This is a genomic window from Rhizobium mongolense USDA 1844 (assembly GCF_000419765.1).
GTDB lineage: Bacteria > Pseudomonadota > Alphaproteobacteria > Rhizobiales > Rhizobiaceae > Rhizobium > Rhizobium mongolense.
Genome location: NZ_ATTQ01000002.1, coordinates 170,598 through 226,023, shown reverse-complemented (window position 1 = coordinate 226,023; position 55,426 = coordinate 170,598). Strand labels below are relative to the sequence as shown.

The following is a 55,426-nucleotide window of genomic DNA, read 5'->3' as shown; positions in this document are numbered from 1 at the left end:
GGTCAGAACATGCTGGCTCGTAAAGCGGAGGATCGGCACGCCGAGTTCAGATGAGGCCGCCACCATGCCGACAGGCATCGCATTCAGCGGCGCAAGAGCCTCTCTTGAGATACACGAAGGCTTGTTTTCCTCGTCTTTCGCTTCGTTCTTGTCTTCCTCCGTTTGCCTCTGCAGCTCAATGAAGCCTCCAGCAACGGCCCAAACAGCAGGTACGCTGGCAAGCACCAGCATGATGTAACAGAATGCGACAGCGACATTTTCGCGATCGCTGTTCGATATACGGCGGATGTCGATAATCAGCAGCGCGAGCGGCAGGATAGCGATCAGGTTTGCAAAGGGTGCCCCGCGCACCTGCATGAGGCCGATGGCCCAGCAGAGGACGAGCAGGAAAAGCAGGATGGCGTGAATCCGCACCCTGTCGCGATAGAGGATTCGGAATGCGCTGACAGCAATGCCCAAAAGACCGGCTGCGTAAAAGGCACCGATGCCGAAAGGCTCATCGCGGATCATATCGAGAATGGAGCGTGCTTCTGAAATATTGTTCAGCCACAGCTCAACGATCATTGGGTCGAGATCGTCAAGCGGATTATGCAGGCATTGGGGCGCGATCACCATGGCGGAAGCTGCAACAGCGATGCCGATACCACCGAGTGCAGCGAAGCGGCCTATTCTCGACGTACGGCTTGCGAAAACAGCCGCAACGGAAAGCATCCCACCGCCGATCGCAGCGAGGCTGTAAAAACCAAGCGAAAAATTATCGCAGGTTACCGTCGAATATAGGCGGGGCGGCATGGTCGAGAAGAACAGAATACTGACGGCCAGCGTGAGCGTCAGCCCGAATGCTTTGGCAGCCTTCTGAAAGGCTTCCCCCACCCAAGCCCAATGAAGTGCGACGACAAGGCAAACCGATGCGACAAAAGGTGTGGTCTCGACCCCAATGGCCATCGCCAGTGCCGCCATCAAGCCTGCAACGATATAGCTCCAGGCCCGATGCTCCTCATCGAGAAGCATGGCCGTCATCAACGCGACAAGCCCGATCTGCACGTTGTGATGATCGATCGCACCCGGCACGAAACGGTTGCTGGTCCATACGCCTAGTGCGGTCATCACCAGACAGATATGCATGGCAGGCACGCCGCCGATGCGGCGGCCCGCAATCGCCATCGCAAGCATGAGGGGGATAACGAGTGAGACGGGCCAGATCGCGAGCGCCACGGCCTCGGCCTGCTCGCCCGCCAGAAACAAGCCGAAGAACTTGATGAGCCCTGCGATCGGCAAATCGATCAGCCGCGACCAGTGCATCGGCGTGCCATCAACGCCCAGCCGGTATTGCGTCAAATCGAACCAGCTCTGCCCGGAAAGAAAATCCCTTACTTCGACGAGCCGCATGCCGTCGTCATTGTCCGGACCGACATAGTCTTTCGTCCCGATCAGCTTCACCGGCAAAATGCTCGCGATCAGCACCGCGCTATAAAGCGACACCGACGGCCACAGACGCGTGAGAAGCATGCAGATAGCGGCAAGCGACACGATAGGCGGCGAAGATTTAGAAGCTGAATTGCCGGTCATTCCTGCGACGTTCGCCATTCCTGCTGTCCCGTCCTAAGCTGCGCGAACTTTAGCTTTTGCAGATCAAGAAAGTGTAAAGCGTCCGAATGGCTGCCGATTTTTCCCGCGTTATAGGGTCTTATTAACGCTGCGTGTTTTAGACTGCGCGCCAATTGTGAATGGCGAGTGGCATCATGACACGATCGCAGACCAAAACCCTAAACATCGCTGTGCTGCTTCCGTGCTACAACGAAGCGGCCACGATCGGTGCAGTCGTCCGCGGCTTCAAAGCGGCGCTGCCGCAAGCACAGATTCATGTCTACGACAACAATTCGACAGACGGCACCGCGCTCCATGCAATGCTGGCCGGTGGCGCTGTCGCGCGCGAACGGCGCCAGGGCAAGGGCCATGTCGTGCGCCGCATGTTCGCCGATATCGACGCCGACATCTATCTGATGGCAGATGGCGACGGCACTTATGCGCCGGAAGACGGCGAAGAGCTGATCCGCACGCTGCTGACCGAACGCGCCGACATGGTGGTCGGAACGCGGCGCGGCGTTCATTCCGATGCGGGGCGCAACGGACATGCTTTCGGCAACCGCATCTTCAACATTCTCTACCGCACGATCTTCGGTCCGGACTTCACCGATATTTTCTCAGGCTACCGGGCCTTCTCGCGCCGTTTCGTCAAGAGCTTCCCGGCCGTTTCCGCCGGTTTCGAGATCGAGACCGAAATGTCTGTCCACGCCTCTCGGCTCAAGCTGCCGGTCGCCGAGCTGGAACTCGATTACGGCCGCCGCCCGGAAGGTTCGCACTCGAAACTCTCGACCTTGAAGGACGGCGGCAAGATTCTCTGGATGTTCGCCATGCTGATGAAGGAAACGCGGCCCTTTGCCTTCTTCGGCCTCATCAGCGCGTGCTTCATGCTGTCGAGCATGGCTTTCATGGCACCTGTGCTGGCGGAGTACTTCGAGACCGGGCTTGTCAACCGCATGCCGACATGGGTTCTCTCCATGGCGCTGATGATGATCTCCTTCATGGTCTTCACCGCGGGTCTGATCCTTGATTCCGTCGCACGCTCGCGTGCCGAGCAGCTTCGCATTCATTACCTCAACGTCGCCGCGCCGAGCCAGGGTCTTACGCCGGAAAAGTCCATTGAAACCGGGCACGGTGGCAGGACCACGCGCATCGCATAGTTGCTTCCGCTCAAAGGTGAGCCCTTTCCATGAACAGAGAAACCACAAACCGTATTCGTTTCGTGCTGGAAGATGTCCTGCCGCCGTTTGTCCGTGATTCCGGTGCGTTTCGCTGGGCTGCGCGGCGCGTCTGGGGCGACCATATCACGCACTTGGCGAAATTTCGCGAGCGAGCACCGTTTCTTTCGGCAGAGGAATATGCCGAGCTTTACCGCAAGCATCCCCGTGTTCACGAAGGCACGGACAATTCTGCGGCCTGCATCAACCGCATCCTCGGATCGATCGCGGGAGAAAACGTCTGCGATATCGGTTGCGGCACGGGTGCGCTGCTCCGCAGCATCCAGGCGACGCATCCTGGGCTCAACCGCCTCACAGGCGTGGACTTCGTGATTGAAGACGCATCACGGCTGCCTGGCATCGAATATGTCGCCGCCAAGGTCGAAAACCTCCCCTTTGCAGATGCGGAATTCGACACGGTCATCTGCACGCATGTGATCGAGCATATTCTCGACTACCGGCAAGCGATTGCGGAACTGCGCCGGATTGCAAAACGCCGCCTAATCATCGTTGTGCCGAGGGAACGCGAATACCGCTACACGTTCAATCCGCACTTCAACTTCTTCCCTTATACGCACTCCTTCCTGAGAGCTGTCCACCCGGTGCCTTCAAACTTTGTCTGCGAGGATATCGGTCGCGACATCTTCTATTCGGAAGAGAGAGGTGCAGCGGATTGAAGGACGGTTCGATGCTTTCCACTTTCTCGACCGCAACATGGATTGGGCTTATCGGCACGCCGCTGCTGATTGCCTCGGGCCAGGTGCTGTTCAAGCTGGCGAGCGCGGCCACCGGCGAGCTCAGTGTCCGCAATATCCTTGCTCTGCTTCTCAATCCGGTGTTGCTTGCAGCGCTACTCCTTTACGGGCTCGGAACGATTATCTGGATTTACGTCCTGAAAGCCGTCCCGCTGACGATTGCTTACTCCTTTATGGGATTGACCTTCTGTTTCGTGCCTTTGCTGGCGCAGGTCTTTCTTGGGGAAGCCCTTACTGTTCGCTACGCCATTGGCGCGGCTTTCATCATTGCTGGCATGCTCGCGATTAATGGCTGACGCCTCTTTCAGTCGAAGCGGGTCGCTTCTGCGCTTTGCCGCATTGTCGCTGCTTGGATTGGCGGCCGAAACGCTACTCTTCCATTTGCTGCTGAAGGTGATGCAAGGCCCGCTTTTGACGCGTGCGGTGAGCCTTGTTGCTATCCTTGGCATTATGCTCGCTATGCTGCGACGCATCGATCTCACGAGGGGCGGCCGGCCGTCGGTCGGCCGCGCCGGTATCGTCGCCATCCTGCTGATTGCGGCGATCTTGAATTATGGTCTCTACGCCACGCTCATAACGGTACTGCCGTCTCTGCAGCCGTTGGCGGCGATGGTTCTTGCCTCCGTCTCTACACTGTGCTTTGCAATTTTCGGCTGCATACGCTTCGCATTTCGCGAATAATCAAACAGGCTCCCAGGCGTCCTTCTCGCTCGCGCGGTAGATCGCGTCGATCACCTTTTGGTTCAGCTTCGAGCTTTCGAGCGTGACGACCTCTTCCTTCTCGCCCTTGGCAGCGCGGGCGAAAGCTTCTGCTTCACATTTGTATTGGCGGCTGTCCTGGAAGCGGAAGATGGTCGACTCGTTGTGGTTGCGGTTGGCGAGTTCCAGTTCCTCCGGCCCCCAGCGGTCGGCGTTGAAAGGCGATTTCACCTCGATGTAGCCTTCCGTGCCGTGGAACACCATGACCTGGCGGTTTGCCATCTGGGTGGAGATGTAGAAGCTCAGCTCGAAATCGCCGAAGTCGGCCTTCACGCTCGAATAGATATCGGTGCCGAATTCCGGATCACGTTCGGTGACGGCCTGGATGCGCAGTGGTTCCTTGCCCGTCGAAAAGCGCGTGCTGATGGTCGGATAGACGCCGATATCGGGCAGGCCGCCGCCGCCAAGTGCGGGAATGTTGCGCATGTTGCCGGGATCGCGATTGAAATAGGTGAAGGCACCTTGGACATGGCGAAGCTTGCCGATCGCGCCGTCGGCGATCAGCGAGCGGACCTTTCGCCAGACCGGCGCGTAGGTCACCATATAGGCTTCGGTAATCAGGACTTTGCTGCGATCACGCGCAGCAATGAGGCTGTCGATCTCGCCGGCATTGAGCGCGATCGGTTTTTCGCAAAGGACGTGCTTGCCGGCGTCTGCCGCCTTGATGGTCCATTCGACATGCTGCGACGTCGGCAGCGGAATGTAGACGGCGTCGATCACGTCGGAGGCGAGCATCTCCTCATAGGAGCCGAAGGCATGCGGCACGGAAAAGCGGTCGGCCATCTCGCGCGCCTTTTTCAGGTCGCGGCTGGCAATCGCGGTGACGACGCAGTTTTCCGCGTCCTGAATGGCCGGAACGACGAGTTCACGGCCAATTTTTGCCGTCGAAATGATACCGAAACGGAGCATGGCTTAGCCTCCCAGAGCTTGAATGGGTGCAACCTTATTCAGGGGTGGCGGGCGACGCAATGGCGTGCGCGCAAATCACGAAAGTTTGGTTTTCCTCTGCCGGAACCTGCGCTAGTTTACTCCCGGCGACGCTCTGCCGCATCCGTACTTTCAATCAAATCAGCAATTTAGGATAGCGCCATGGAAATGCGCCGGCTCGGAAAAACAGGTCTTTCAATCTCGCCTATCGTCTTCGGCGGCAATGTCTTCGGATGGACGGCCGACGAGAAAACGTCTTTTGATATTCTCGATGCATTCTTCTACGCGGGTCTCAATACCATCGACACGGCCGACGTCTATTCATCCTGGGTGCCCGGCAACAAAGGCGGCGATTCAGAGGCGATCATCGGCAAGTGGCTGAAGAACGGAAAGGTCTCCCGCGACGGGGCGGTCATCATCACCAAGGTCGGCTCCGACATGGGCCAAGGCAAGACGCTGAAAGAGCAATATATCCTCAAGGCCGTGGAGGATTCGCTCCGCCGCCTGCAGACGGATTACATCGACCTCTACCTCTCCCACTGGCCCGACGAAAATACCCCCTATGAAGAAACGCTCGGAGCCTTCGCCAAGCTGAAGCAGCAGGGCAAAATCCGAGCGATCGGCTGCTCCAATCTCGATGCCGGCCAGCTTCAGGCATCCTTCGATGCCGCCGAGAAGGCTGGCGTTCCTCGCTACGATGTGCTGCAACCCGAATATAATCTTTATGAGCGATCGAGCTTTGAAGGCCAGCTTGCCGACCTTTGCGTGAAGGAAGATATCGGTGTCATCACCTATTTCAGCCTCGCAGCCGGCTTTCTCTCCGGTAAGTACCGCAGCAAGGCCGATACGCAGGGCAGCGCCCGCAAAGATCGGGTCGCGAAATATCTCGATGATAAGGGCATGTGCATTCTCGCCGCACTCGATCAGATTTCCGCCGAGACGGGCGCGAAACCTGCCGAGATCTCGCTCGCCTGGCTGCTCAACAAGAAAGGCGTGACGGCACCGATCGCCAGTGCTACCAGCACCTCACAGCTCGATAGCCTGGTGAAGGCAGCGAAGCTTGAGCTTTCTGACGAAGCAATGAGACTGCTCGACAGGGCAGGCGCCTGAGGGGATGACATGACCGTGACGATCCGCGATGCGAGACCGGAAGACGAAGCGCGCTGGCGCGAACTCTGGAAGGATTACCTCGCCTTTTATGAAGTCACGGTCGATGGCGACATTACCGATTCTACGTGGCGCCGGGTTTTCGATCCGGCGTCAGCAATCTTCATGCGCGTTGCGGAAGTCGACGGAGAGGTGATGGGCTTCTCCCTATCACTGACGCATGAAGGCACATGGATTCGCGGCAAGGACTGCTATCTCGAAGACCTGTTCGTCGACCCCGGTGCCCGCGGCAAAGGGGTCGGCCGGGCGCTTTTGGATGACCTGGTTTTGCTCTGCAAGCAGCACGGCTGGTCACGCCTTTACTGGCACACCAACGAACAGAACAAGACGGCGCGTGCGCTCTACGACAGCTATGTCGAAAGCGACGGACACATCCGCTATCGCATCAGTTTCTGAACGGGGGAAAACCCTCGTAGAATTTCGAATGATCGCCTTGCCAATTCGCCATGCCGGGCTTGGTGAGAGTTCCGCGCGGCCGCACGTAGCTCTGGATCGCACGCTTTGGCCGCTCGTGCCATTGGATATTAAAGGCCCATAGCCTTGGAAAGAAGCAGAGCGATGCATAGGGCAGATGATCGTGGATCCACCACGCGAGCTTCTGCCAATCTTCCTCATCACGATAAGTATCGATCATCCAGGGTACGACGACACAGGCCGTCGCCCCCATGCAGCCATCAAAATCGCGCATGTCCCAGATATGGTCCGCCGCACTCGAGGCATTGGTCGAGCAATTGAGCTTGTTTTTGTTTCCAAATTCATTGACGGCGGCAGAACGGTAGCCCGAGCGGATGTGCAGCCTGCCGAACGTTGCCTGAAGCGGCTCGAGCAGTTCCTTGCAAAGCCGTCTACCCGCCTCAATTGCAAGATCCGGGTCGTCTGGAATATTTGGAATGCGATAGAAATCGGCGATCTCGGAATGCAGGAAATCGCGGAGGAAGAAATTCTTCGAAAGCCGCGCCCGGCCCATATCCTCGAGCGATTTCATCGACCCAGGCTTTTTCATGCGTCTCTCCTCCATCCGCCGGCACGAACCTATCCCGTCATCCGGCTATTCCCACCCGGAAATCGCGGGATCCAGCGGAACAATTTCCAATCAGGTCGCTTCTCTAAGGGTTCACGACTGCGTGACTCCAAAAACGAGAACAAGGATCGAAGAAATGGCCAAGGGAAAGACACTTGAGGATCTCTACTACGACACTCTGAAGGATATCTACTTCGCCGAGCGGCAGATTCTGCGCGCCCTGCCGAAGATGTCCCGCGCTGCTCAGTCCGCCGATCTGAAGGCGGGTTTCGAAAAGCACAAGGAAGAAACCGAAGCCCATGTAGAACGCCTGCAGCAGGTGTTCGAGATTGCCGGCAAACGTGCTCAGGGCAAGACCTGCGAAGCAATTCAGGGCATCATCGCTGAAGGCGAAGAGATCATGGAGGAATTCAAGGGGACGGCTGCGGTCGACGCCGGCCTGATCTCTGCGGCGCAGGCCGTGGAGCACTACGAGATCGCCCGTTACGGCACACTGAAGACCTGGGCGCAGAACCTCGGCTACAAAGACGCCGTTGTGCTGCTGGACCAGACCCTGCAGGAAGAAGCCGCAACTGACAAGTTGCTCACGAAACTCGCCGTCACCGCCGCAAACCAGAAAGCCGCCCGCGCAGCTTGACGACGATCCCCTGGTGCAGCCGGTCGTGCCGGCTGCTCCAGACTTGGCGTGGCTTGCCAAAGGACCGCCTGCCTCTAAATCTTTCAGCTTATCATGGCGCCGATACGGAGGGTGCAAGATATGTCCGAACAGCAGGCAATCGAAGCAGTCGTCCATCTCTACGTCGAAGGCATGACCTTTGCCAACGAAGCCGCATTGCGAAAGGCCTTCCATCCCCAAAGCACAGTCATCGGTCACTATGAACATGCGGTTGAATGGTTGACGCGCGACGAATTCATCGCTGCGATCACCGCCGAAGGCGCCGCTCCGCCCGGAACGCAACCGTATATGGATATAACAATGATCGATGTCGCAGGCGATGCCGCGATGGCCAAGGTGACTGACGAATTCGCCGGGATGCGCTTTACCGACTATCTGTCGATGCTGAAGATCGACGGTCGATGGACCATCGTCAACAAGCTCTATTACCTGCATTCCTAGGCGGGGCAGCTTTCAATGCTTCAGGCCGGCGCAGCCGCCGGCCCGGACTGCCCATCGTAGGCTTTGTCAGCTTCGCAGCACACCGCCGGTGAACTTCGTCACGCTCGCCACGATCTTCTGCGTCAAAGCCTCAAAATCCTCGTCCGTCAACGTCCGCTCGACGGGCTGGATCTGCACTTCGATCGCAACCGACTTCTTGCCCTCGCCAAGCGACCCGCCTTCGAAGATGTCGAAGACATTGACGCCGGTGACGAGCTTGCGGTCGGCACCGCTCGCAGCCTTTAGGATCGCGCCGGCTTCAACCCCCTTGTCGACGACGAAAGCGAAATCGCGCTTGACGGCCTGGAAGGGCGAAAGCTCCAGCGCCGGCTTGGTGCGCGTCGCCTTCTTCTTAGGCTCGGGCATAGCGTCGATATAGACCTCGAAGCCGCAGAGCGCGCCTGAGACATCGAGCGCTTCGAGCGTCAAAGGATGGAATTCGCCGAAATAGCCAAGGACGACCTTCGGGCCCATCTTGATGGTGCCGGAACGGCCGGGGTGATACCATTCCGGTCCGCCCTGCTCTATCTGGATGTTGCCCATCGGCAGGCCGCAGGCCTCGATCACCGCCAGCGCATCGGCCTTGGCGTCGAAGACATCGACCGGCTTGCCGCCGCTCTTCAAATTGTTCGACCACATGCGGCCAGAGCCGGTGAGCGACGCCGTGCCGCGGCGAATGCCACCGGCAACACGACGCTGACCTTCGGGCCTGTCATTCTCGTAGGTTCCGGAAACTTCGAAGATCGCCACATCGCCGTAGCCCTTGTCGGCGTTTCGCTGCGCAGCCATCAACAGACCCGGCAGGAGCGACGGGCGCATGTCGGACATTTCGGCTGCGATCGGGTTCGCAAGCTTGAGTGCCGGCGAGCCGCCGCCGAAGAGCTTCGCCTGCTCTTGCGAAATGAAGGACCAGGTGACGGCCTCCAGCATGCCGCGCGAGGCGAGCGCCCGCTTGGCCATACGCGTACGGATCTGCAGCGTCGTCAGAATCTTGCCGTTCACGGCTGCATGGCTTTCCAACGGCGCCGGCTTGATGTTGTCGACGCCGTGGATGCGCATGACTTCCTCAACGAGGTCGGCCTTACCGCCGACGTCCGGACGCCAGGAAGGAACGGCGACCGAGACGTTTTCGCCCGAGCCCGACACCACGAAGCCGAGGCGGGTCAGGATATCCTTGCTCTCCTCAGTCGAGACTTCGAGGCCGGTCAGGCGCCTGACTTCCCAGTAAGGAAAATCGACGATCTTCGGCTGATAGCCCTTGTAGCCGACGACATCCGCCTTCGCCGGCGTGCCGCCGCAAAGTTCAAGAACGAGTTCCGTCGTGCGCTCCAGACCGGGAACCATATATTCCGGATCGACGCCGCGCTCGAAGCGATAGCGGGCATCGGTGATGATGCCCAGACCGCGGCCGGACTTGGCGATGTTCATCGGGTCCCAGAGCGCGCATTCGATCAGCACGTCGGTCGTGTTTTCGTCGCAACCGGAATGCTCGCCGCCCATGATGCCGCCGATCGACTCGATGCCGTCCGCGTCGGCGATCACGACATTGTTGGGGCCAAGCTTGTATTCACGCTGGTCGAGCGCCAGCACCGTCTCGCCTTCCCTCGCACGGCGGACGGTCAGATTGCCGCTTACCTTGGCAGCGTCAAAGACGTGCATCGGCCGGCCCTGATCAAAGGTCATGTAGTTGGTGATATCGACCAGCGCATTAATTGGACGCAGACCGATTGCCAGCAGCCGCTGCTGCATCCAGCGCGGGCTCGGGCCGTTCCTGACGCCGCGCACGAGGCGGAGCGCAAAACCCGGGCAGAGCTTTTCGTCGTCAAGATCGAGCTTCACCTTGACAGGTGTCTCGCCTTCGATGGCGAAGGACGGCGCAGGCCGCGTCTTCAGCGTGCCGAGACCCGAAGCGGCCAGATCGCGGGCGATGCCGTAAATGCTCGTGCAGTCCGGACGGTTCGGGGTGAGGTTGATCTCGATGACAGGATCGTCGAGATGGGCATAAGCCGCATAGCTGGTCCCAATTGGCGCGTCTTCGGGCAAATCGATGATGCCCTCATGATTGTCAGAAATCATGAGCTCCTTTTCGGAGCACATCATCCCATGGCTTTCGACGCCGCGAATATTGCCGACAGAAAGCGTCACATCGATGCCGGGAACATAGGTGCCCGATGCGGCAAATGCGCCGACGAGGCCCGCCCGCGCATTCGGCGCCCCGCAGACGACCTGGATCGGTGCACCCTTGCCGGTATCGACCGAGAGAACCTTCAGGCGGTCGGCCTGCGGATGTTTCTCAGCGGAGAGAACCTTGGCGATGATGAAGGGCCTGAAGGCCGCCTTGTCATCGACATCTTCGACCTCCAGCCCGATCATCGTCAGGCGGGTGCAGATTTCATCGAGGGTGGCATCCGTTTCCAGATGATCCTTCAGCCAGGAGAGCGTGAATTTCATGATCTCAATCCTCCCTTACACGCTCAAGCCGCCGAACAGCGTCGGCATGTCGAGCGGGCGGAAGCCATAGTGGGTCATCCAGCGGACATCGGCGTTGAAGAAGTCGCGCAGGTCGGGCATGCCGTATTTCAACATGGCGATGCGGTCGAGGCCCATGCCCCAGGCAAAGCCCTGATATTCGTCCGGGTCGAGACCGCCATAGCGCAGTACGTTCGGATGGACCATGCCACAACCGAGGATTTCCATCCAATCCGTTCCCTCGCCGAATTTGACGATCGGGCCCGAGCGGTCGCATTGGATATCGACTTCAAAGGACGGCTCGGTGAACGGGAAGAAGGACGGACGGAAACGCATCGTCACGCTGTCGACCTCGAAGAAGGCCTTGCAGAACTCTTCGAGCACCCAGCGCATGTTGGCGACGTTCGCCTTCCTGTCGATCACCAGTCCCTCGACCTGATGGAACATCGGCGAATGGGTCGCGTCCGAATCCTGACGATAGGTCTTGCCAGGGATGATGATGCGGATCGGCGGCTTCTGCGCTTCCATGGTGCGCACCTGTACGGGAGAGGTGTGCGTACGCAGCACCTTGCGCTCGCCGTTCTCATCCGGTTGGAAGAAGAAGGTGTCGTGCATTTCGCGGGCTGGGTGGCCTTCGGGGAAATTTAGCGCCGTGAAATTGTAATAGTCGGTCTCGACATCTGGACCTTCGGCGATCGAAAAGCCCATGTCGCCGAAGATCGCGGTGATTTCGTCGACGATCTGGCTGATCGGGTGAATGCGGCCGCGCTCGGCGGGCGAGGAGCGGACCGGCAAGCTGATGTCGACCGTCTCGGCCTTCAGGCGGGCATTGACCGCCGCTTCCTTGAGCGTCGCCTTGCGAGCGGCAAGCGCATCTGCGACCTCATTCTTGAGGACGTTGATGGCAACGCCCTTGGTCTGGCGCTCTTCGGGCGACATCGTGCCGAGCGTCTTCAGGAGCTCGGAAACGGAGCCCTTTTTCCCGAGGGCCGAAAGGCGCACGGCTTCGAGTGCCGGTTCGTCGTTGGCGGCAGCAATTTCCGCAAGCAGCGATGATTTGAGCTGGTCGATATCTGACATCGTCAATTCTTTCCGTCCGGGATCAGGCGGGCAATCGGAGGCTGGTTAGAACCGGCCGGCAAGCAGTAGAGAGAAAGAAAAACCCGCGCCAGCCCAAACCAGCGCGGGTTTCCCAAAATTCAAAAAAGCGTCAAGCTTGGGAAGCGCTGGTTAACGAACCGCGCTTTCAAACTCGTTCTTCGTACCGGCATCCTTGAGATACGCGAGGGCCTTCTTGGAGGCAGCGACGAGCGCTCCGAATGCTTCCGGCTCATGGATCGCCATGTCGGAGAGGACCTTGCGGTCGACCTCGATGCCAGCCTTGTTCAGGCCGTCGATGAAGCGGCCGTAGGTCAGGCCGAATTCGCGGACGGCAGCGTTGATGCGCTGGATCCAAAGCGCGCGGAAATTGCGCTTGTTGACCTTGCGGTCGCGGTAGGCGTACTGCTTGGCGCGATCGACGGCTGCCTTGGCGGTACGGATGGTGTTCTTGCGGCGGCCGTAGAAGCCCTTTGCTGCCTTCAGAACTTTCTTGTGCTTGGCATGGGCTGTAACGCCTCTTTTTACACGTGCCATTTCATGATCTCCTTAATCTAAAGCGTTCGCGGAATAGTCTTAGAGACCGTTCGGCAGGTAGTTCTTCACAACCTTGCGGCCATCGGGTTCTGCGAGAACCATCGTGCCACGTGCGTCGCGAATGAACTTGTTGGTACGCTTGATCATGCCATGGCGTTTGCCAGCAGCAGCGGCCTTGACCTTGCCGGTCGCGGTAATTTTGAACCGCTTCTTGGCCGAGGACTTCGTCTTCATCTTGGGCATTTTGCTACTCCGTTTCTATCCTCCCTGCGCGCTTCTTCAAAAAAGCCCTCCTGCGATGTCCGGTCTTCCGGCCGTCGCAACAAGGTGCGGGAGCGTTTGTTGTTGATCTGCGGACATGGCGACGAAACCATCCCGCAAGCATTCGAAACTGCCACGGCATGCCCTGCCGGTCAGTTCGGACGCGCGCTTATACCCGCAGCGCCGCGAAAGTGCAACGGGGCAGACGAGGATTCTTCAGGCGCGCTGAAAAACACAAAAGCCGCCCTTACAGACGGCTTTGATGCATTGATGAGGACCGCTCACTTCGGCGCGAGCACCATCATCATCTGGCGGCCTTCAAGCTTCGGTTCGGCTTCGACCTTTGCAAATTCCAGCGTGTCGGCCTTGACCTGCTGCAGAAGCTTCATGCCGAGTTCCTGGTGGGCCATTTCGCGGCCACGGAACTTCAGCGTCACCTTCACCTTGTCGCCTTCCTCAAAGAAGCGGCCCATAGCCTTCATCTTCACCTCATAATCATGGGTGTCGATATTCGGACGCATCTTGATTTCTTTGACTTCGACAATCTTCTGCTTCTTGCGCGCCTCGGAGGCCTTCTTCTGGTTGGCGTATTTCAGCTTGCCCAGATCGAGAATCTTGCACACAGGCGGTTCGGCGTTGGGAGAAATTTCCACAAGGTCGAGGCCGGCTTCTTCAGCCATTCTCAAGGCCTGATCGGTGGGCACCACGCCCAAATTCTGTCCTTCAGCATCAATCAATTGAACCTTAGGAATACGGATTTCCCGGTTCGAACGCGGCCCTTCCTTCACGGGCGCGTCGGTTTTAAAAGGTCTGCGAATGGTCGTACTCTCCTCGAGTTGTTTCAGATCGCAGCTTCGCGCTCCATTGGGGCGCAACGAAGTCTCGCTATCGCTGCGATGTCGTCAATAACACGCTTTAGCGGAAAAATCACCTGCTGTCAGCCTATCGAGAATCTGTTTTATAGGCACAAACAATGGGAGTTTGTGCTTATGTCCGAAGCAACAGCCATATCCGAGCCGCAGTTCCTGACGGTGGGCGAAGGCGACGCGGAGCGAAAAATCGCTTTCATCATTCGCCAAGCTACCTCGAAGGATCGCGGCCCGACCTTCGTCTGGCTCTCCGGCTATCGGTCGGACATGAGCGGCACAAAGGCGATAGAGCTCGATCGGCTGGCCGGCGAACTCGGACTTGCCTGCATCCGCCTCGACTATTCGGGGCATGGACTTTCCGGTGGCGAGTTTAAGGACGGAACGGTTTCCCGCTGGCTGGAAGAAGCGCTCGCCGTCCTCCTCCACGCAAGACCCGAGCGCGTCATCGTCGTCGGTTCCTCCATGGGCGGATGGATAGCGTTGCGGCTGGCGCAGGAACTTGCAAAGTTGGAGGGAACGCCAAAGCTCGACGGTATGGTGCTGATCGCGCCGGCACCCGACTTCACATCGGACCTCATCGAGCCGCATCTGAGGAAAAAGGATCGCGCCTTACTCGCCGAACGCGGCTATTTCGAAGAAAAGTCCGACTATAGCCCTGAGCCCAACATTTACACCCGTGCACTTCTGGAAGACGGCCGCGAAAACCGGGTTCTGACCGGCATCATCAACACAGGCTGCCCGGTGCATGTCCTGCAGGGCATGAACGATCCGGACGTTCCCTACAGTCACGCCATGAAGCTGGTTGAACACCTGCCCGCCGACAATGTCGTGTTGACCTTCATTCGCGATGGCGACCATCGGCTTTCACGGCCGCAGGATATCGAGCGGATACTATCTGCCGTTAAAGGCCTCATTCGTTAGCCGAAGCAGGCGCCTGCCGCCTCCACCAGAGTTTGATATCAGGCGCGATCCGGAATCGCCGGTTGTGTGGCATTTTAACCATGTCGGGTTGTTAGGGCAGCCCTGCGAGAAGTAATGATTGACTCCTCAACGCCCTCTCCGTTAACTCTTTGTTAACAAATACAAGGGCGATGCAGGGAAACGGGCGTGCGGATCAAGGGTTACTTGATGGTCATGATGGCCATGTTTGCGATGTCTTCGGCCGCATTACCGGCCCCCACAAGAAACCTCTCGATGGTTACCGGCGGCGCCACCTCGCAGCCAATCGGCCATTATGATTTCTGCCAGTTGCACCGGATCGAATGCGGTGCGGACCGCAACGCAGGGCCTGCGGAAATGAATGACGAGAAGTGGGCTCTTGTGCGCTCGGTCAATTCCACCGTCAACAGCACCATCACCCCGATGACGGACAAGGAAATCTACGGCAAGGACGAAATCTGGGCTTATCCGACAACGGCGGGCGACTGTGAAGATTTTGCGCTTCTGAAGCGCCGCATCCTGATCCAGCGCGGCTTTGAGCCGGCAAACCTTCTGATGACGGTGGTGCGCAAACCGGATGGAGAAGGCCATGCGGTGCTGACGCTTCGCACGAACGAAGGCGACTTCATTCTCGACAACCTCGCTTCCAGCGTGAAGCCTTGGTTCGAGACGGCTTATTCCTTCGTCAAGCGCCAGTCGAGCTACAATGCTGGCCGCTGGGTGACGATCGAAAACGGCCGCGACGTCCTGGTCGGCGCTCTGAAGTAAGAGATTCAACTTCACCACTAGGGCCTGCGACGGTCGGCCGCTTTGTGAGACTGTGTTTGCCGCACGGTCTCCCGGCCTTTCGCTTGAGCTCAACGCGTTCGGCGCTGCAATCGTGTCACGTTGTCGATTGCTTCGGCTGCGCGCCGGGCCTCACCCATTGCCGATCAGGATGCCGGCAGCTAGCACAAGGCCGCCGCCGACCACGACCTGGAAGGCGGCGCGCAGAAATGGCGTTTCCATATATCTGTTCTGGATGAACGCGATCGCCCAAAGCTCGAAAAAGACGATGACGACGGCAGTGATCGTCGCGGTCCAGAATTGCGGAATGAGATAGGGCAGTGCGTGGCCGAGACCGCCGAGCGTTGTCATGATGCCGCAGGCGAGACCACGCTTGACTGGCGAACCGCGCCCGGAAATCTTGCCGTCGTCGTGCGCAGCTTCGGTGAACCCCATCGAAATACCCGCGCCTACCGAGGCCGAGAGGCCGACGAGGAAGGTCTGCCACGTATCCTGCGTCGCAAAGGCGGCGGCAAAGATCGGCGCCAGCGTCGAGACCGAACCATCCATCAAGCCTGCAAGGCCGGGCTGCACATAGGTGAGTACGAATTGCCGCCGCGCCGTATCGTCCTCGGCGTCTTTTACGCCCTCCGGCGTATGTTTGTCGCCGAGCATCCTGGCAATGTCTTCGTGACCCTGTTCGGCGAGCGCGAGATCGCCGAGAAGCTGGCGCGTCGAGGCATCCGAAGTCTGCTTTGCCGCCTCGACGTAGAAGCGATAAGCCTGCTCCTCCATCGTCTCGGCTTCCTGCCGCACCGCTTCCAGCGACAGGTTCTTGCGCAGCCAATCCGGCTTGCGCTCATAAAAGCCCTGGACATGCTCGCGGCGAATTAACGGAATGCGTTCGCCGAAACGCTGCCGATGTATCTCGATCAGCGACTTGCGGTGCGTGCTTTCGACGTCCGCCATGTCCTCGAGGACCTGCGCCGAGGCGGGATAAGCGGCCTTGAGCTGGTCGGCATAGGCACGATAGATGCGGGAGTCGTCCTCTTCGGAGGCAATCGCGAGCGCCAGAATTTCCTGTTCCGACAATGATTTGAACGAACGTTTGGACGACCTGAAAAACTGCGGCAGCATAACAAAAGCTCCATTTTAGAATTATTCTAAATCTAAACAGTGCACCGCAAGGCGTCAAGCATCGGGCGGTCGATCTGACAGATTGCCGCAAGATGAATTGTGGACTTCAGTTGGAAGCGGCAGGTGCCTATATGAGGCGTGCCGCAACAAAGCGACCATGGGTCTGAGATGAATAGTGAATTGCAAGGCCGGGCGGCGCATGCCGCCGCAATCCGCCAGCGAGCGGAAACGGATATGAATGCGATGGGCATCGACAATGCCTTCATCGACAGGCTGGTCGAGACTTTCTACGGCCGCGTCCTTGCGCATCCCGAACTCGGCCCGGTTTTCGACGCCCGGCTTTCCGGCCGCTGGCCGGAGCACATGGCAAAGATGAAAAGCTTCTGGTCGTCCGTCGCATTCCGCAGCGGCGCCTACGGTGGGAAGCCGGTGCAAGCCCATGTCGGTGTTGCCAACATGACGCCGGCTCTCTTTCCGCAATGGCTGGAGCTCTTTGCCGCAACGCTCGACGATATCGCTCCGAATACGGCGGTAAAGGCCTGGTTCATGGCGACAGCGGAACGCATCGCAAAGAGTTTGACGCTATCGCTATTCTACAACCCCGCACTCGACGATCCGGCGCGCAAGCCCGCCTAAGCTTCTTCCGTCGAAAAGGTCGCACTTGCGCTCGCTGCAACGACCAGCGCGGTCCCGAGCATCTGCAACAGCGTCATGGGCTGGGCAAGGATGAGGAAGCCTGCGAGCGCACCGATTGCCGGTTCCAAGCTCATGAGGATCCCGAACGCGGCAGTCGACATCCGCCGTAATGCAATCATTTCCAGGGTATAGGGCAGGAGCGGAACGAGGATCGCCAGACCTGCCATCTCGACGAGACCGTAGCCATCGAGGTTCGACGCCGCCCCGGCAAAGCCGAAGGGCGTCGCCACCACCGCTGCCACGATCAGCGACATGGAGAGGCCTTCGAGCCCCTTGAACGCCGCTCCGACCTTTTTCGTCAGCATGATATAGCATGCCCAGCCCGCGCCGGCGCCGAAGGCAAAGAGCACGCCGGGCAGATTGCCGACCCATTGCTCGCCATCATAAGCGAGGAAGAGAACACCGGCTGCGGCGATCACCGGCCAAACCAGGCGCCGCGTCAGGCCATAGCCGAACGTCGCGACGGAAAGCGGACCAAGAAAATCGATCGCTACCGCAAGCCCCAAAGGAATTCGCTCGATCGCCGCGAAGAAGGACATGGTCATTAGCGCTGTCGTCGTGCCGAGAACCAGTGCGCCGATCCATTGCTCGCGGCTGTAGCGCAGCAATGGCGGACGAACGGCGATTGCAAGGATGACTGCCGCGAAGGCAAGCCGCAGCCAGGAGGCACCGGCCGATCCATAGGCTGCGATCGCACTTGAAGAGAATGCCGCACCAAACTGAATGGACGACATCGACAGCAGGCACATGAGTGCACCGGCGGCAACACCGCCGGAAATGGCGGGCGCTGCTGCGGTTAACGCAACGGCACTGCCGTTTGCCCCTGGTTCGCCCGTCTTCTGATCCATTTCCCACTCCTGATTTGCACCACTGATACGAACGCAATCGCAGAGCGGCAAATGCAAACTTCTGATCCGAGCATAAGCGGGCTTTATGAACCGAAACGCTAAATCGCCAGCCTGGTTTCGAGCACCTCTTCAGCCTCGCCGGGGCTCATGCCAAAAACTTTTTTGCCGATCTCAAAGCTGAATCCATTCCGGGCGAAAGCGGAAAGCTCCTTCACCTTTTGCTTCTCATCAAGGTCGCCACGCCGGAACGGACCAAAGGCGCGCTTGCGGGCAAAGACGACGGCGGCGAACAGATCGTCTGCATGCTCGAGCGCGGTATCGACGATATCGCTTGCCACCCCTTTCGAGGAGAGTTTCTGCGCGATGATCCGTTTCGACTTGCCGCCGCGTACCGCCGAGCGGGTGCTCACCGCAGCATAGGCGACGTCGTCCAGAGCCTTCTGGTCGTAGGCGAATTTGACCGCCGAGTCGGCAAGCGCCTTCAGCTGCGCCGGACTGATGTCTTCGAACTTCTGCTTCGCCTTTCGCGTGATCGCATCGAAGAGCTGTTTTTCCGTCATCATCCGGCGCTCGAGGCGATAGATCGTCGAGTTGCGTGCCCAGGAGAGCATGCGCGGCGTCGGAACATCGGGTTGCTGATTTTGGTCGTCCATCGAAGGCTTTCTAGGCCTCCAGCCCTTTCAGCATATTAGCGACGTTGAGGCCGATCTCCGTCACGCCATAGCCGCCCTCCATGCAGGTCAGGACTGGAAGGCCCACCTTGGCGATCAACGCGCCCATGCGTGTGAAATCATCGGAAGTCAGCTTGAAGAAGGAGATCGGATCGCGTTCGAAGGTATCGACGCCGAGCGAGACGACGATGGCTTCGGCGCCAAAAGCCTTGATGCGCGCAAGCGAATCCGAAACCGCTGCCGACCATGCAGCCCAGGCCGTGCCGCGCGGCAGCGGGTAGTTCGCATTGCAGTTTTCGCCGTCGCCCTCACCGGTTTCATCGGCATAGCCCCAGAAATAGGGAAAGGCATTGGCGGGTTCGCCGTGCAGCGACGCAAAGAAGATGTCGCCGCGGCGGTAGGTGATGTCCTGCGTGCCGTTGCCGTGATGGAAATCGACATCGAGGATCGCAACCTTCTTTGCGCCCATATCCAGCAGGCGTTGTGCCGCGACGGCGGCGTTGTTGATGAAGCAATAGCCGCCGAAGAGATCGACGCCCGCATGATGGCCGGGAGGCCGGCAGAGCGAGAAGGCGAACCGGTTTCCGGCATTGAGCCAATCGGCGCCGGTGATCGCGCATTGCATCGAGGCGACGGCCGCCTCGTAGGTGCCATTGGTGATCGAGGTTTCGGTGGCATTGGCGTAATAGCCGAGCATGCCGTCGATATCGTTCGGCACGCGCTGCGTTGCGCGGCGCACCGGCAGCGAGGTCGGGATCGCCTCGCCCGCGGCCCCGCTCGCCTGCCACAAAGTCCAGGCCTTCGACAGGAAATCGAGATAGCCGGCGTCATGCACTTTCAGAGCCGTTTCCAGTCCATGCCGTTCGGGCGCAACAACATCCGAAAAGCCCGCCTCTTTGATTGCTTCCAGGATCCACTCTGCGCGAAACGGTCCTTCGAACGGCGTCACCAGCAGGCCGCCATGCAGCTCTGTCTTGGCATCGCGCAGCTTGTGGTCTTCTGAATAGATGACGCGCACTGGCTTCTCCCTGATTTGTTTTGTCGGATAAGGCGCGGCGGATGCACGCCTTGTCAATGGTTTAGGGAGCGATGCGCTTGTAGAACAGCGTGGTCGCGCAATAGCCGCCCTCCGGCCACATCGCATAATCCGGGATGACGCCGGCGCGCTCCCAGCCGAGTCGCGGATAGATCGCCTCCGCTTCGCTGCCGGTTGCTGTGTCGAGCACCAGCAGGCGCTTGCCATGTCTTGCGGCTTCGTGTTCGATCGCCTCCATCAGCAGCCGTGCCAAACCTTTGCCACGTGCAGAACGATGCACGAGCAGCTTCTTCAAATCGCCACGGTGCGGCTGGTTCGGCATCGAGGCAAATCCGACCTGCACCGTCCCGACGATCTTTCCGTCGATCTCAGCCACGGCGAGCAGGTTGACGCCCGCCTCGACTGTTTCTGCGACGCTCCTCCAATAGGGCGCGGCGTCGGCCGCCGTGTAAGGCTGCATGAAGCCGACTGAGGCGCCGCCCTCCACGCAGTCGGCGAGTATCACGCAAAGTTCCGGAATAGCCGCATTGGCCTGTTGTGCATCAAGAATACGAATGACGGTCACGGTCTCTCCTGAAATCATCAGCGGGTGCTACGGTTGAGCACCACGCAATAGCGGGCGGGTTTGCTGGTGGGATTGCGGAAGACATGCCCCTCCCCGACCGGCATGAAGAGGCAATCGCCGGGCAAAAGGTGATGTACCGTTTCGCCAGTGGTCATCTCCATCTCGCCTTCGAACACCCAGACGTGCTGGGTCATGCCGTGGCCTGCCGTATGCGGCGGAAAGCTGACGCAGGCGCCCGCAGGAAACTCGACGTCGACGATATCGACCTCGGACGACGTTGCGGGTGGTGAGACGGAGCGGCGCAGATAACCGGTTTCCGGATCGCGCCAGACCTGCTGCTCGTGGCGTCTGGCAAGTGGCGAGGCCTGCCTTTCATCGGCAAAGAAGGCTGAAAGCGATAGCCCGAGCGCGGCACAGACCCTTGCAAGCAGCGAGGCCGTCGGGCTCGCCTCCGCCCGCTCGATGCGCGAGATCATCGCGCGGCTGACGCCGGAGGCATTGGCAAGGTCATCCAGCGTCAGGCCCTTTTCGATCCTGAGCTTGCGGATGCGAATGCCGATCGCCGTTTCGAGGTCCTGTTCCATCGTCCGATCCATTGATTCTACTATAAGAGAACTACATGATCCGATAATGGAAACAAGTGGTTTTTAATCACAGCCTATGACGCGCATTTTATCCTAAACGGAGTCCTGCTTTTCCGCTTTGCGGCGGGGGGCGGCACTGCTATATGGCGCGCATGAGCACCAATCCGACGACTCCGCTGTCCCACATCCGCAATTTCTCGATCGTGGCCCACATCGACCACGGCAAATCGACGCTTGCCGACCGCCTGATCCAGACGACCGGCGGGCTTGCCGAGCGCGAAATGTCCGAGCAGGTGCTGGACAACATGGACATCGAGCGCGAGCGCGGAATCACCATCAAGGCGCAGACCGTGCGTCTGCACTACAAGGCGGATGACGGCGAGACCTACATCCTGAACCTGATCGACACCCCCGGACACGTCGACTTCGCCTACGAAGTCTCACGCTCGCTCTCGGCCTGCGAGGGCTCGCTGCTAGTCGTTGACGCGTCCCAGGGCGTGGAGGCGCAGACGCTTGCCAATGTCTACCAGGCGATCGACAACAACCACGAGCTCGTCACCGTCCTCAACAAGATCGACCTGCCGGCGGCAGAACCTGAGCGCATCAAGGAGCAGATCGAGGAAGTGATCGGCATCGACGCTTCCGACGCGGTCCTGATTTCTGCCAAGACCGGGCTCGGCATTCCGGCTGTGCTGGAAGCGATCGTTCACAAGCTGCCGGCACCGAAGAGCCCGGGCGGCGAAAAGGCGCCACTGAAGGCACTGCTCGTCGATAGCTGGTACGACGCCTATCTCGGCGTCATGGTTCTGGTGCGCGTCATCGATGGCGTACTGACCAAGGGCCAGACAATTCGCATGATGGGCACCGATGCCAAGTATCAGGTGGAGCGCGTCGGCGTGCTGACGCCGAAGATGGTCAATGTGGATTCCCTCGGTCCTGGCGAGATCGGTTTTATCACCGGCAGCATCAAGGAAGTGGCCGACACCCGCGTCGGCGATACGATCACCGAGGACAAGCGGCCGACTGCGGAAGCGCTGCCGGGCTTCAAGCCGGCCCAGCCCGTCGTCTTCTGCGGCCTCTTTCCGGTCGATGCTGCCGATTTCGAAGATCTGCGCGCCGCAATGGGCAAGTTGCGCCTCAACGACGCCTCCTTCTCCTTCGAGATGGAATCTTCCGCAGCGCTCGGCTTCGGCTTCCGCTGCGGCTTCCTCGGCTTGCTTCATCTCGAAATCATCCAGGAACGCCTGGAACGCGAATTCGACCTCGACCTCATCGCAACCGCGCCTTCCGTCGTCTACAAGATGTACATGACCGACGGTACGGAGCGCGAGCTGCACAATCCCGCCGACATGCCCGATGTCGTGAAAATCGCCGAAATCCACGAACCCTGGATCAGAGCAACGATCCTGACGCCGGACGATTATCTCGGCGGCATCCTGAAGCTCTGCCAGGACCGGCGTGGCATCCAGATCGAACTTACCTATGTCGGCACGCGCGCAATGCTGACTTACGATCTGCCGCTCAATGAAGTTGTCTTCGATTTCTACGACCGGCTGAAGTCGATTTCGAAGGGCTACGCCTCCTTCGACTATGCGTTGACCGACCACCGCGAAGGCAACCTCGTGAAGATGTCGATCCTCGTCAACGGCGAACCGGTCGACGCGCTGTCGATGATGGTGCACCGGACGGCGGCTGAAAAGCGCGGCCGCGACATGTGTGAGAAGCTCAAGGAGCTGATCCCGAAGCACATGTTCAAGATCCCGATCCAGGCCGCGATCGGCGGCAACGTGATTGCCCGCGAAACCATCTCAGCGCTGCGCAAAGACGTGACCGCCAAGTGCTACGGCGGCGACGCCACCCGCAAGCGCAAGCTGCTCGACAAGCAGAAAGCCGGCAAGAAGCGCATGCGCCAGTTCGGCAAGGTAGAAATCCCACAGGAGGCGTTCATCGCGGCGCTGAAAATGGGCGACGAGTAAATTCTTTTCCCTTCGAAGTTAGGCACAATTTTCCTGCGCATAACTTCGAAGGACTATCGCCATGCGCCGGCCTGTCTGAAAAGACTCGAATCTGTTTTTCGATGCTCAGATCGTCTCCTCCGCACGCCAACTCAATGTCAACATCTCCCGCGCCGCCGAAGACGGCATCGCCCGCGCGATCAAAGCCGAGCGCGAACGCCTGCGGCGACTGGAGAATGCGGAGGCGAAGCCGAAGCAGACGCTTACGCTGAAAGGCACGGGCTACCGTTTGTGAAGTATGGCAAATTTGATGGCCCGTCTTCGAAGGTTCATCCCCGCACCACATACTCCTTCACCAGCCCCTCATATACATTCATTTCCGGCAGCGTTTCATAGCTATATACCGCGCCGGTTTCGGCGAATGACAGCTTCTCCCTCGTCCAAGTCTCGATGAACGGTGTGAACCAAGTTGTATCATCCAGCATGGTGGCACGCAGGTTGACGAACCAGTCCATGCCCTCGGGCCGCGTAAACATCCAACTCATGCAATGCGGACAGAAATAGTGCCTTGTTAAGCCATGCAGGCCGCCGATAACGGGTTCGCCCCGGGTCACTTCGAAGCCTTCCGCCGGAATCGCGGCGCTCAACGAATAGGCGCTGGACGACATTTTCTGGCAGCCGGTGCAATGGCACGCCATGGTGAGCAGCGGCTTTGCGCTGATCTTCAGCCTGACCCGGCCACAACGGCAGCCACCTTCCCATGGCAGGTTGTTATTGCTCATCGCCCTATCCTCCGTGTTCGCCCTAATCTAGCGTCATCCGAGGTCAATCAAGGCCACGGCCGACATGCATCGCAATCACTTATGGATTCGCGCCGGATTGCCGACGACCGTCGCACCGCTCGGCACATCTTTCGTCACAACCGCGCCTGCGCCGACGATTGCGCCGTCCCCGATCGACACGCCGCCCAGAATGGTAGCGCCGCCGCCGATCCAGACATCCTCCCCGATCGAAACCGGGCGCGCCATCTCGATCCCGGCTTTGCGAAGGGCCGCATCCTTGTGATGTTCCGCACAATATATATGCACGCCCGGCCCCAGCATGGACCGCTCGCCGATTACCACCGTTCCCGAATCGAGGATGGTACAGCCGGCATTGAGGTAGACGCGACTGCCGAGGGCTATATTCACACCATAGGAGCAATGAAACGGCGCCTCGATGAAAGCGTCGGCAGGCGCCTTCGCAAGCAGCACCGCCAGCGCCGGTGCCATATTGCCGCGTTCGTCCGGCTGCATCGTGTTGTGCTGGTGAACGGCCTTTCGCGCCAGCCGGCGCAACCCCTCGAGCTCGTCATCAAGGCAGCAATACCACTCGCCAGCCGTCATCTTTTCCCGCTCACTCATCTGCCTCTCCCGGTGCTGAACGCCTATTAAGCGGACCGTGCCGCGCACCACCACAGCTAACTTCGTGACATGAACATGCGATGGCCTCCCCGCGCAAGCCGGACGTTGCGAAGCGGCCGCGAAGGCCTTAAATCGAAGCATTGAAAGGAATCCGCCGATGACCGAAAAGGCCCGTGTGACGATCCTCTACTGCACCCAATGCAACTGGCTGCTGCGCGCCGGCTGGATGGCGCAGGAATTGCTGCACACCTTTTCGGACAGCCTCGCCGAAGTGGCGCTCATTCCTGGTACGGGCGGCAATTTCGAGATCCGCGTCAACGGCGACCTCATCTGGGAGCGCAAACGCGACGGCGGTTTCCCGGGGCCGAAAGAACTCAAGCAGCGGGTGCGGGACATCATCGAACCCGGCCGCGATCTCGGCCATGCCGACCGCGTTTCGCTGGAGAGCTGACCCTCAGTCGAAGGGCGAATTGCAGGTCTTGTAGATGCCCTCGTAGGTCACGAAACGATCGGTCCTCGGATTGTAGGTCCGATACTGATTTCGGCACCATTCGACATGCACATCCTTTGCTGGCGGACGTATCCGGCGGATTGGCGGAGGATCATAGGAGAGTTGCGGCCTTGGCTGGGCTCGCGGCTGGTAATAGGTCGGCCCTCTCGCTCCCGGCGGACGATAGTTCGGCTGGATATAGGCAGGGCGGTGCCACTGCTGCGGCCCGAAGCCGAAGCAACCGCGATAATCGCAGTAGGTCGATTGCACATTGATGATCGCCGGATTGCGCTGTTGCAGCGGCGCAAGCTGAGGCGCGGCACTGGCCGCAAGCGGCACGAAGCCGATAACGGAGCCGAAGATGATCGTTCGAAGAGCAGACATCACTGATTCCTTTCTGCTGCGGCAGATATAGAACACCCGCCGCCGCATGGCATCCACTACAAGAGCGAAAGCCGTTCAGTTCGGCGTGATCGCCCCGTTCCGGCGTCTTCTGGAGGCATATTCGCTCTTTTTTCCAACCTGTCAGGAAAACTTCAAAAAGCCAGTTGACAGCAAAGAGCCACCCCCTTACATGGCTCTCCGTCGCCCAGATGGCGGAATTGGTAGACGCGCCAGCTTCAGGTGCTGGTACCCGAAAGGGTGTGGAGGTTCGAGTCCTCTTCTGGGCACCATTCCATTTTGTCAGCATTGATTGTGCTGATCTTTTTACCTGTTTTTTGTCGCACTTTTTACCACCCCTACGGGGCGTGGGACAATTTCGATGCCATTTTGTTCCGGAGTGAGCTTGTGCATGGCTCCAGCGGCGAGCTTCTTGCGGTTCGCCTGCTTCGTGTAAAGCGTCGTCTGTTTCTTCGTTGTCCAGCCAACGCCATCAGCTCGTCATCGGTCGCGCCGTTTTCGGCGGCGATTGTCGCGCCGGCCTTGCGCAGTCCGTGCATCGAGCAGTGAAACAATCCTGCCTCGTCGCAGCAATCGCGCATCTTATTGCCGAGACCGTTCACCGAAAACGGCTTTCCGTATTCCGTGACGAGATAGGTCATCTGATTGGCCGGCTGCTGATCGAGGGCCTTCTGCAGCTCCGGTAGCATGGGGATCTGCACGACGACTCCTGAGGATCGCTTCGTCTTCCCAGGGCGAATCGTAAGCCATCCGTCGCGCACATGCTGGCGGCCCATGATCGCCAGTTCCTGCAGACGCAGGCCGGTGAAACCTCGAATTGTTGCACTTCGTCGACCGTCCAGGTGTGGAAGCCGTCACCGCTGTTCTGCTTCTTGATCCGGAGCGCCGGGTTGCGCTGCGCTAGCTCGTTTTCCACTGCCCATCCAAACATGGCAGAGATGAACTTCACCGCGTTGTCCTGAGCGCCGGCGGTCTCGGCGATCGTGTCGCGGATCTTGGTGATATGGCGCTTTTCCATGGCGGCGAACGGAAGATCTCCGCGGCGCTTCTTGCTCTCGGCCGTCAGGCTGTCGCAGACCTTCTCAAGCAGTCTGACTCGGCGGGCAAGCTGATCTGGTGCCATCGTGTTGCCGGCGCGTTCCTTGTACTGTTGCACAAGCCATTGGAAGCTTCCCTTCTCCGCGCGCCGGTTCAAGACCGGCTTTTCGGGTTTCTCACCCTTCTGGACGCCGAGGCGGGCGCAGGAGCCGGCTTGCAGCGTCACTCTAGCCCAAAGCGGCATACCGCTGTTGATCTTTGCATGGGACGCCTGCACACATTCGTTGATGTGGTTCATCGCATTGATGACGTCGCTTTTTATAAGGGAGGCTTTCAAGAGTGTCTTTAGTCCCTGCGCCTTCTGAAGTTCACGCCGTGAGACTTTAGCTTGCCATGCATTAACTGCCATCGAGGATGCACCGCCGACGATCGCACCGATTGCCGCCCCTCCAAAGCCAGAAACAACGGTAACCCAATCTGACGGCGTAGCCAGGAGCTTCAGCTTGGGAAGCTCGATCTATTTCAACGATTGCAGGCGCTTGGCTGTAAAACTATGCGTTTCCCGCCGGGGAATAGCGAATAAAATCAATTCCGTTTCGGCCCCAGTTCGGTCTTTCATCCAAGCCGAACCAATAACCACAATTGGCGCATCTGTGCCATGGCGGCAGTCGGCCCTAATCGGGCAGCCTAAGCGAGTTGTATTTGACTGCTCCCTGGGGTTTCATGCGGCAAGCATCCGTTTTCTGCCTGCAGCAAAATTCCGATGTCCCCTGCCTGCAACAGCCATCGTATGGGAGGCTAACCAGTATGAAAGATGTCGTCGCGTTGGTTACGGGCGCAAGCCGCGGTGTCGGCCGCGGGATTGCGCTGTCGCTGCTCGCCGAGGGAGCCACGGTCCACGTTACCGGCAGGACCCGTTCCGAGGCGGAAGCAAGCCTAGGAGGTAAACGCGCGGGATCGCTGGAGGGGCTTGCGCTTGAGGCTGCGGCATTATCCGGACGACTAGTCGTTCATCATTGCGACCACAGCAACGACGCCGAAACCGAGCGCGTGGCTGAAGAGATCAGGGCCGCCAACAGGCTGGACATTCTGGTGAACAATGCATGGCCCGGCTATGAAAACATGGTCGAGGATGGCGATTTTACCTGGCCGCGCCCTTTCTGGGAGCAGCCCGTCTGGCGGTGGGACGCAATGATCGGCACCGCCCTGAGGGCGGCTTTCATGATGTCGCGCGCAGTGGCGCCGACGATGATCTCGACGCAGCGCGGTCTGATCGTCAATATTTCATTCTGGGCAGCTCAATTCTACGACGGCAACGCGATCTACGGCATGGCCAAAGCCGCCGCCGACAAGATGGCCGCGGACTTCGCACATGAATTGCGTCCACATAAAGTCGCCGCCGTCGCACTCTATCCCGGGCTGGTACGCACCGAAGCCGTCATGCAGAACGCCGAATATTTCGACTTGTCCAACTCCGAGTCCCCGAGGTTCATCGGCCATGTCATCGCCGGACTTTGGCGGGACCCTGCGCTGATGTCGAAATCCGGGCGTGTCCTGGTCGCGGCAGAGCTGGGTCGGGAGTATGACATTGCCGACGTCGACGGCTACAGACCTGTTCCCCTCAGCGCGGCGGACTTTGTGAAAAGCTGAATTCCTGTCGGTCTTTTCAACGACCCGGTTAGTTGGCTGATCTTTCAAACAGTTCGTGGAAAACCTTGACGCTCCGCCGAGGCGATCTTGCACGTCAATTTTCTCCTGGCTCCGTCTGCCGCGGCATGGAGCGACGCTCTGGCCTTATACCGCCTTCTTCGCGATCAGTAGCAATTGACGTGAGGAAACTTCCACAGCACCGATATCAAATCCGAGGCTTCTGGTGGCTCTACTATGGGCCTAAATGAAGCCTTTAATTCCAGTGCGGCATGGCGCAATTGTGGGACATTCGGAACCAAAAGTATAATAGTTTCGTTGACGAAAAAATTGTCCCACGTTTCTGCAAGTCTATGATTTCTCGCGCTTGCCGGACACCTCTTCTGGGCGCCATTCCCTTACAAAGATAGCAGAAGAGCCGATGCCAACGGCCGTGGTCTCGTGACCTCGCTGTCTTACCACGTCAGATATCGTGATCCAATCAGCGCACCCGTGGCTGTCACTGCCGCGATTGCCGTGGTGTACCAGACTGCGAGAAACAGCGGGCTATCGTCCGTGCAGTGCCAGGCGTAAAGCGCTGCCGCTATACCACCGGCGGCAAGGCCTGCTGCGGCACCGGCAAGGCTTGGGCGTTCCGCAGCGCCGTTTTTCAGCGCCCAGAGGAAACCCGCAAGCGGCGCGAGCGACAGGACCGGGATGAAGAACAGGCAGAAGCGTGCGTTGCGGCCGAGCATCGCTGTTTCCCATGCATCCTGAGGAATGGCCGACAATTCGGCCGCGGTGCCCGCTGCGAGAAGGATCAGCGGCACGAACAGCGCCAGGCTTGAAAGCCCCAGCGGCACGCCTGGACGGCCTATGCGAAAGACAAGCCCGCAAGCGGTGACGGCGAGGGTCAGGGTCAGGACCATCTTGAAGAGCACGCGTGCCGTTTCGATCGCGCTTGCCATGTCGTGACGGATACCGATTGCCGACAGAAGCAACACTGCAGAAACCGCGACGCCGATCAGCAGCGCACCCAGGAGCAAGGGGCCGAGGCGCGTGCGGATGGGTGCGTCTTGTGCCAGGAGGCTGATCAGGTCATCGGTCTTCACTCGTCTCACTCCGGTATAAGGCCGCCAGCGACTTCAACGCCCGGTGCAGCGCGACGCGCACCGCACCTTCGCTCATTTTCAGCCTTTCGGCCGTTTCGCGAACTCCTGCTCCCTCCATCGAAATCGAGCGCACGATCTCACGCTGCGGATCCTTCAGGCGATTCAACATATGTTCGGCATCGAGCCGATCCAAATTGCCCACCTGTTCTTCCGCTTTTAGCGTTGTCATCACGTCGTCGATCGGCACATCGATGTGACGGCCGCGCCGGCGCAGGCTGTCTATCAGCTTATTGCGCACGATCGTCGACAGCCAAGGGCCGATCGGGCGAGCCGGATCCCAGGTTCCGCGCTTCAGGTGAACAGCAAGCAGCACCTCTTGCACGACATCCTCCGCCTCGCCTGCCAGCGCGCCAAACTGATCGCAGCGCCTGCGGGCCATGGCGCGAAGATGAGGTGTCACAGCGCAAAGAAAGAGGTGATAGGCCTGCGCATCGCCGCCCATGGCGCTACGCATCCAGCCTGCCCATTCCTCTTCCCGCGCTGAGTATTTCACCCGCATCATCCTCTACGAGAAGGCACACATCTTTGTTACGGCTCGTCCGAGATTATTTCACGGTAGCGGGCGAGCCTTTGTTCTCTGGCGTTTTCCCCTGCAATCGCGAAGACGGCAAGCCGGGCCGGCAAGAAAATCGTGAGAAGAGCTGCAACATTCCGTCGGCTCCCTCCGTAGCCCGCAATGCAAGCCAATCACCGCCCGCCATTCTTACGGAGATGAACAATGAAAAACCGCATGGTTACGCAGGCTCTCACAGGCTCGCTCGCTTGACGCCTGCCACTGTTGCCGCTCCTGCCGCTTCGGCCGCGGACAACAAGGAAAAGTGCTACGGTGTTTGCAAAAGGGCCAGAACGACTGTGCAGCTGGACCGGGGACCACGTGGCCTGCACACCGGACGCGTCTCAATCGACGACTTCATCGCGCGGAATTTTTCCCGCATGGCATGAAGCGTCACCGCACCGGCTGATAGTGGCCTCTTGCAGGCACTTGCGTTCCTTGGCTCACGTACCCGTCGCGGTCGCATACATAGACGGTGGTCGGCATGCCGCCGGAGCGGAAGATCCAGTCCCCATTACGCCGGATGCCGCGCGTTTCGGTGCGGCAGACATATTGTTCCTCATCCTTCTTGTCAGGCTGAGACTTGACACCGGGGAGATCGGGATAGGGATAGAGCGGCTGAGCGGCTGCCTTGCCCGCCCGGCTCCAATCCGTCGCAAAGGCCGGCTCGGCGATCAGGCCGCTGACAACAGAAAGGGCAGCGAGCAACATCGGCAGGGATCGCATATCGGTCACCTTTCGTTGCAGGACGGGCTCCAGCGACATTTGTCTTCAAATCTAGGAAGCAGCCAAGCAGCCATCAAGCGGTAGACCGGGCACGACAAAGTGATTTCGAGGCCCTTTACCGCTGGGCCTCCCTGCGGAAATAGCCCCGAATGACCGGATGTGCAAAGAGGCTTGCCAGGATCGCAAATACCGCGCCGGCGGCAAAGCCGGTGAAGAGCCCGCCGATAACGCCGGCGATCAAAAGAACCTTCTTGCCGGGACCGTCCGGTTTCGTTGGCGGTTCGGCTGCTGAAATGACGCGAATGTTGCTCTGCGGAAGGTTCTGCTCCTCGGTCGTCTGGCTGGAGCGCTTCAGGACGGTCTCGTAAATTTCCCTGGCGGCCGTCGCCTTGCGCTGCAGTTCGTTGAGTTCGACCTGCTTGTCGGATGTGGTCGCCTGCAACGCCTTTTGAATGTTCAGTTCCTTGGCAATCGCCTCCTCGGCCTTTGTCGCCTGTTCATAATCGGCGCGCGCTGAAGTCACCATGCGCTGCAATTCACCCTTTATCTCGCCCGAAATGCTCTGCAGTGACGAGCGGGCGGCCTGCAGTCGCGGATGGCGAGCGCCCATCTGGCTCTCGAGGCTACCGACGACTGCGGCCTGAGTGGCATATTGCTGTCGAAGGCTCGCGAGCGACGAGTTCACGGAACTGCCGTCCGCTCGGCTATTGGCGACGACATCCTCGAAGCTCATGTTCGCAGCCGCATCCGCGCGGGCCTTGGCCTGAATTGTCTTTTCCTGCGCAGTCAGCAGCAGCGTATTCAGCGAGGCAAGGCGCTGGTCGGAAATCAGATTGCCCTCCGTCGCCGCCATATCGTTGTCGGAGCGGAAGGTTTCGACGGCCTGCTCGGCCTCCTGCACTTTCTGGCGCAGATCGGTCAAACGAACATCGAGTGTCGCCGTGGTATTTTCGTATAGACCTGTCGAGGCACTGCTTTCCTCCTGCATGAACGAGGTCACGACCTGATTTGCAAGCTTGGCGGATTTCTCCGGATTGTTCGTCACGGCCGTCAACGATACCACATAGGTGCTGCTCTGGCGGGTGATCGTAAGCGACTTCTGCAGGGCGCTGACTACAGCCGCGTCGTCGCTCCGCCCGCCGTTGAATTCCGGATCCTGCGCAAGCTTCATGGTATCGGCAACCCGGCGCAGCACATTGCCGGACATCAGGATCTGCACCTGGCTGTCGATCATCGACGAAATCATCTCCGGCGAGATCGTCGATGATTGTGTCGCCGGATCAGCAAGGCCGATCTGGCGCGGATCGAAATAAAGGCTGGTGCTTGCGGTGAACTTCTGGGGCAGCAACGGCAGCAGTGCCCCGCCCGCCAAAGCGCCGAGCGCAGCCAGACTAAGGACAATCAGCTTTCTGTTCCAGATCGCAAAGATGACCGATCGCGTATCAACAAGCGGCGCGTCAGGGTCGACGGAAACCGGCGCTGCGCGGACAACTGCACGCTCCGGCTGCGACGGCAAATGCTCCGTCTGGCGCAAGTCCTTTTCGGGAGTGGTGGGCGACGGCGGTGCCTCCGGCTCGGGAAAGGATTTTGCGAAATCACCAGGCCTTAGGACAGGCGCGCGCGCGGGAGAGCTTTCCGGCGCGGTTGGCGCAGGCTCGTAGCTTCGCCAGCTAGGCAGCCGACTAACTCTATTCCTGTCGAATTGGCTCATAAACACACTCGTGACCCGCCGACGCCGATCTTTGGCGGAGGTAGACCAACTTTAGAAATCCTTAGCTAACGGAGCGTTAAGATACCCTACCCGATATTGCCGGAACATGGCAGAACTCCTGAGAGCGAGATCAATGAAAGCCGCGTTTTCGCCCTGGCGCCGTATGCTGACGATCGCCGCGGCAGCATTGCTGCCGTGGCACGCCGGCCTTGCCGACGCCGCGGGTCCCTGCTTTCGTGGCATCAATCTTTCCGGTGCGGAATTCGGCAATCCGGGTGGAGAGATTTCCAAGGATTATGCCTACCCCTCCGAAGAGACGATCGGATACTTCAAGCAGAAGGGGATGAATATCGTTCGCTTGCCGTTCTTGTGGGAGCGGCTTCAGCCCGAACTCGGGCAGGCACTGAACGACGCCGAACTCCAGCGCATCAAGGATACGGTGGCCCTTCTGCGCAAACATGAGATGACTGCCATTCTCGATCCACACAATTATGCCCAGTACAAGAAAACGCAGGTCGGGGCACCGCCGGCGACGACCCTGGCATTCGCAGATTTCTGGACCAGGCTTGCTTCCGAATTTGCCAATCAGGACGATGTGATTTTCGGGCTCATGAACGAACCCCACGACATTGCCAGCGACAAATGGCTGAGCGCAGCCAATGCGGCGTTCCGCGGCATCCGGGCGGTCGGCGCCAACAATCTCGTCCTCGTGCCGGGCACGAAGTGGACGGGCGCCCATTCCTGGCAGTCCGATGGCCCAGGCGGGCCAAACGGCACTGTGATGCTCGGCGTCAAGGATCCACGCAAGAACTTTGCCTACGAGGTTCACCAGTATTTCGACAGCGATTCTTCCGGTACGCATGAGGAATGCTCCGGCAATGAGAACGCCAGGAATGCCATCATCCGCATGTCCGATTGGGCACGCAAGCACGGCACCAGGGTGCTGCTAGGCGAATTCGGCGTTTCGCAAGCACCGGAATGCGTCGCCGGCTTGAAGTCGGTTCTGGATACGATGCAGGAGAACGGCGACGTCTGGCTTGGCTGGACCTATTGGGTGGCCGGTGACTGGTGGCCAGCGAGCGAGCCCTTGAACGTGCAGCCCCACGACAGCCATGAGCGAAAGCAGATCGCGGTGCTGGAAGCCGCTGCCAAGGCGCCTTTTCCTGCCGAGGACGCGTGCCGGACAATGGGCAGGTAGCGGCGATGGAACAGCGAGATGCAACAACGAAGGAACCGATCGACTACGGCATACTGGCCGTCGGCGTGCTGTCGGTCACCTATAATTGCCTTCTCGCCTTCATCAATCACAACATCACGCCCCTTGCGTCGTCGCATGTCGCCCTCAGCGAGATCCTGCTGCTGATCTATAGTTTTGGCTTCCTTTTAAAGAGGGGCCTTTACGAAGAAGACCTCGCTCCGCTTGGCTATTTGCTGGCGACGATCTTCCTCACCGTCTATGTGATCGCGGTCAACCGCGCAGGCTATATCGACCACCTGCGCAACGTGCTGATCATTTTCGCTTTCGTCATCATGGGCCGATGGACGAACGAACGAACGCTGAAGCTGATTTTCAAGATATGCAGCATTGTGGTGCTGGCGGTGCTCATCTGCGAGATCGTCTCCGTGCAAGCCTATGTGGCCCTGTTCCATCCGGCTGAATATTTCGAAAACACCCGCGGCGTGCCCCGTGCCACCTATAGTGACATCGGGCTTTTTCGCGGCGCGCTCGGCTTCCCATCCCGCTTTTCCTTCGGGATTATCGATCACCGGTCCTCATCGATCTTTCTGGAGCAGGTGTCACTTGCCAATTTCTGCGGCGTGCTGGTCATCTATCTCGTCAGCTTTTCCAATCGCCTGAGATTGTTCGACCGGCTGCTCTTGGTCTTCACCGTCTTGCTGATCCTCATTACCAACGACACGCGTACGATGCTGATTTTCAGCATGGCCTGCCTCGGCGGCTATTTTATCTTTCCGTGGATTCCGAAGATCTGCGATCTCTTGATGATGCCGATGATTATCGTCATGGGCTTCGTCATTCATGCATTCCGTCCCGATGCCCATGAAGACGACTTTGTCGGCCGCATCAGCGGAACGATCCGGAACATCATCGCGATGGATATCCCGGCGGCGCTCGGCCTTGAGCTCGAGAAAGCCACGACTTTCGTCGATAGCGGCTATGTCTACATAACCTATGGCGCGACGATCTTCGGCCTCATCCTCTTCTGGCTGTTCGTCTCCTTTTTCCCGGCAGGAAAGACGCCGAACCAGAAGCGTCTTGCTCATTCGCTATCGCTTTTCATGTTCCTGAACCTGATGATCGGCTCCACGGCGATCTTCTCCATGAAGACGGCCGGCCTCGTCTGGCTGCTCGTCGGCTTCCTGAAGGTCGACGAGAGCGTGCGCGGGAAAGACGCCGCCGGTAAAGTAGGCATTTCGGTTTCTGCCTGAACGGCTGCGCGGCGGGGATACGCGACGGCGCAGGCGGAACGGACTCTCGCTTTGACTTCCGTAAGTTGGAGCGAAACGAACGGATGCAAGAGCCTGCAAGTCCTTGACAGCTTCTCTTGCAAATTGTTGCACGAATGAAAGAGCTTCGCCTATGCGGCGTAGCTGCTTTGATCTAAGCAGACCTGTCGGCTATTGCCGCGAGAGGGAAGAGGGCCATGACGCATTTTGTACTGACTGTATCGTGCCAATCGACGCGCGGCATCGTGGCGGCGATTGCGAATTATCTCGCCGATCAGGGCTGCAACATCGTCGACAGCTCGCAGTTCGACGACCTCGACACCGGCAAGTTCTTCACCCGCGTCAGCTTCATTTCCGAGGAAGGCGTTGCACTTCCGGCGCTGAAGGAAGGCTTCGAGCCGATCGCCGAGAAATTCGGCATGGAGGCTGAAATCCACGATGGGGACAGCCGCATGAAGGTGCTCTTGATGGTCTCCCGCTTCGGCCACTGTTTGAACGACCTGCTCTATCGCTGGAAAATCGGCGCCCTGCCGATCGATATCGTCGGTGTCGTCTCCAACCACTTCGACTATCAGAAGGTCGTGGTCAACCACGACATTCCCTTCCATCACATCAAGGTCACCAAGGAGAACAAGCCGCAGGCCGAAGCCCAGCTGCTTGAACTCGTCGACCAGACCGGCACGGAACTGATCGTGCTCGCCCGCTATATGCAGGTGCTTTCCGATGCAATGTGCCGCAAGATGTCCGGCCGGATCATCAACATCCACCATTCCTTCCTGCCATCCTTCAAGGGCGCCAACCCCTACAAGCAGGCCTACGAGCGCGGCGTAAAGCTGATCGGCGCCACGGCGCACTACGTGACCGCCGATCTCGACGAGGGTCCGATCATCGAGCAGGACACGGCGCGCATCACCCATGCCCAGAGTGCCGAGGACTATGTCTCGATCGGCCGCGACGTCGAAAGCCAGGTGCTGGCGCGCGCCATCCATGCCCATATCCATCGCCGCGTCTTCCTGAACGGCAACCGCACCATCGTCTTTCCGGCAAGCCCAGGAAGCTACGCCTCCGAACGTATGGGTTGAAACCTCACCCGAAAGGGTAGTAGTGAGCGCTTGCCTATGACATGCATTCGATTATCTGCTTAATGTGGAAAATCGAATCATGCTGGGGGATGCCATGACCGATGATGCGCGTGCCGATCGTATGGAATTGCCGCGCCCGGACGTGACGCCGGCCGAAGCAGAAAACATCCTGCAATCCCGCTATGGCCTCCACGGCACGATCACCGAACTCGGCAGCCAGCAGGACCGCAATTACCGGATCAATACCGGTGATGGCAGCTATGTGCTGAAGATCTGCCACATGGCTTACGATACGCTGGAGCTGGAGGCGCAGAATGCGGCAATCCGGTATCTGACCAAAAAGGAGGGTACGCCGCGTGTCCCGAGGGTCATGAGTTCGACGGACGGCCAGGATATCATCGCCGTCACAGTTCGCGAACAGACCTTCAAGGTGCGTCTGCTCGAATATCTCGAAGGCGAAGGACTGACGCATCGCAAATACCTGCCGAAGGCTTCCGTCGCGGCCCTTGGCGCACTCTGCGCCCGGCTGGCACAGGCGCTCGCCGACTTCAATCATTCGGGCCTCGACCGCAGCCTGCAATGGGACCTGCGCCGGGCGGGGCCTGTTGCCGTTCAGCTGCTTTCGGCCATCACCGACAGTGCTGCGCGCGACCGTATCGCCAAGAGCATGGTGCTTGCCGTACGCCGCATCCAGCCGCTCGCGCCATCACTTCGCGTCCAGCCCGTGCATCATGATGTAACAGGCGACAACGTCGTCTGCCGGATTGATGCGCAAGGGCGGCCGATGCCCGACGGCGTCATCGATTTCGGCGATATCATTCGCGGCTGGCTCGTCGGCGATCTTGCCGTTACCTGCGCCTCGCTGCTGCATCAGGCTGATGGCGATCCCTTCTACATCCTGCCCGCGGTCAAGGCCTATCACGAGATCTATCCGCTGACGGACGAGGAACTGAAGGCGCTGTGGCCGCTGATTGTCGCGCGCGCCGTCATTCTCGTCGCGAGTAGCGAACAGCAGATTTCGATCGATCCGGAAAACGACTACGTCCGCGCCAATCTGGAGCTTGAACGGCAAATTTTCGACACGGCCATGTCCGTTTCCTTCGAATTGATGGAGGCGGCAATCCTTGACGTCGTAGGCGCCGACATGACGCCGGTCGATATGTCCGGCTGGCACGCGCTTCTGCCGGAGATCGACCTTGCAAACATCGCCTATCTCGACCTCGGCGTTCAGAGCCCGCATTTTGCGGCCGGAAACTGGCTGAACGCGGAAATGGACTGGCGGCTTTTGGCACGCGCGGCGAATGAGGCGGGCATCGCTGCGACCCGCTACGGCGAGTACCGGCTTTCGCACGCCGTTCTTCGAAGCGCCAGGCGGCCATCGACCTACGCGTTGCATACCGACATCTGCCTCCCCGGTGGCAACAGCATCGCCGCACCATTTGCCGGACGCATCGATTGCAAGAACCACCATCTCGTCCTGATCGGCGACGGTATCAATCTGCATCTTGATGGCCTGGACCTGTCTGTTGAGGATGGCGCCGAGGTGGAACAGGGGCAGATCATCGGGACGGTCTCGGGCGAAGCCTCTTCGCTCGGCGGCTTGCGTATCCAGCTTTGCACGGTTCCGGCGCTCGAACCGCCGCTCTTTGCCGCGCCGCAGGAGGCAGCCGCCTGGTCCGTGCTTTGCCCCTCGCCCGCAAGCCTGCTTGGACCAGGCGCCAGTGCGCCAGAGCCGGAGACGGCAGAACTGTTCTCCAGGCGCCAGGCGCATCTCGCAAAACCGCAGAAGAATTACTACGAGGTGCCGCCGCAGATCGAGCGCGGCTGGAAGGAATACATGTTCGATGTCGAGGGGCGCGCCTATCTCGACATGGTCAACAATGTCACGATTCTCGGCCACGGGCATCCGCGCCTGGCAGAAGCGATCGGCGAACAATGGCTGAAGCTCAACACCAATTCGCGATTTCACTATGCGGCGATCGGTGAGTTCTGCGAGCGATTGGCAGCTCTGGCGCCGGACGGACTGGACCGCGTCTTCCTCGTCAACAGCGGATCGGAGGCAAATGATCTGGCGATCCGACTCGCCGGGGCGCATACGGGAGCGCGCAACATGCTTTGCCTGCTGGAAGCCTATCATGGCTGGTCGGTGGCAAGCGACGCCGTCTCCACCTCAATTGCTGACAACCCTCAGGCCCTGGCGACCCGGCCGGATTGGGTGCATGCCGTCGCTTCACCCAACACCTATCGCGGCGAATTTCGTGGGCCGGATTCGGCCGGAGACTATCTCACCGCGATGGCGCCTGTGCTGCAGTCGATCGATGCGGGCGGGCAAGGGCTTGCGGGCTTCATTGCCGAATCGATCTATGGGAACGCCGGCGGCATTTCCCTGCCGGACGGATATTTATCAGAAGTCTATGCTCAAGTGCGTGCCCGCGGAGGAGTCTGCATAGCCGATGAGGTGCAGGTCGGCTACGGCAGGCTTGGCCATCACTTCTGGGGCTTCGAACAGCAGGGCGTGGTGCCGGATATCATCACCATCGCCAAGGGCATGGGCAACGGCCACCCGCTCGGCGCGGTGATCACGACGCAGGCAATCGCCGGCTCGCTGGAAAAGGAAGGCTATTTCTTTTCCTCGTCCGGCGGCAGCCCGGTCAGTTGCGTTGCCGGCATGACGGTGCTCGACGTCATGGTGGACGAAAAGCTCCAGGACAATGCACGCGACGTCGGCGATCATCTTAAAAGCCGACTGGCCGCGCTGATCGACAAGCACCCGATTGCGGGCGCCGTCCACGGCATGGGACTCTATCTCGGCCTTGAATTCGTGCGCGACAGAACGACGCTGGAGCCGGCGACGCAAGAGACGGCGGCCATCTGCAACCGTCTTCTCGAACTCGGCGTGATCATGCAGCCGACCGGCGATCACCTGAATGTGTTGAAGATCAAACCGCCACTTTGCTTGACCACCGAGAGCGCCGACTTCTTCGCGGACATGCTGGAAAAGGTCCTGTCCGAGGGCTGGTAACCTCTCCTTCGCCATTAACCAATGCGGTCATTTCGAGGCTTTCGGTTTTTTAATCAAAAGCCCCATTGCCGGAATCAAGACGACTTCCTATGTCTGTCCCGGTGATCGAAACGAGGCGTCCGGCCGTCACGCAATTTGCACAAAGATCTGATAACGTTCTTTCAGCAAGTATGACTGTGGTGGAATTATTTTTTTCGGATTGTCGATATTTTGACACGTTTCGGAATATGTTTCTGACAGACTGTCCTCTATTCTCTACAATAATGGTAGATTATAAAAGATAGTCGTCGCCGGGTCTTGAGCTTTTCGAGACCTCACGAGTGCAACGCCAACACAAGGAACGAGACATGATTGATATCGGTATTCTCGCCACCATCCTTGGGCGAATTGTGCTCGGCAATGACCGTCCGGGCGCCCTCTCCCGCCCGAACTGTCGAATGTGACCTTCGTCCCCTTTCAACGGTATCAGACAAGTCAATTCGCCATCGCCTCGCAATCCGCGCGGCAGGAGTTCTACGCATGAAAAAGCAAGTTATCGAATATGCAGGCGTCCCCGTGGGCATCGTCATTCCAGATGAAGACCGGCTGAAATTCATCGCCGTGAAGTTTCACGTGCACGACCTTGACGAGCAGCGTTTCAGTTCGCCGGATGAGGTGAAGGTCGCGATCCATGACCTGATGACCCGGCGCCATCCAAAGCCAATCCATGCCTGAAAACAGGCTTAGGTTTCCGCACCTCATCGCTTTCCAGGGTTTATGACCGGTCCCCAAAAGGGGCCGGTCTTGTTTTTTTGTGCTGGTTGCGATCCTATCCGGCGTCAACAAGGACGGCGCACTTGCTCAATCTCATTACCGATATCCAAGGCGTTTCGATCGGCCACGCAACGGACCTGAAGCTCGGTTCTGGCGTCACCGCGATTATCTTCGACGAACCGGCGACGGCCTCGGCCACCGCTCTCGGCGGCGCGCCCGGAGGGCGCGACACCGCCTTGCTCGATCCGTCGATGACGGTCGAGAAGGTTGATGCCTTCGTTCTTTCCGGCGGCTCGGCCTTTGGGCTGGATGCGGCAGGCGGCGTCCAGGCCGGCCTGAGGAAAGCCGGCCGCGGATTCCAGGTGGGCACGGTGCGCGTGCCAATCGTACCCCAGGCGATCCTCTTCGATCTCTTAAACGGTGGCGACAAGAATTGGGGCCTGCATTCGCCTTACCGGGAGATGGGCTATGCGGCCTTCAAGGCGGCAACGAAAGGCGATTTCCCGCTTGGAACGGTGGGGGCTGGAGCGGGTGCGACGACAGCGACATTCAAGGGCGGGCTCGGCTCGGCAAGCACGGTCAGCAGCGCTGGGCATCAGGTGGCGGCAATCGTCGCAGTCAATGCGCTCGGTTCGGCAACGATCGGCGACGGGCCGCATTTCTGGGCAGCACCCTTCGAACGAGACAACGAATTCGGCGGGTTCGGAATGCCGGAACTGATAGATGCTCGCTTGCGGCTGAAGGGCGTGATGGCGCCTGCAACCACGATCGGTGCGGTCGTGACCGATGCGGCGCTGACGAAGGCCGAGGCTCACCGGCTTTCGCTGGGCGCACATGACGGGCTCGCAAGGGCATTGCTTCCGGCGCATCTGCCGCTCGACGGCGATACGGTGTTTGCCGCCTCGACGGGTGCACGAGCGCTGGCCGACATGGGCGAACTGATGGAGCTTTGCCATCTTGCGGGGATGGTCATGGCCCGCGCCATCGCGCGCGGTGTTTACGAAGCGACAGCGCTGCCTTACGAGGGTGCGCAGCGGGCCTGGCGGGAGCTCTACCCGGACGGGCGCTGATTGCCTGGACAGAGTAAGAAGGCCAAGCGGCGGAGGGAAATAATGCAGATCCGGGCCCTGATGTATTTCGACGAGCTTGTTAGGACCAAGTCCATGCGCCAGGCTGCCGAGAACCTGGGCGTTGCGCCGACTGCCGTCAGCCGCCAGATCGAGAATCTCGAAGAGCATTTCGGCGCTGCGCTCGTCGAACGCAGCGCGCGCGGCGTGACGCTGACGGCCGCAGGTGAGCTGCTTGCCGCGCGCGCCGGGCGGACACTTCGCGAACTCGAGCACGTGCAACAACTGATCGAAGACCTCAAGGGCATCGCGCGCGGTAGGGTGACCATCTACGCCAATGGAGCGATCGTCACCAGCCTGCTCGCACCCGCGCTTTCGGAATTCAGCCGCAGCTACCCCAATATCCGCTTCGAAGTGATGATCACCAGCGCGCGGCAGGCCATCGAAGCGGTGAACGCCGCCCAGGCCGACATGGCGCTGACGCTTTTTACGCCGCCGATGTCGGAGGCAAAAGTGGTGACGCGCTTTGAAATCGCTTACGACGTGATCGTTTCGGCGCGTCATGCAGCGGCAGGCCGCAAGGAAATCGCCCTTCGCGAACTTGCGCGAGATACGCTCGCCCTGCCCGAGAAGTCCTTTGGTTTCCGCCAGAACTTCGATGCACTTATCGAGCGGCAGGGGCTGACGATCGACCCGGTTTTCACGGTAAGTTCGCTGGAAATGCTGAAGGAACTCGTGCTCAGCGACAGCGCAGTGACGCTACTGCCGGCACTTGCGGTTCGCCGCGAGATCGAGGCGGGTCAGCTTGCTGCAATCCCCCTTTCCAGCGAAACCTCCATCCGCACCCATGCCGAGCTCTCGATCGCACCGGACCGGCAGCTCTCCTTTGCGGCCGGCAAGCTCATCGGCTTCATCGAGAATTTCATGCGGACGAAACTGAAGAGCCGCTGAGGCCAGTTACGCAAGGAGACAGCTTGCATTTTCTCTGTTTTTAGTGTGTAGCTTTTTTCGATACACTGTGAACACAAAATGTTCGCATCACTTTCACACCGCTTTTTCGGGATCCGCAGGATTATGATCACCAGCCTGTTGCCGGCACCTTTCACACGCCATGCCCACCGCCTCTCCCTCAGCGCTGCCCTTTCCGTCGTGATGATGGCGAGCGCCGTCATGCCGGCTCAAGCGGGCAAGGCGGTGCTCAATCTCGGCATGAGCGTCGAGCCGACGGGGCTTGATCCGACAATCGCCGCACCGGTCGCGATCGGTCAGGTGACCTGGCAGAATATCTTCGAAGGGCTGGTGTCCATCGATGAGAGTGGCAAGGTCCGACCGCAGCTTGCCAAGAGCTGGGAAATTTCGCCGGACGGCCTGACCTATACGTTCAAGCTGCAGACCGGCGTCACGTTCCACGACGGCGAAGCCTTCGATTCCGCTACGGCCAAGTTCGCGTTGGAGCGTGCCCGCGGGAAAGATTCGGTCAATCCGCAGAAGCGCTTCTTCGCCTCGATTGCTTCCATCGATACGCCGGATCCCGAAACGCTGGTGCTGCACCTCTCGCAGCCAACGGGAAGCCTGCTTTACTGGCTTGGTTGGCCGGCATCGGTCATGGTTGGTCCGAAGTCCGCTGCGAGCGACAAGACGCACCCGGTCGGAACCGGTCCGTTCAAATTCGTCAATTGGGCGAAGGGCGACAAGGTCGAGCTCGCGAAAAACGAAGCCTATTGGAACAGCCAGGTATCCGTGAAGCTCGACAAGGTGAACTTTCGCTTCATAGCCGACCCGCAAGCACAGGCTGCCGCACTGAAAGCCGGCGACGTGGACGCCATTCCGGAATTCGCAGCACCCGAGCTGATGAGCTCGTTCGAAGGTGATCCGCGGCTCGTGACGAAGATCGGCAATACCGAGCTCAAGGTCGTTGCGGGCATGAACAATTCCAGGAAGCCTTTCGACGACAAGCGAGTGCGCCAGGCCCTGATGATGGCGATCGACCGCCAGACGGTGATCGACGGGGCCTGGTCGGGTCTCGGCACGGCGATCGGTAGCCATTATACGCCGAACGATCCGGGTTATCAGGACATGACCGGCGTGTTGCCCTACAATCCAGAAAAGGCGAAGGCACTCCTTGCGGACGCCGGTTATCCGAATGGCTTCACCTTCACGATCAAATCGCCGCAGATGGCCTATGCGCCACGCAGCGCCCAGGTCATGCAGGCAATGTTTGCCGAGATCGGCGTGACCATGAACATTGAACCGACCGAATTTCCGGCAAAATGGGTTCAGGATGTAATGAAGGACCGCGCTTACGAAATGACCATCGTGGCGCATGCCGAGCCGATGGATATCGACATCTATTCCCGCGATCCCTACTACTTCAACTACAAGAACCCGGTCTTCAACGATCTGGTGAAGAAGGTGCAGGAGACGACCGATCCCGCCTTGCAGATCAAGATCAACGAAGAGGCGCAGAAAATCCTCGCCGAGGATGTGCCGGCGCTATATCTATTCGTCATGCCCAAGCTCGGCGTGTGGGACAAGAATCTGAAGGGCTTGTGGGAAAACGAGCCGATTCCTTCGAATGTTCTGACGAATGTGGCGTGGAAAGAGTGAAGCTGAGTTTCGTGCTGGATATCTAGAAGGCGTGAATAGGTGACGCGCAATTCTCTTCTCCCTCATCCCTGTGCTTGTCACAGGGATCCAGAACGCCGAAGTCCTTGGGCGCAAAAGACCCGTTCGATCGAGTCATTCGCGACGCCGACGCGCCGTGGCTGGATTCCTGTGCTGATCCCCGGAGCAAGTCGAAGAAGAGGAATGAGGAGAACGACGAATGCGTCGGCTGCAAGTAAGCCACGCCTATGATCGCGCTTCTTGGCCGTCGCTTTGCCGGACTGATCCTGACGCTTGCCGCCGTCTCTTTCCTGATTTTTGCTGTCATGGACCTTCTGCCGGGCGATCCCGCTTCGATCATGCTCGGAACCTCGGCGACGCCGGAGACGCTGACAGCACTTCGCCATGAACTCGGGCTCGATCAGCCTCTGCTCTTTCGCTACGGCCAATGGGTAGCCGGGGTGTTTTCCGGTGATCTTGGGCAGTCTTATACCTATGGCGTGCCGGTTGCGGGGCTGATCCTCGAGCGGCTGGCGGTGACGATGCCGCTGGCGCTGCTCGCGATCCTCCTTTCCGTCGTCATCGCCGTGCCGCTCGGTACCTTCGCGGCAGCACGGCGCGACGGCATCGTCGATATCATAGCGACGCTCTTTTCACAGGTAAGCATTGCCGTTCCCGCTTTCTGGGTGGCACTGCTGCTGATCATCCTGTTTTCGACAACACTTGGGCTCATGCCGGCAGGTGGCTTTCCGGGCTGGAGTGCCGGGCTTTGGCCTGCACTGCAGGCGCTGGTTATGCCCGCCACAGCCTTAGCGCTTCCGCAAGCAGGCGTGCTGACGCGCGTCACCCGCACAGCGGTCCTGGAAACGCTGCACGAGGATTTCACGCGGACGGCGATCGCGAAGGGACTGTCGGCGCGCGCCGTCTTATGGCGGCACGCCGTGCCGAACGCGCTGGTGCCGATCCTGACGACCCTTGGATTGCAGTTTACGTTCCTGGTGGCGGGCGCGGTTCTGGTCGAAAACGTCTTCAACCTTCCAGGTCTTGGACGGCTTGCGTTTCAGGCATTGTCGCAACGCGACATCATCGCCATGCAGGACGTCGTACTGTTCTTTGCCGCGCTCGTCGTCATCATGAATTTCCTCGTCGATATGTCCTATCTCGCGATCGACCCGCGACTGCGAAGGGATGTGTGACAATGGCGATCGCTTCCGAAACCTCCATCAAACGGCGTTCATTTATAATTAGCCGGCAAATAAAGCTTCTCGCCGGATCATCCATCGTCGGATTGCTTGTCGCGGTTGCACTTCTGTCACTCGTCTGGACGCCGCTGCCGCCTGCAAAGATGCAGATCATTTACAAACTGCAGCCGCCCTTGGCATTCGGCGTGCTCGGCACCGATCAATTCGGCCGCGACGTTCTTTCGATGCTGATGGCCGGATGCTGGAATTCGCTGTCGATCGCCATCACCGCGGTGGCCATCGGCGGCACAATCGGTTCGGTTGCCGGCATTTCGGCCGCAGCGACCCGCGGCATTTTCGAAACACTCCTGATGCGCGTCTGCGACGTCATCTTCGCGCTGCCGCCGATCCTCTCGGCGATGATCCTCGGCGCTTTTCTCGGATCCGGCAGGTTCACGGCGATCACAGCGATTGCCGTCTTCATGATCCCGGTCTTCGCGCGGGTGACACTTGCTGCTGCCCTCCAGGCCTGGAGCCGCGACTATGTGCTGGCGGCGCGCGCGATCGGCAACAGCCGCTTGACGATCTCGGTGCGCCATGTGTTGCCGAACATCATGAACCAGATCATCGTCCATGCCGCGATCCAGCTTGGACTGGCGATCCTCACCGAGGCCGGATTAAGTTTCCTTGGCCTCGGCGTGGCGCCGCCGGCGCCAACCTGGGGTCGGATGCTCGCCGATTCCCAAACCTATCTTGGGCTGGCGCCATGGCTTGCCATCCTACCCGGGCTTACGATCGCGCTTGCCGTTCTAGGCTTCAACTTGCTGGGCGATGGACTGCGCGATTTCTTCGACCCGCGGCGATCTTGATCATACCGGACGGCGGTAACCGGTCGGCTGTTGGTAGAGCTGGCCTATACGTTTGACAGCGGCCTCGAAATTCTCGCGGGCGACAGTCATCGTGTAGCCATTGGCGTGAATGATCGTTTCCGGGTCCTCCATGATTGCGACATGTCCCTTCCAGAAGACGAGGTCGCCGCGGCGAAGTCCGGAGCGATCGATCCTCGCGCCGAGGCTTGCTGCCTGCATGTCCGTGTCGCGCGGTGCGCTTTTGCCGGTCATCAGCATGGCCAGTTGAACGAGACCGGAACAATCGATGCCAAGGCCCGAACGGCCGCCCCACAAGTAGGGTGCATTCATGAAGCGCGACGCGATCTCGACATAATCGTCATCCTTGCCGGAGGTGACCGGCTGGACATGCCTTGCAAAAATTGCGGTGCCATCCTCCAGAACGACGTAGTGATTTCCGCGCACCTCTGCCTCACCCGCGACCCTGACGCGGCTGCCCATGGAAAGCACGGAATTATAGGGCTTTCGCAATTCCGGTTGCGGATAGAGGAACGTGCGCTGCACGGTGACGATATGCGTCGGCTCCGCCTGGGAGTCGGACAGCATCTCCTCCGGCATATAGCCGACATAACCGTCCGAACTGGCCTTTACCCAGCACCAGCCGCCGGCGCGGTCAAGGACCGTTACATCCTCCCCGAGGAGCAGTTCCGTATCGATGCCGACTGAAGGTTCCGGTTGCGGGCGAAGCGGTGCAACGGGAACGGCGACCCGCGCCGGGGTACCGGAAACGAAGCGCAAGGCTTCAACCTTGCCTTCAAGACTCGCTTCGGCAAGATCCGGCCGATAGGCATTCAGGCGGCGGTCGAGCATCGTCATCTCCATTCCACTAGATCGGCAGGCGGCGCCCCTGGTCACGCACCAGGTCGCCGAGCTTCTCGAGATAGAGCGCGCCGCCCACGGTGCGCTTTATGATCACGTTCCGCCGGTCGCTTTCATCGCGTGCCCGATCGACAAGGCCCATTTCGCCCATGGTATCCAGCGCCCGGGTGATAACCGGCTTCGTCACGTTCAGCGTCGCGGCAAGCCCCCGCACCGTATGGGGCGGCGGAACCAGATAGATATGCAGCAGGATCGCCATCTGGCGCAACGTCAAATCACGTTCGTCATGGTGAACCTGGTTAAGCGTAACGCCGTGCCAAAGCCGCAGGGCCTGCGAGGCAGTCAATTCGATCGGCAAGGCTCCTCCGGAAATCATTACGCTAGCGTTCTATTTTCCGGGAGAGAATGCTGGCAGGCAAGAGGCGGCAGAATCTGCCGCCCCGCAAGGTGAATAAAATTTTAACGATCGCGGTCAGCCACGGCGGATATGGTGGTAAAGCGCGCGGATCGCCTGCGCCTCGCCGCCGCCTGGCGAATGAGCGCGCTCGGTCGGCGCCCAGCCGTAGATGTCGAAATGCGCCCAGCTCTTCGCGTTGCTGACAAAGCGTTTCAGGAACAGCGCCGCCGTGATCGCACCCGCCATGCCGCCCGCCGGAGCGTTGGTGATGTCGGCGATCTTGGCGCGGATATCCTTGTCATAGCCCATATAGAGCGGGAGCCGCCACAGCGGGTCGTCCGTCTCGAGGCTTGCGTCAATCAGATCGTGGGCAAGGTTTTCGTCATCCGTGAAGAAGGGCGGAAGATCGGGGCCGAGCGCAACGCGGGCAGCGCCCGTCAGCGTCGCCATGTCGATCAGGAGATCCGGTGATTCCTCGTCGGCATAAGCCAGCGCATCGGCGAGGATCAGGCGGCCTTCCGCATCGGTATTGTCAATCTGGACTGTCAGGCCCTTGCGGCTCTTGTAGATGTCTCCCGGGCGGAACGCATTTGCCGAAATCGAATTTTCAACGACGGGAATGATGACGCGGAGATCGACCTTCAGCTTCGCGTCCATGATCATCAGCGCAAGACCCATCACGTTCGCCGCACCGCCCATGTCCTTCTTCATCAAGAGCATGGAGGAGGCCGGCTTGATGTCGAGGCCTCCGGTATCGAAGCAGACGCCCTTGCCGACAAGCGTAACCTTGCGGTGGCCCTTCTTCCCCCAGCGCAGTTCCAGAAGCCGTGGCGCGTCGGCGCTGGCGCGGCCGACGGTGTGGACCAATGGGAAGTTCTCCTTCAGCAGATCATCGCCGATGGTGATCGACATTTCCGCCTTGTAGTGCTCGGCAAGGCCGCGGAAGGCAGCTTCGAGCTGTTCCGGGCCCATGTCATTGGTCGGTGTGTTGATGAGATCGCGAGCGAGGAAGACGCCTGCGAGCTGGCGCTTGATATCGGCGCCATCGGCATCGCGCGGGATCATTAGCGTCGCGGCTGCCTGCTTGTCGGAACGATAGCGGTCGAAACGGTAGCTGCCGAGACCGAAACCGAGCGAGAGGCGGTTTGCCGTCAGCGGTGCGGTTTCGATATGCCAGTCGCCGGCGGGCAGTGAACGGGCAAGCTTGCCGGTGATATAGGGCTGCTCCGATGGATTGGCGCCGAGGCCGAAAAGCGCCCCGCCAAGATGGCCGGCGGCGGTCGGGATCAGCAGCAGCGAACCGCTTTCCGCCTTGTAGCCTGCCTTCTTCGCCCAGTCGAGCGCGATCGGATCGATCGTGCCGGTCTCGATATGCGCCGGCGTGACCGCGAAGATCGGCAATGTGGAACCGCCTTTCGTGTTGAAAGGCGTCGGTCTCTCGATGAACTGATAGGGGGCCATATTTATCCTTCGACGATGTCCGGGAATCGTTTTTTTAACGGTCCGTTAGGGTTAACAGACTATTGCTGGAGTGAAGATTGCGTCAAACCTTTCCCTGTTCCGCTTAGAGGTCAAACGCCAGTTTCTGAATTCAGGAAAGCGCAATGCCTCTCCCGGCCATCCATCCATTCAAGAACCGTATTCTCCAGTGCGTCACGGCAGCGCTGGTTGTCACCACGCTCGCTGGTTGCTCGATGACCAAGGACAAGATGACGACGGGTTCGGTGCCGAAGTTGACAAAGCCGGTCGAGACCATGGATGCGAACGAGCTTCACGCAATGACGGAACGGGTCGGGCAGGCCTACGAGAAAAACCCCCGCGATCCGGTAAACGGCGTCAACTATGCCAACCTGCTGCGCATGGCCGGGCGCGACGCGCAGGCGCTTGCCGTCATGCAGCAGGTTGCGATTTCCAATCCCAAAGACCGCAATGTCCTTGCTGCCTACGGCAAGGCCCAGGCGGCCGCAGGACAGTTCCAGCAAGCGCTCGACACGATCGGCCGGGCGCAAACCCCGGACCGGCCTGACTGGAAGCTCATTTCTGCCCAGGGGGCGATTCTCGACCAGATGGGCAAGCCCAGCGATGCGCGAGCGCGTTATCGCGATGCGCTGGACATCATGCCGAACGAGCCTTCCGTGCTTTCAAATCTCGGCATGTCCTACGTGCTGACCGGCGATCTCAGGACCGCCGAAACCTATCTCAAGCAGGCGGCGAGCCAGCCGGGCGCCGATAGCCGTGTCAGGCAGAACCTCGCCCTTGCAGTCGGCCTGCAGGGACGTTTCCCGGAGGCCGAAGAGATCGCCCGCCGCGAGCTCGCGCCGCAGCAGGCAGACGCCAACGTCGCCTATTTGCGTTCGATGCTTTCCCAGCAGAATTCATGGCAGAAGCTCGCGGCGAAGGACAGCGCGCCGGCAAGCAATACCAACTGATCTCCGGCTACCGAAGCATCGCGCCCGAGAAGATCAAGCGCAAACCCAGCCCGCCCATGACAAGCCCAGCAGCGCGGTCAATCCAGTGCTTGGCGGCCAAATAGACCTGGCGGGGACGGCGGGCGGAGAAAGCCAGTGCCACGATCGCATACCATCCGGCCTCGATCGCGAAGATTCCGATCGGCAGACCGATCATGACACCAACAGGTACGGTTTTCGGCAGAAACGCTGCGAATATGCTCGCATAGACGATGATGGTCTTCGGATTGCTGAGCTGCGTCAAAAGCGCCATCGAGAAACTGCGGCCGAGCGCCGCCCTGCCCTCAACCGCACCGGATACATCGAGAGGCACCTTCGCGCCCTGCCAGATGCGAAACGCGATATAGACGAGATAGGCACCGCCTGCAAACTTCAGCACCAGGTAAAGCCACGCGAATTGCGTCAGCAAAGCCGTCAGGCCTGCGAGCGCAAGAATGCCGAACATGACACCACCGACACCCATCCCGAGCGCCGCTGCCAGGCCATCAAGGCGCGAGCGGGAAATGGCGATGCGGGAAACGACGACGAAACTCGGGCCGGGGCTCATCGCGCCGACCATCAGTGCTGCAAAAATGCTGGTGAGGATGGCTGCGGAAGACATAAAGGCTCGCTCCTGATTTCGAAAGACGCCAGGCGAGCGGCGGTCACATCAGCGCTTCCCGATGGTCTTCGATCTCATTCGCCAGTCACGCGGAACTACGGCTAACTGGTTTCCGCCTCGCCTGCAAGCGGCATCAGAACCTGTCGGCGACCTGGATGCCGGCCGGGCCGAGGATGACGGCAACGAGGACGGGAAGGAAGAACAGGATCATCGGAACGGTCAGCTTCGGCGGTAGGGCAGCCGCCTTCTTTTCAGCCTCGTTCATGCGCTCGTCTCGGCCTTCCTGGGCGAGAACGCGCAGCGCCTGCGAAATCGGCGTGCCGTAACGGTCGGCCTGGATGAGGGCCTGGGTGACTGAACGCACGAGATCGATCTGCGTGCGCGTACCAAGGTTTTCGAGCGCCTGACGGCGGTCCGGCAGGAAGGAAAGCTCTGCAGTCGTCAGCACCATTTCTTCGGCAAGCGGCGGCGACTGTTCGCCGAGCTCTTCCGATACGCGGCGCATCGCTGCTTCGATCGAGATGCCGGACTCGACGCAAATCAGCATCAGGTCGAGCGCATCCGGCCAGGCACGCTTGATCGAATGCTGACGCTTCGACATGCGGTTCGAAATGAAGATGTTCGGTGCATAAAAACCGAGATAGCCCATGCCGATCATCGCAAGCAGGCGGATAGGAAGAGGCTTGGCTGCGAGGTTGCCGAGACCGAAAATCCAAAAGGCGGCGAGGGCGAGGAAAATGAAGGGCAGAAGGAAGCGGGCGACGAGGAAGGTGTTCAGAGCGTTTTCGGAGCGGTAGCCGGCTGCACGCAGCTTGTTCATCGTGTTTTCGTCGACCAGTGCTTTGCGCAGATTGAAGCGCTCGACGATCTGGCGAACAGAGCGATTGTTTTGGTTGCGAAGCGACGCCTTTGTTCCCGTCTCCGTGTTCATACGGGCACGCTCGCGTGCACGAATCTGATCACGCTCCGTCGAAACGGCGCGCATGCGCTTGTTCAAGTCGCCGCGCTCGAAGAAGGGAACGGCGATCGTGTAGAAGGTCGCAAAGACAGCGATCGCAACGAGAAGCGCGACAAGCATGGCCGGATCGGTCAATCGCCCTGCAAGATCTGCTGACATGACGCTTGCCTCCGGCTAGATGTCGAAATTGACCATGTTGCGCATGACGAAGATGCCGATCGACATCCACACCGCCGAGAGACCCATGATGAGGTGCCCCCGCGGATCGGTGAACAGGATCATCATGTATTGCGGTGACGTGAGATAGACGAGCGTGGCGACGATAAAGGGCAAAGCGCCGATGATGACGGCGGAAGCCTTGGCCTCCATCGATAGCGCCTTCACCTTGGCTTTCATCTTCTTGCGGTCGCGGAGAACCTTCGAGAGATTGCCGATCGCTTCGGAAAGATTGCCGCCGGCCTGCGACTGAATGGCGATGACGATCGCAAAAAAGCTCACTTCCTGCAGCGGCATGTAGTTGGTCATGCGCGCACAGGCGTCGGGAACACTGAGGCCGACCTGCTGCGATTCCACGACACGGCGAAATTCGGTTTTCACCGGATCGCGGCCCTCGTTTGCGATGAGGCGGATCGCGTCGTTTAGCGGCAGGCCGGACTTGATCGAACGCACGATGACGTCGAGCGCGTTCGGAAATTCGTCGAGGAATTTGTTCTGGCGGCGCTTTATCAGGAAGCCCAGGATCCACCGCGGCAGGCCGAGGCCGGCAACGACCGGAAGCGCAAGTACGACCAGCATCGGCGCGCCGGCGAGCAGCGCGATAAGCATCAGGAACAGGCCGAAGGCGGCGCTGAACACGTAGAATTTGGCGGGCGTGATCGCAAAGCCTGCCTGGGTCAGCCGCGACTTCAGCGACAGTTTCCGTTTTGCGTTTTCCTGCTGGCGCTTTTCGAGGTCCTTGAGATTGTCCTGCACGGACTTGCGGCGTTTCGACATTTCCTGGACACGGTCCCGTGCGGCCTTGACCTTCACCCGGTCGGTCTCGGTCGAAGCGACGCGGCTGACGCGATTGGCAGCTTTCTTCTCGGTCTCCATACGGCTGAAGAGCAGGCCATAGCAAACCGCGCCGGCTGCGACCGCAACCAGCACGATGATGGCGAGCACTAACGGATCGAGACCGAACATCATACTTCCTTCGACTTTGCTTCCATCTCATCCAAGGCGGCAGCCAGGCGCTTTTCCTCGTTGTAATAGCGCGCACGATCCCAGAAATTCGGCTTGCCGATACCGGTCGACATATGACGGCCGATCAGTCGGCCGCCAGCGTCCTCGCCTTCGATCTCGTAGCGCATCAGATCCTGGGTGATGATCACGTCGCCTTCCATGCCGATCACCTCGCTGATTGCCGTGATGCGCCGCGAGCCGTCGCGAAGACGCGCTGCCTGAATGATGACATCGATCGAGCCGGCGATGATTTCGCGAACGGTCTTTGCCGGGAGACTGTAGCCGCCCATGGCGATCATGGATTCGATACGGCTCAGGCATTCGCGCGGCGAGTTCGAGTGGATCGTTCCCATCGAGCCGTCATGACCGGTGTTCATCGCCTGCAGAAGATCGAAGACCTCCGGTCCGCGCACCTCGCCGACGATGATGCGTTCCGGACGCATGCGAAGGCAGTTCTTGACGAGATCACGCATGGTGATCTCGCCTTCGCCTTCGATGTTCGGCGGGCGGGTTTCCAGCCTGACCACATGCGGCTGCTGCAGCTGCAGTTCCGCCGTATCCTCGCAGGTGATGACCCGCTCGTCTCTGTCGATATAGTTCGTCAGGCAGTTCAGAAGCGTCGTCTTGCCGGAACCGGTACCGCCGGAGATCACGACGTTGCAGCGCACCCGGCCAATGATCTGCAACAGCGTTGCGCCTTCAGGGGTGATCGCGCCGAAGCGGACGAGCTGATCGAGCGTCAGCTTGTCCTTCTTGAATTTACGGATCGTGAGCGCCGGTCCGTCGATGGCAAGCGGCGGGGCGATGACGTTGACACGCGAGCCATCCGGAAGACGGGCGTCGCAGATCGGGCTCGATTCATCGACGCGGCGGCCGACCTGGCTGACGATGCGCTGGCAGATCGAGAGAAGCTGGCCGTTGTCGCGGAAGCGAATTTCCGATTCGACCGTCTTGCCGCCGACTTCGATGAAGGTCTTGCCGGCGCCGTTGACCATGATGTCGGCGATATCGTCGCGCGCGAGCAGCGGTTCCAGCGGGCCGTAGCCGAGAACATCGTTGCAGATGTCTTCAAGCAGCTCTTCCTGCTCGGATATCGACATCGCGAAGTTCTTGATGGTGATGATATCGTTGACGATGTCGCGAATTTCCTCGCGAGCGCTTTCGGCATCGAGCTTGGCAAGCTGGGACAGGTCGATCGTATCGATCAGCGCCGAAAAGACCTGCGCCTTGGTGTCGTAATATTCGTCGGTACGGGCCGGTCGCCGGCGCTGTGGCGTCTGCATCGGCGGCGGTGTCACCTGGGGCCGGCCAGGCTCTCTTGCCGGCTCGACCAGCACGGCGGGCGCGGAAGAAGGAGCCGCCGCGGCAGGCGGCGGTGGCGGTGCGCTTACGGCGCCCCCCTTTCCGAAGCCTTCATTTCCGCGTTTTCCGAACATACCACAAAATCCAATCTACTCGTTTCGTCTCTTTACTTGGCGCGCTTCAGCAGCCCCATCAGCCCGCCGCGCTTCGCCTTCTTGATGGCCACACGGCCGGTGACGATGTGTGCCAGCTGCGAAAAGGTTTCGGCGGTTGGCGATTTCGGATCCATCTCCGAGATCATGCGACCGCTATTGGCGGCATTGCCGAAGAGACCGACATCGAAAGGAATGATCGCGATCGGCTCGATCTCGAGCGGTTCGCAGAAATCGGACGGGGCGATTTCCGGCCGCTTCGGCATGCCGACCTGATTGAGGATCAGATGCGGCATCTTATCGTTCGGGCGCAGCTTGCGCAGGGCATCGAGCATGTTCTTTGCGTTGCGCAGGTTCGCAAGATCAGGAACGGCGCAGATAACCACCTCATCCACGGCGGCCAGGACCGATCGCGTCCATTCCGACCAGGCGTGCGGAACATCGAGCACCGTCACCGGCGCGCTGCGCTGCAGAACTTCAAGAACCGGCTGAAATGCCTGGCCATCGAAATCGTAGGCGCGATCGAGTAGCGACGGTGCCGCAAGCAGCGACAGGTGTTCCGAACATTTCGTCAGCAATCGGTCGAGAAAAACCTCGTCCAGCCGATCGGGAGCAAAGACCGCCTCGGCGATCCCCTGCGTCGGGTCCTGGTCGAAATCGATATTTGCCGTGCCATAAGGCAGATCGAGATCGGCGAGGATCGTCTCGGTCGCGAAGAGATTGGAGATGCCGAAAGCGCAATTGTGGGCGATCGTCGAGGCACCGGTGCCTCCCTTTGATCCGATGAAGGCGATGCTGCGGCCAAGCCGCTCGGCATCCGGATCGACGAAAATCGACGCCATGGCCATCATGACGTCCGGCATCGCGATCGGCTGAACCATGTATTCGGAAATGCCGTTGCGGATCAGCTCGCGGTAAAGCGCGATGTCGTTGTAGTGGCCGATGATAACGACTTTGGTGCTCGGATCGCAGACAGCCGCAAGCGGCGCAAGCTCTAAAAGCAGGCTTGCCGCATTGGCCTTGGTTTCGAGGATGATCAGGTTGGGGGTCGGAGCGCTGGCGAACATGTTCGCAGCAGCCGCAATGCCGCCGCTGGTAATCCGCAAGCTGACCTTCGCCATCCGCCGGTCGTTGCCGCAGCGCTCCATCACCCGCTGCAGCGCCTCACTTTCGCAGAAAGCGTGCACGGAAATACGCGGCAGCGGCCGCATATTTTCCAGCTCGCCCATGCGAACGGCGTCTTCCGCATGCTGGAGCTCCGTCGTGTTCTTGATCTCGTATTCGATAGGGCTCATCGTCTGGATCCGCTCCTCATTAGAAGTTGTTGTGTTCAAGGACGGTCCTGTATTCGCGATATTCAGTGATGGCGTCATTGCGGCGCGCAGCATCGATCGGCGTCATTCCGCGCGGCGCAATCAGGTCTTCCGGATTGGCGATCTGTGCGGCCAGATTGTTCTGGGTCGCGCAGCCGAAATTGTAATAATTCTGGTTGTCGAAGCCGCCGCCGATATCCTTCGGCCATTGGCCGCACTGCGTGGTCATGGCTGTCATGCCGACGAAGCTGAGCCGGATCGGCGCTGCATCGCCAGGAGTTGCCGAATAGCTCGCATTGACGATCTTCGAGCTCGGTATCCCTCTCTTCGAGAGCTCGGCCCGCACCTGGTTCCGCAACTGGCTTGCGACACCCGAATTTGGCGAGCCTTGTGGTGTCATGACATAAACCGGGCCGGAAGCCCGGGACGTATAATTGGCCGCAAAGCCGCGGATCATATCACGCTGGGCAATCGTCAAGCGCCGATCCGTCGAGGCGACCGGGATATCAACCGTCTGCTCGGCCTCGGCCACCACGATCGGATGGCGCTGGCGGTAGTCATCGGGGATACCGCCAGTTGTCAGATTGTCGCGTGGAGCCGCGCAGCCGGAGAGCATCGCACCCGCAAGTACCGCCGCGCCAAGCATGGCCCACCGCATCGTGGATTTCGCGCTTTGAGCCATCGCCCGGTCACCATATCGTTTCATCGTTTTCGATCCTGCGCCGCTCATTTGTAGATAAACCCAATCGAACCGTGGAATTGCGCGTCTGCCACCGGCGCTTCGCGGCGGCCATAAACCTTGTTGACACGGTTCATGAGGAACGCCTGGCCATCATGTTCCGGGCTGAAATTGTCATCCGGCCGGTTAAGCTCGTTGCGGGCGACGGGCCGTACCAGATAGGGGGTCGCGATAATGACAAGCTCGGTTTCTTCTCGCTGCACCGTCCTCTGGCGGAACAATGTACCCAGCAAGGG

The 55,426-nt window shown here is 59.6% G+C and carries 58 protein-coding genes, 1 tRNA gene, 1 pseudogene and 1 riboswitch (2 of these 61 only partly in view); of the genes and pseudogenes, 28 read left to right on the top strand and 32 right to left on the bottom strand.

The genetic code is table 11. The features are described 5' to 3' along the window. Nucleotides 1–1,509 carry the 5' portion of a hypothetical protein gene (locus A3C3_RS0104225; RefSeq protein ID WP_233450703.1) on the bottom strand. The gene continues 270 nt to the left of window position 1, outside the view, so the window shows 1,509 of its 1,779 coding nt (coding positions 1–1,509); its start codon is at nt 1,507–1,509; its stop codon lies off the left edge, out of view. 233 nt (nt 1,510–1,742) lie between these two features. Here A3C3_RS0104225 and A3C3_RS37660 point away from each other — a divergent pair, with 233 nt between their 5' ends. From A3C3_RS37660 to A3C3_RS0104205, 4 genes are read left to right on the top strand one after another with little or no spacing between them, the layout of a single operon-like run. After that, complete coding sequence (locus A3C3_RS37660; RefSeq protein ID WP_051154433.1) at nt 1,743–2,744, top strand: glycosyltransferase; 1,002 nt, start codon at nt 1,743–1,745, stop codon at nt 2,742–2,744. A 29-nt stretch (nt 2,745–2,773) separates the two neighbouring features. Further along, entirely contained in the window at nt 2,774–3,478 is a 705-nt protein-coding gene (locus A3C3_RS0104215; protein WP_022713368.1) for a class I SAM-dependent methyltransferase, read from the top strand. Nucleotides 3,479–3,489: 11 nt separating this feature from the next. Next, the gene (locus tag A3C3_RS0104210; protein ID WP_028739396.1) at nt 3,490–3,852 is read left to right on the top strand and encodes a DMT family transporter; all 363 of its coding nucleotides are present in this window, start codon (nt 3,490–3,492) and stop codon (nt 3,850–3,852) included. Beyond that, nucleotides 3,845–4,237: a hypothetical protein gene (locus A3C3_RS0104205; protein ID WP_022713366.1), complete on the top strand. Its 393-nt coding sequence runs from the start codon at nt 3,845–3,847 to the stop codon at nt 4,235–4,237. Before A3C3_RS0104210 ends, A3C3_RS0104205 begins: the two co-directional genes overlap by 8 nt. Here the strand turns inward: A3C3_RS0104205 and A3C3_RS0104200 are convergent, their stop codons facing one another. After that, on the bottom strand, nt 4,238–5,224 hold the full coding sequence (locus tag A3C3_RS0104200) for a Gfo/Idh/MocA family protein (protein WP_022713365.1): 987 nt from the start codon (nt 5,222–5,224) through the stop codon (nt 4,238–4,240). Nucleotides 5,225–5,404: 180 nt separating this feature from the next. On the opposite strand from A3C3_RS0104200, the gene A3C3_RS0104190 reads away from it, so the two are divergent. Together A3C3_RS0104190 and A3C3_RS0104185 are read left to right on the top strand one after the other, a co-directional pair. Beyond that, complete coding sequence (locus tag A3C3_RS0104190) at nt 5,405–6,352, top strand: aldo/keto reductase (RefSeq protein WP_022713363.1); 948 nt, start codon at nt 5,405–5,407, stop codon at nt 6,350–6,352. Between the two features lie 9 nt (nt 6,353–6,361). Further along, a complete protein-coding gene (locus A3C3_RS0104185) occupies nt 6,362–6,805 on the top strand; it encodes a GNAT family N-acetyltransferase (RefSeq protein ID WP_022713362.1) in 444 nt (147 codons plus the stop codon). Here A3C3_RS0104185 and A3C3_RS0104180 read toward each other — a convergent pair. After that, entirely contained in the window at nt 6,795–7,412 is a 618-nt protein-coding gene (locus A3C3_RS0104180; RefSeq protein WP_022713361.1) for a hypothetical protein, read from the bottom strand. The two genes, A3C3_RS0104185 and A3C3_RS0104180, sit on opposite strands and share 11 nt — an antisense overlap. A gap of 154 nt (nt 7,413–7,566) precedes the next feature. On the opposite strand from A3C3_RS0104180, the gene A3C3_RS0104175 reads away from it, so the two are divergent. Both A3C3_RS0104175 and A3C3_RS0104170 read left to right on the top strand, forming a co-directional pair. Next, nucleotides 7,567–8,067, top strand: coding sequence for a YciE/YciF ferroxidase family protein (locus A3C3_RS0104175; RefSeq protein ID WP_022713360.1), 501 nt, complete (start codon nt 7,567–7,569; stop codon nt 8,065–8,067). Nucleotides 8,068–8,187: 120 nt separating this feature from the next. After that, on the top strand, nt 8,188–8,547 hold the full coding sequence (locus tag A3C3_RS0104170) for a nuclear transport factor 2 family protein (RefSeq protein ID WP_022713359.1): 360 nt from the start codon (nt 8,188–8,190) through the stop codon (nt 8,545–8,547). Nucleotides 8,548–8,613: 66 nt separating this feature from the next. Here the strand turns inward: A3C3_RS0104170 and pheT are convergent, their stop codons facing one another. The 5 genes from pheT to infC form a co-directional block, all read right to left on the bottom strand. Next, the gene (pheT, locus tag A3C3_RS0104165) at nt 8,614–11,037 is read right to left on the bottom strand and encodes a phenylalanine--tRNA ligase subunit beta (RefSeq protein ID WP_022713358.1); all 2,424 of its coding nucleotides are present in this window, start codon (nt 11,035–11,037) and stop codon (nt 8,614–8,616) included. A 15-nt stretch (nt 11,038–11,052) separates the two neighbouring features. Further along, a complete protein-coding gene (gene pheS, locus A3C3_RS0104160; protein ID WP_022713357.1) occupies nt 11,053–12,135 on the bottom strand; it encodes a phenylalanine--tRNA ligase subunit alpha in 1,083 nt (360 codons plus the stop codon). A 150-nt stretch (nt 12,136–12,285) separates the two neighbouring features. Next, on the bottom strand, nt 12,286–12,690 hold the full coding sequence (rplT, locus tag A3C3_RS0104155) for a 50S ribosomal protein L20 (RefSeq protein ID WP_022713356.1): 405 nt from the start codon (nt 12,688–12,690) through the stop codon (nt 12,286–12,288). 39 nt (nt 12,691–12,729) lie between these two features. Then, nucleotides 12,730–12,933: a 50S ribosomal protein L35 gene (gene rpmI, locus A3C3_RS0104150; RefSeq protein WP_004108077.1), complete on the bottom strand. Its 204-nt coding sequence runs from the start codon at nt 12,931–12,933 to the stop codon at nt 12,730–12,732. 299 nt (nt 12,934–13,232) lie between these two features. Beyond that, nucleotides 13,233–13,769, bottom strand: coding sequence for a translation initiation factor IF-3 (infC, locus tag A3C3_RS0104145; RefSeq protein ID WP_074063010.1), 537 nt, complete (start codon nt 13,767–13,769; stop codon nt 13,233–13,235). Between the two features lie 171 nt (nt 13,770–13,940). Between infC and A3C3_RS0104140 the strand changes: the two genes are divergently transcribed. Together A3C3_RS0104140 and A3C3_RS0104135 are read left to right on the top strand one after the other, a co-directional pair. Then, nucleotides 13,941–14,741 (top strand): alpha/beta hydrolase, encoded by an 801-nt coding sequence (locus tag A3C3_RS0104140; protein ID WP_022713354.1) that lies wholly within the window; start codon nt 13,941–13,943, stop codon nt 14,739–14,741. 186 nt (nt 14,742–14,927) lie between these two features. Beyond that, nucleotides 14,928–15,527: a transglutaminase-like cysteine peptidase gene (locus A3C3_RS0104135; RefSeq protein ID WP_022713353.1), complete on the top strand. Its 600-nt coding sequence runs from the start codon at nt 14,928–14,930 to the stop codon at nt 15,525–15,527. A gap of 150 nt (nt 15,528–15,677) precedes the next feature. On the opposite strand, the gene mbfA is transcribed toward A3C3_RS0104135, so the two are convergent. Further along, nucleotides 15,678–16,661, bottom strand: a complete 984-nt coding sequence (gene mbfA / locus A3C3_RS0104130) for an iron exporter MbfA (protein WP_022713352.1) — start codon at nt 16,659–16,661, stop codon at nt 15,678–15,680. Between the two features lie 168 nt (nt 16,662–16,829). On the opposite strand from mbfA, the gene A3C3_RS0104125 reads away from it, so the two are divergent. Continuing rightward, complete coding sequence (locus A3C3_RS0104125; RefSeq protein WP_022713351.1) at nt 16,830–17,297, top strand: group III truncated hemoglobin; 468 nt, start codon at nt 16,830–16,832, stop codon at nt 17,295–17,297. Here the strand turns inward: A3C3_RS0104125 and A3C3_RS0104120 are convergent. The 5 genes from A3C3_RS0104120 to A3C3_RS0104100 all read right to left on the bottom strand — a co-directional run bounded on the left by A3C3_RS0104120 (nt 17,294) and on the right by A3C3_RS0104100 (nt 21,061). Further along, nucleotides 17,294–18,205 (bottom strand): EamA family transporter, encoded by a 912-nt coding sequence (locus A3C3_RS0104120; RefSeq protein WP_022713350.1) that lies wholly within the window; start codon nt 18,203–18,205, stop codon nt 17,294–17,296. The genes A3C3_RS0104125 and A3C3_RS0104120 overlap by 4 nt on opposite strands. Before the next feature lie 98 nt (nt 18,206–18,303). After that, a complete protein-coding gene (gene recX, locus A3C3_RS0104115) occupies nt 18,304–18,858 on the bottom strand; it encodes a recombination regulator RecX (protein ID WP_022713349.1) in 555 nt (184 codons plus the stop codon). Between the two features lie 10 nt (nt 18,859–18,868). Continuing rightward, complete coding sequence (locus tag A3C3_RS0104110) at nt 18,869–19,894, bottom strand: histone deacetylase family protein (RefSeq protein WP_022713348.1); 1,026 nt, start codon at nt 19,892–19,894, stop codon at nt 18,869–18,871. Nucleotides 19,895–19,955: 61 nt separating this feature from the next. After that, nucleotides 19,956–20,477 carry a GNAT family N-acetyltransferase gene (locus A3C3_RS0104105; RefSeq protein ID WP_022713347.1) on the bottom strand — a complete coding sequence of 174 codons (522 nt, stop codon included), beginning with the start codon at nt 20,475–20,477 and terminating at the stop codon, nt 19,956–19,958. A 17-nt stretch (nt 20,478–20,494) separates the two neighbouring features. After that, nucleotides 20,495–21,061, bottom strand: coding sequence for a helix-turn-helix domain-containing protein (locus A3C3_RS0104100; protein WP_028739393.1), 567 nt, complete (start codon nt 21,059–21,061; stop codon nt 20,495–20,497). Between the two features lie 143 nt (nt 21,062–21,204). On the opposite strand from A3C3_RS0104100, the gene lepA reads away from it, so the two are divergent. Together lepA and A3C3_RS43200 are read left to right on the top strand one after the other, a co-directional pair. Beyond that, nucleotides 21,205–23,037, top strand: a complete 1,833-nt coding sequence (lepA, locus tag A3C3_RS0104095) for a translation elongation factor 4 (RefSeq protein ID WP_022713345.1) — start codon at nt 21,205–21,207, stop codon at nt 23,035–23,037. A 91-nt stretch (nt 23,038–23,128) separates the two neighbouring features. After that, nucleotides 23,129–23,325, top strand: a pseudogene (locus tag A3C3_RS43200) (type II toxin-antitoxin system CcdA family antitoxin); the annotation flags it as partial. Between the two features lie 20 nt (nt 23,326–23,345). On the opposite strand, the gene A3C3_RS0104090 reads toward A3C3_RS43200, so the two are convergent. Beyond that, the gene (locus A3C3_RS0104090) at nt 23,346–23,798 is read right to left on the bottom strand and encodes a GFA family protein (protein ID WP_022713344.1); all 453 of its coding nucleotides are present in this window, start codon (nt 23,796–23,798) and stop codon (nt 23,346–23,348) included. Between the two features lie 75 nt (nt 23,799–23,873). Next, nucleotides 23,874–24,419 carry a sugar O-acetyltransferase gene (locus tag A3C3_RS0104085; RefSeq protein WP_022713343.1) on the bottom strand — a complete coding sequence of 182 codons (546 nt, stop codon included), beginning with the start codon at nt 24,417–24,419 and terminating at the stop codon, nt 23,874–23,876. A 157-nt stretch (nt 24,420–24,576) separates the two neighbouring features. On the opposite strand from A3C3_RS0104085, the gene A3C3_RS0104080 reads away from it, so the two are divergent. Continuing rightward, complete coding sequence (locus A3C3_RS0104080) at nt 24,577–24,870, top strand: Rdx family protein (protein WP_022713342.1); 294 nt, start codon at nt 24,577–24,579, stop codon at nt 24,868–24,870. A gap of 3 nt (nt 24,871–24,873) precedes the next feature. On the opposite strand, the gene A3C3_RS0104075 is transcribed toward A3C3_RS0104080, so the two are convergent. After that, nucleotides 24,874–25,293 (bottom strand): BA14K family protein, encoded by a 420-nt coding sequence (locus A3C3_RS0104075; RefSeq protein ID WP_022713341.1) that lies wholly within the window; start codon nt 25,291–25,293, stop codon nt 24,874–24,876. A 203-nt stretch (nt 25,294–25,496) separates the two neighbouring features. On the opposite strand from A3C3_RS0104075, the gene A3C3_RS0104070 reads away from it, so the two are divergent. After that, nucleotides 25,497–25,583 (top strand) — tRNA-Leu (locus A3C3_RS0104070). Nucleotides 25,584–25,649: 66 nt separating this feature from the next. Here A3C3_RS0104070 and A3C3_RS48420 read toward each other — a convergent pair. Then, on the bottom strand, nt 25,650–26,087 hold the full coding sequence (locus A3C3_RS48420) for a hypothetical protein (RefSeq protein WP_145611923.1): 438 nt from the start codon (nt 26,085–26,087) through the stop codon (nt 25,650–25,652). 227 nt (nt 26,088–26,314) lie between these two features. Between A3C3_RS48420 and A3C3_RS48415 the strand changes: the two genes are divergently transcribed. Beyond that, nucleotides 26,315–26,698, top strand: a complete 384-nt coding sequence (locus A3C3_RS48415; RefSeq protein ID WP_084796902.1) for a hypothetical protein — start codon at nt 26,315–26,317, stop codon at nt 26,696–26,698. A gap of 458 nt (nt 26,699–27,156) precedes the next feature. Beyond that, complete coding sequence (locus tag A3C3_RS0104055; RefSeq protein ID WP_022713340.1) at nt 27,157–27,999, top strand: SDR family NAD(P)-dependent oxidoreductase; 843 nt, start codon at nt 27,157–27,159, stop codon at nt 27,997–27,999. A 452-nt stretch (nt 28,000–28,451) separates the two neighbouring features. Here A3C3_RS0104055 and A3C3_RS0104050 read toward each other — a convergent pair whose 3' ends face one another. From A3C3_RS0104050 to A3C3_RS0104030, 4 genes are all read right to left on the bottom strand, one after another. Further along, the gene (locus A3C3_RS0104050; RefSeq protein ID WP_022713339.1) at nt 28,452–29,087 is read right to left on the bottom strand and encodes an NrsF family protein; all 636 of its coding nucleotides are present in this window, start codon (nt 29,085–29,087) and stop codon (nt 28,452–28,454) included. Next, nucleotides 29,074–29,640: a sigma-70 family RNA polymerase sigma factor gene (locus tag A3C3_RS0104045; RefSeq protein ID WP_028739390.1), complete on the bottom strand. Its 567-nt coding sequence runs from the start codon at nt 29,638–29,640 to the stop codon at nt 29,074–29,076. Before A3C3_RS0104045 ends, A3C3_RS0104050 begins: the two co-directional genes overlap by 14 nt. A gap of 453 nt (nt 29,641–30,093) precedes the next feature. Further along, complete coding sequence (locus A3C3_RS0104035; protein ID WP_028739389.1) at nt 30,094–30,426, bottom strand: hypothetical protein; 333 nt, start codon at nt 30,424–30,426, stop codon at nt 30,094–30,096. 115 nt (nt 30,427–30,541) lie between these two features. Next, nucleotides 30,542–32,137, bottom strand: coding sequence for a GumC family protein (locus A3C3_RS0104030; RefSeq protein ID WP_028739388.1), 1,596 nt, complete (start codon nt 32,135–32,137; stop codon nt 30,542–30,544). 133 nt (nt 32,138–32,270) lie between these two features. Between A3C3_RS0104030 and A3C3_RS0104025 the strand changes: the two genes are divergently transcribed. From A3C3_RS0104025 to A3C3_RS0103980, 10 genes are all read left to right on the top strand, one after another. Beyond that, nucleotides 32,271–33,335, top strand: coding sequence for a glycoside hydrolase family 5 protein (locus A3C3_RS0104025; protein WP_022713334.1), 1,065 nt, complete (start codon nt 32,271–32,273; stop codon nt 33,333–33,335). 5 nt (nt 33,336–33,340) lie between these two features. Further along, complete coding sequence (locus tag A3C3_RS0104020) at nt 33,341–34,585, top strand: hypothetical protein (RefSeq protein ID WP_022713333.1); 1,245 nt, start codon at nt 33,341–33,343, stop codon at nt 34,583–34,585. A 215-nt stretch (nt 34,586–34,800) separates the two neighbouring features. Then, complete coding sequence (gene purU / locus A3C3_RS0104015) at nt 34,801–35,685, top strand: formyltetrahydrofolate deformylase (RefSeq protein ID WP_022713332.1); 885 nt, start codon at nt 34,801–34,803, stop codon at nt 35,683–35,685. Between the two features lie 94 nt (nt 35,686–35,779). After that, complete coding sequence (locus A3C3_RS0104010; protein ID WP_028739387.1) at nt 35,780–38,707, top strand: aminotransferase; 2,928 nt, start codon at nt 35,780–35,782, stop codon at nt 38,705–38,707. A gap of 519 nt (nt 38,708–39,226) precedes the next feature. After that, nucleotides 39,227–39,421: a hypothetical protein gene (locus A3C3_RS0104005; protein WP_028739386.1), complete on the top strand. Its 195-nt coding sequence runs from the start codon at nt 39,227–39,229 to the stop codon at nt 39,419–39,421. A gap of 122 nt (nt 39,422–39,543) precedes the next feature. Continuing rightward, nucleotides 39,544–40,530 (top strand): P1 family peptidase, encoded by a 987-nt coding sequence (locus A3C3_RS0104000; RefSeq protein WP_022713329.1) that lies wholly within the window; start codon nt 39,544–39,546, stop codon nt 40,528–40,530. Between the two features lie 42 nt (nt 40,531–40,572). Continuing rightward, a complete protein-coding gene (locus A3C3_RS0103995; RefSeq protein WP_022713328.1) occupies nt 40,573–41,478 on the top strand; it encodes a LysR family transcriptional regulator in 906 nt (301 codons plus the stop codon). Between the two features lie 123 nt (nt 41,479–41,601). After that, entirely contained in the window at nt 41,602–43,134 is a 1,533-nt protein-coding gene (locus A3C3_RS0103990) for an ABC transporter substrate-binding protein (protein ID WP_028739385.1), read from the top strand. A 245-nt stretch (nt 43,135–43,379) separates the two neighbouring features. Further along, on the top strand, nt 43,380–44,327 hold the full coding sequence (locus A3C3_RS0103985; RefSeq protein WP_022713326.1) for an ABC transporter permease: 948 nt from the start codon (nt 43,380–43,382) through the stop codon (nt 44,325–44,327). A 2-nt stretch (nt 44,328–44,329) separates the two neighbouring features. Further along, nucleotides 44,330–45,181, top strand: coding sequence for an ABC transporter permease (locus A3C3_RS0103980; RefSeq protein ID WP_022713325.1), 852 nt, complete (start codon nt 44,330–44,332; stop codon nt 45,179–45,181). Here the strand turns inward: A3C3_RS0103980 and A3C3_RS0103975 are convergent, their stop codons facing one another. The 3 genes from A3C3_RS0103975 to A3C3_RS0103965 form a co-directional block, all read right to left on the bottom strand. Then, complete coding sequence (locus A3C3_RS0103975; protein ID WP_028739384.1) at nt 45,182–46,036, bottom strand: C40 family peptidase; 855 nt, start codon at nt 46,034–46,036, stop codon at nt 45,182–45,184. A 10-nt stretch (nt 46,037–46,046) separates the two neighbouring features. Continuing rightward, nucleotides 46,047–46,397 carry a MarR family winged helix-turn-helix transcriptional regulator gene (locus A3C3_RS0103970; protein WP_028739383.1) on the bottom strand — a complete coding sequence of 117 codons (351 nt, stop codon included), beginning with the start codon at nt 46,395–46,397 and terminating at the stop codon, nt 46,047–46,049. A gap of 114 nt (nt 46,398–46,511) precedes the next feature. Beyond that, complete coding sequence (locus A3C3_RS0103965; RefSeq protein ID WP_022713322.1) at nt 46,512–47,897, bottom strand: leucyl aminopeptidase family protein; 1,386 nt, start codon at nt 47,895–47,897, stop codon at nt 46,512–46,514. A 143-nt stretch (nt 47,898–48,040) separates the two neighbouring features. On the opposite strand from A3C3_RS0103965, the gene A3C3_RS0103960 reads away from it, so the two are divergent. Continuing rightward, nucleotides 48,041–48,865 carry a tetratricopeptide repeat protein gene (locus tag A3C3_RS0103960; RefSeq protein ID WP_022713321.1) on the top strand — a complete coding sequence of 275 codons (825 nt, stop codon included), beginning with the start codon at nt 48,041–48,043 and terminating at the stop codon, nt 48,863–48,865. A 7-nt stretch (nt 48,866–48,872) separates the two neighbouring features. Here the strand turns inward: A3C3_RS0103960 and A3C3_RS0103955 are convergent, their stop codons facing one another. The 7 genes from A3C3_RS0103955 to A3C3_RS0103925 all read right to left on the bottom strand — a co-directional run. Then, the gene (locus A3C3_RS0103955; protein ID WP_022713320.1) at nt 48,873–49,505 is read right to left on the bottom strand and encodes a LysE family translocator; all 633 of its coding nucleotides are present in this window, start codon (nt 49,503–49,505) and stop codon (nt 48,873–48,875) included. A gap of 20 nt (nt 49,506–49,525) precedes the next feature. Continuing rightward, nucleotides 49,526–49,604: riboswitch (ZMP/ZTP riboswitch) on the bottom strand. A 34-nt stretch (nt 49,605–49,638) separates the two neighbouring features. Then, on the bottom strand, nt 49,639–50,622 hold the full coding sequence (locus tag A3C3_RS0103950) for a type II secretion system F family protein (RefSeq protein ID WP_022713319.1): 984 nt from the start codon (nt 50,620–50,622) through the stop codon (nt 49,639–49,641). A 15-nt stretch (nt 50,623–50,637) separates the two neighbouring features. Then, nucleotides 50,638–51,645 carry a type II secretion system F family protein gene (locus tag A3C3_RS0103945; protein WP_022713318.1) on the bottom strand — a complete coding sequence of 336 codons (1,008 nt, stop codon included), beginning with the start codon at nt 51,643–51,645 and terminating at the stop codon, nt 50,638–50,640. Beyond that, nucleotides 51,645–53,120: a TadA family conjugal transfer-associated ATPase gene (locus tag A3C3_RS0103940; RefSeq protein ID WP_022713317.1), complete on the bottom strand. Its 1,476-nt coding sequence runs from the start codon at nt 53,118–53,120 to the stop codon at nt 51,645–51,647. Before A3C3_RS0103940 ends, A3C3_RS0103945 begins: the two co-directional genes overlap by 1 nt. Before the next feature lie 32 nt (nt 53,121–53,152). Then, entirely contained in the window at nt 53,153–54,433 is a 1,281-nt protein-coding gene (locus A3C3_RS0103935) for a CpaE/TadZ family protein (protein ID WP_022713316.1), read from the bottom strand. 19 nt (nt 54,434–54,452) lie between these two features. Beyond that, nucleotides 54,453–55,181: a CpaD family pilus assembly protein gene (locus A3C3_RS0103930; protein ID WP_028739382.1), complete on the bottom strand. Its 729-nt coding sequence runs from the start codon at nt 55,179–55,181 to the stop codon at nt 54,453–54,455. Beyond that, nucleotides 55,178–55,426: the final stretch of a type II and III secretion system protein family protein gene (locus A3C3_RS0103925; protein WP_022713314.1), read on the bottom strand. The gene runs 1,257 nt beyond the window's last position; 249 of the gene's 1,506 nt are visible here — the last part of the coding sequence; its start codon lies off the right edge, out of view — the gene reads right to left on this strand; the stop codon is at nt 55,178–55,180. Before A3C3_RS0103925 ends, A3C3_RS0103930 begins: the two co-directional genes overlap by 4 nt.

Excerpts from the sequence above, each read along its gene's own strand:
- A3C3_RS0104210 (WP_028739396.1), top strand. The coding sequence starts at position 3,490 with ATGCTTTCCACTTTCTCGACCGCAACATGGATTGGGCTTATCGGCACG.
- A3C3_RS0103930 (WP_028739382.1), bottom strand. The coding sequence starts at position 55,181 with ATGAGCGGCGCAGGATCGAAAACGATGAAACGATATGGTGACCGGGCG.
- mbfA (WP_022713352.1), bottom strand. The coding sequence starts at position 16,661 with ATGCTGCCGCAGTTTTTCAGGTCGTCCAAACGTTCGTTCAAATCATTG.
- recX (WP_022713349.1), bottom strand. The coding sequence starts at position 18,858 with ATGGACGACCAAAATCAGCAACCCGATGTTCCGACGCCGCGCATGCTC.
- A3C3_RS0104090 (WP_022713344.1), bottom strand. The coding sequence starts at position 23,798 with ATGAGCAATAACAACCTGCCATGGGAAGGTGGCTGCCGTTGTGGCCGG.
- A3C3_RS0104175 (WP_022713360.1), top strand. The coding sequence starts at position 7,567 with ATGGCCAAGGGAAAGACACTTGAGGATCTCTACTACGACACTCTGAAG.
- pheT (WP_022713358.1), bottom strand. The coding sequence starts at position 11,037 with ATGAAATTCACGCTCTCCTGGCTGAAGGATCATCTGGAAACGGATGCC.
- A3C3_RS0103960 (WP_022713321.1), top strand. The coding sequence starts at position 48,041 with ATGCCTCTCCCGGCCATCCATCCATTCAAGAACCGTATTCTCCAGTGC.
- A3C3_RS0104180 (WP_022713361.1), bottom strand. The coding sequence starts at position 7,412 with ATGAAAAAGCCTGGGTCGATGAAATCGCTCGAGGATATGGGCCGGGCG.
- A3C3_RS0104100 (WP_028739393.1), bottom strand. The coding sequence starts at position 21,061 with ATGGAACAGGACCTCGAAACGGCGATCGGCATTCGCATCCGCAAGCTC.
- A3C3_RS0103950 (WP_022713319.1), bottom strand. The coding sequence starts at position 50,622 with ATGTCAGCAGATCTTGCAGGGCGATTGACCGATCCGGCCATGCTTGTC.
- A3C3_RS0103985 (WP_022713326.1), top strand. The coding sequence starts at position 43,380 with ATGATCGCGCTTCTTGGCCGTCGCTTTGCCGGACTGATCCTGACGCTT.
- rpmI (WP_004108077.1), bottom strand. The coding sequence starts at position 12,933 with ATGCCCAAGATGAAGACGAAGTCCTCGGCCAAGAAGCGGTTCAAAATT.
- A3C3_RS0103990 (WP_028739385.1), top strand. The coding sequence starts at position 41,602 with ATGATCACCAGCCTGTTGCCGGCACCTTTCACACGCCATGCCCACCGC.
- A3C3_RS0103945 (WP_022713318.1), bottom strand. The coding sequence starts at position 51,645 with ATGTTCGGTCTCGATCCGTTAGTGCTCGCCATCATCGTGCTGGTTGCG.
- purU (WP_022713332.1), top strand. The coding sequence starts at position 34,801 with ATGACGCATTTTGTACTGACTGTATCGTGCCAATCGACGCGCGGCATC.
- A3C3_RS0104055 (WP_022713340.1), top strand. The coding sequence starts at position 27,157 with ATGAAAGATGTCGTCGCGTTGGTTACGGGCGCAAGCCGCGGTGTCGGC.
- A3C3_RS0103935 (WP_022713316.1), bottom strand. The coding sequence starts at position 54,433 with ATGAGCCCTATCGAATACGAGATCAAGAACACGACGGAGCTCCAGCAT.
- A3C3_RS0104185 (WP_022713362.1), top strand. The coding sequence starts at position 6,362 with ATGACCGTGACGATCCGCGATGCGAGACCGGAAGACGAAGCGCGCTGG.
- A3C3_RS0104005 (WP_028739386.1), top strand. The coding sequence starts at position 39,227 with ATGAAAAAGCAAGTTATCGAATATGCAGGCGTCCCCGTGGGCATCGTC.
- A3C3_RS0104200 (WP_022713365.1), bottom strand. The coding sequence starts at position 5,224 with ATGCTCCGTTTCGGTATCATTTCGACGGCAAAAATTGGCCGTGAACTC.
- A3C3_RS0104010 (WP_028739387.1), top strand. The coding sequence starts at position 35,780 with ATGACCGATGATGCGCGTGCCGATCGTATGGAATTGCCGCGCCCGGAC.
- A3C3_RS0104030 (WP_028739388.1), bottom strand. The coding sequence starts at position 32,137 with ATGAGCCAATTCGACAGGAATAGAGTTAGTCGGCTGCCTAGCTGGCGA.
- A3C3_RS0104085 (WP_022713343.1), bottom strand. The coding sequence starts at position 24,419 with ATGAGTGAGCGGGAAAAGATGACGGCTGGCGAGTGGTATTGCTGCCTT.
- A3C3_RS48415 (WP_084796902.1), top strand. The coding sequence starts at position 26,315 with ATGGCGCTTTTCCATGGCGGCGAACGGAAGATCTCCGCGGCGCTTCTT.
- A3C3_RS0103975 (WP_028739384.1), bottom strand. The coding sequence starts at position 46,036 with ATGACGATGCTCGACCGCCGCCTGAATGCCTATCGGCCGGATCTTGCC.
- A3C3_RS0104035 (WP_028739389.1), bottom strand. The coding sequence starts at position 30,426 with ATGCGATCCCTGCCGATGTTGCTCGCTGCCCTTTCTGTTGTCAGCGGC.
- A3C3_RS0104080 (WP_022713342.1), top strand. The coding sequence starts at position 24,577 with ATGACCGAAAAGGCCCGTGTGACGATCCTCTACTGCACCCAATGCAAC.
- A3C3_RS48420 (WP_145611923.1), bottom strand. The coding sequence starts at position 26,087 with ATGGGCCGCCAGCATGTGCGCGACGGATGGCTTACGATTCGCCCTGGG.
- A3C3_RS0103980 (WP_022713325.1), top strand. The coding sequence starts at position 44,330 with ATGGCGATCGCTTCCGAAACCTCCATCAAACGGCGTTCATTTATAATT.
- A3C3_RS0104170 (WP_022713359.1), top strand. The coding sequence starts at position 8,188 with ATGTCCGAACAGCAGGCAATCGAAGCAGTCGTCCATCTCTACGTCGAA.
- A3C3_RS0103940 (WP_022713317.1), bottom strand. The coding sequence starts at position 53,120 with ATGTTCGGAAAACGCGGAAATGAAGGCTTCGGAAAGGGGGGCGCCGTA.
- rplT (WP_022713356.1), bottom strand. The coding sequence starts at position 12,690 with ATGGCACGTGTAAAAAGAGGCGTTACAGCCCATGCCAAGCACAAGAAA.
- A3C3_RS37660 (WP_051154433.1), top strand. The coding sequence starts at position 1,743 with ATGACACGATCGCAGACCAAAACCCTAAACATCGCTGTGCTGCTTCCG.
- A3C3_RS0104120 (WP_022713350.1), bottom strand. The coding sequence starts at position 18,205 with ATGGATCAGAAGACGGGCGAACCAGGGGCAAACGGCAGTGCCGTTGCG.
- A3C3_RS0103955 (WP_022713320.1), bottom strand. The coding sequence starts at position 49,505 with ATGTCTTCCGCAGCCATCCTCACCAGCATTTTTGCAGCACTGATGGTC.
- A3C3_RS0104075 (WP_022713341.1), bottom strand. The coding sequence starts at position 25,293 with ATGTCTGCTCTTCGAACGATCATCTTCGGCTCCGTTATCGGCTTCGTG.
- A3C3_RS0104025 (WP_022713334.1), top strand. The coding sequence starts at position 32,271 with ATGAAAGCCGCGTTTTCGCCCTGGCGCCGTATGCTGACGATCGCCGCG.
- A3C3_RS0104205 (WP_022713366.1), top strand. The coding sequence starts at position 3,845 with ATGGCTGACGCCTCTTTCAGTCGAAGCGGGTCGCTTCTGCGCTTTGCC.
- pheS (WP_022713357.1), bottom strand. The coding sequence starts at position 12,135 with ATGTCAGATATCGACCAGCTCAAATCATCGCTGCTTGCGGAAATTGCT.
- A3C3_RS0104190 (WP_022713363.1), top strand. The coding sequence starts at position 5,405 with ATGGAAATGCGCCGGCTCGGAAAAACAGGTCTTTCAATCTCGCCTATC.
- lepA (WP_022713345.1), top strand. The coding sequence starts at position 21,205 with ATGGCGCGCATGAGCACCAATCCGACGACTCCGCTGTCCCACATCCGC.
- A3C3_RS0103965 (WP_022713322.1), bottom strand. The coding sequence starts at position 47,897 with ATGGCCCCCTATCAGTTCATCGAGAGACCGACGCCTTTCAACACGAAA.
- A3C3_RS0103995 (WP_022713328.1), top strand. The coding sequence starts at position 40,573 with ATGCAGATCCGGGCCCTGATGTATTTCGACGAGCTTGTTAGGACCAAG.
- A3C3_RS0104140 (WP_022713354.1), top strand. The coding sequence starts at position 13,941 with ATGTCCGAAGCAACAGCCATATCCGAGCCGCAGTTCCTGACGGTGGGC.
- A3C3_RS0104215 (WP_022713368.1), top strand. The coding sequence starts at position 2,774 with ATGAACAGAGAAACCACAAACCGTATTCGTTTCGTGCTGGAAGATGTC.
- A3C3_RS0104020 (WP_022713333.1), top strand. The coding sequence starts at position 33,341 with ATGGAACAGCGAGATGCAACAACGAAGGAACCGATCGACTACGGCATA.
- A3C3_RS0104125 (WP_022713351.1), top strand. The coding sequence starts at position 16,830 with ATGAATAGTGAATTGCAAGGCCGGGCGGCGCATGCCGCCGCAATCCGC.